The organism is Pseudomonas sp. 22526 (assembly GCF_052044735.1).
GTDB lineage: Bacteria > Pseudomonadota > Gammaproteobacteria > Pseudomonadales > Pseudomonadaceae > Aquipseudomonas > Aquipseudomonas piscium.
Map to the genome: position 1 here is coordinate 59578 of NZ_JBQENK010000022.1, position 48683 is coordinate 108260.

Below are 48683 nucleotides of genomic sequence, written 5' to 3' on the forward strand. Positions count from 1 at the left end.
ATCGCGGGCAAGCCTCGCTCCTACAAGGAATCGGCGGCGTTTGTGGGGGCGAGGGGGCGGCGGTGTTTGTGGGATCAGGCCAGGTTCTGTTCGGTCAGGCGCTGCACGGCCAGGCGCCGGTAGTGGGAAGGGGTCATGCCCTTGAGTTGCTGGAAGCGCCGGTTGAAGTTGGAGATGTTGTTGAAGCCGGACTCGAAGCACACGTCGGTCACCGGCTTGTCGCCATCGGCCAGCAGTTCGCAGGATTTGCTGATGCGCAGGCGGTTGACGAACTCGACGAAGCAGCGGCCGGTGGCCTGCTTGAACACCCGGGAGAAGTAGGTGGGTTTCATGCCCAGGTAGTCGGCGACTTCCTCCAGCGGCAGTTCGCGGGCGTAGTGGGCGAAGATGTAGTCCACCGCGCGGTTGGTGCGGTCGACGTTGTGCTCGTCCGCCAGTTGCACGTTGGTGGCGCCGGACAGCAGCTGGTAGTCGTCACAGGCGGCCAGCAATTCCAGCAGGATGAAGAAGTGCCCGAGGCGGGTGATGCCGCTGGAGTCGGCGATGCGTTGCATCAGGTCCATGGCCTGGGCGATGGTGCGCTTGCAGCGGAACTCGATGCCGTACTGCGCGCGCTCCAGCAGCGGGGTCAGGCTCTTGAGTTCGGCGAACACCTGATAGCCGCTTTCGAACAGCTCGTCGGTGAAGTTCACCAGCATGTCGCGCTTGGCCACCACTTCGTCCTCGGCCACCTGGCTGATCCAGTTGTGGGGCAGGTTGGGGCCGGTGAGGAACAGCGATTCGGGGTAGAAGTTGCCGATGTAGTCGCCGATGAACACCTTGCCGGAGCTGGCGACGATCAAGTGCAGCTCGTACTCCTTGTGGAAGTGCCAGCGCACCAGGGGGCAGGGGAAGCCGTGCTGGCGATAGATGATCGACAGGCCGTTGTGGTCGTCCATCAATTCGTAGGAAGGGTCGGTGACTCTTGCTGATCGGCTCATGGCGCTGTGCTTCTTATCCTTGTTGCGCCAGATCATGCCTCCATCGGATATCCAGCACCAGTGCTGGCCAGGAGATCCCTGTAGGCGCTCGGGCGCGGCGTTCTCAAGATCGCTGAGGGCCTGCGGCCCTATCGCAGCCTCGCTGGTGCTCGGCAGCGGCTACAGGGTTTGTGTCGGCTGACAGATCGAGGCACGGCTCGGTTTCTGTAGCCGCTGCCGCAGGCTGCGATCGGCCCGAAGGGGCGCGCTCTTGAGGTCTGCGGCTACAGGTCAGGCCTCAGGCCAGGCGATTTTTCGCCTCGATCCACTGCGCCATGTACTGGGTGCTCTTGTGGTGATGGTGACGCAGCATGCCGCCGGTGAAGTTGTCGCGGCGCAGTTGCGCCAGGTTCGCCCGGCAGTGCTGCAGGCGTTCGATCAGAGCCGGGCCGTGGACCTGTTGCCGATAGCGCGCCAGCAACAGTTGGCGACCCTGTTCCTGGGCCGCGCTCCATAGCGCCTGGTCCTGATACAGGCGTACCGCCGCCGCGGCGATAGTGCTGGCCGACTCGGCCACCGCTCCCGGCCAGGGCGCGTCGCCGTGCATGGCTTCGGCGCCGACCGGGGTGGTGACGCTCGGCGTGCCACAGAGCATGGCGTCCAGCAGCTTACCCTTGATGCCTGCGCCGAAACGCAGCGGGGCCAGGCAGATCCGCGCGGCGGACATGACTTCCAAGGCATCCTCGGCCCAGTTCATCACCAGGAACCCCTGGGCCGGGTTGTGCAGGGCTGCGGCCTTGGGCGGGGTGTAGGCGCCATAGATATGCAGTTGCGCGCCCGGCAGCTGCTGGCGGATCAGCGGCCACACGGCGTTTTTCATCCACAGCACCGCATCCCAGTTCGGCGCGTGGCGGAAGTTGCCGATGCTCAGGAAGTGCGCCCGTTCGGCGAAGGGCACATAGCTGTGCGGCATGTGCTCGGGCATCAGCGGGCACCAGTGCAGCAAGGCTGGCGGCAGGCCGAACTGCCTGACCAACAGCTCGATCTCGAACTCGGAGATCATCAGGCTCAGGTCGCAGCGGTACAGCGCGGCGATCTCGCGCCGGGCCTGGTCGGTGTCGGCCATGCCGGCGAACTCCTGCTCGGCGGCGGGGGCGAACAGGGCGCTGAAGTCATCGTTGTCGTCGCTGGCTTTCAGGCGCTCCTTGAGCCGCTGATGGCGAGCGTGGCGCAGGCTCTGCAGGTCGGACGTCTCCAGCACGCGCAGGGCGCCGGGGCACTGCTGCTCGACGCGCCAGCCGAACTGCTCCTCCATCATGAACTGGTCGAACAGCACGATATCCGGCGCCAGTTCGGCGATGAAACGGTCGAAGCTGCTGTTGTTCAGTTCGATCGGGCATTCGCGGATGCCCAGGGCCGTGAGGTCTTCCTTGTGCTCGCCGGGGTTGGCCGGGCTGCTGAAGGTGATGTCCCAGCCTTGCCCGAGGAAGACCTGGAGGATCTGCATCAGGTGCCCGCTGGCCGCCGAGGAGCGGGGTTCGGGCCAGACGTAACCAATGACCAGGACTTTGGTGGCGGCGGTCGGACTCATGGCTGGGTATTCCTGAAAAACGCGGGGGTGTCTGCGGGGGCGCCATTAAACCACAGCGGGGGGACTGGCGCGGCTGCCCTGACGCCCAGGGCCCAGGCGCTTGTCGGGTCAGCGGGGGTTACCGAGGGTTCAGCCGAGGAGGGTGCGGACCTTGTTGCGCAACTGGTCGATGGAGAAGGGCTTGCCGATCACCGCCATGCCGGCGGCCACCTCGATGTTTTCCGCGTAGCCGCTGGCGAACAGCACCGGCAGCTCCGGGCGCAAGGTGCGGGCGCGGGCCGCCAGTTCCTTGCCGTCCATGCCGGGCAGGCCGACGTCGGTCATCATCAGGTCGATCCGCAGCGCGCTGTCCTGCAACCGGGTCAGGGCCTCCTCGCTGCCCGCGGCTTCCAGCACCTTGAATTCCAGCTCCTCCAGCACATCGACAATCAGCATGCGCACGATGGTGTCGTCTTCGACGACCAGGATGGTGGAATCGGTGGTGGGCATAGAAAGTCTCTCGAAAAAGGGAGGGGGCGGCAGCGATAAAAAATTCGCCTCTTGCAGCAATAAATAACGCGCAATGACAAACCGCTGAAGCTGTACAAAAAAATAATTCTGTACAAGCTGTGCCAGAATAACCTGTCTGATCGAGAGCGGGCAGTGCCGGATGGCAATTTGTGCCTAGAGTTGCCAGAAGAATAGATACGCTGCCCGTCTTTGGGGCAAACTCCATGGTTTTTGACACTTCACCAAGGCCTTTCAATGATCTCCACGTCTTCGGTTGATGAACAGAGTTTTCGCAAGCTGCTAAGCCGCAACATTGCGCTTCCCCTGGGCGTTGGCGTGCTCAGCGCGGTGGTCTTCCTGTCCCTGATCAGCTACCTGCTGTCGGTGACCCAGTGGGTCCAGCACAGCGATCGGGTGATCAACAGCATCAACCAGGCCGCCAAGCTGACGGTCGACCTGGAAACCGGCATGCGCGGCTTCCTGATCACCGGCGACGAGCATTTCCTCGACCCTTATGAAGTGGCCAAGCCGCAGATCTTCAGCGAGTTGCGCGGACTGCGCGAGCTGGTGGCGGACAACCCGCAGCAGGTCGATCGCTTCAAGCGCCTGGAAGCCTTGCAGGACGAGTGGAATCTCTACGCCAAAGGCATGATCGAGATGCGCCGCCAGGAGGGCGACTATCGCCGCTCGGTGCAGTCCGGCCGGGGCAAGCGCCTGACCGACCAGATGCGCAAGGAATACGACGAAGCGGTGGCGATGGAGCAGCAACTGCGGGTCGATCGCAACGAGAACGTCACCCGCACCACTGTCCGCAGCGTGGCCCTGTACCTGTTGTTCGTGGTGCTGATCAGCGGCCTGCTGGCCTATATCGGGCGCCGCGACCTGCTCAACCTGTCCAGAAACTACGGCGCCAACCTCGCCGCCCAGCAGCAAAGCGCCCGGGCCCTGGAGCAGCAGGCCTGGCTGCGCAGCGGCCAGACCGAACTGGCCGAGCAGTTGCTGGGGCAACTGACGCTGAACCTGTTGGGGCGCAATATCCTGCAGTTCTGCGCGCAGTACCTGGGCAGCGCCGTGGCGGCGATGTATGTGCGTGAGGAGCACGGCGGCCTCAAGCGCGTGGCCGCCTATGGTTTCTCCCGCGAGCAGGAAGAACGCGAACAGTCGATTTTCATCGGTGAAGGCATGGTCGGCCAGGCGGCCCAGCAGGACCGGCTGATCCGTCTGGACGAGGTGCCCGCCGATTACTTCAAGGTCAGCTCCGGCCTCGGTGAGGGCGTGCCGCGCAGCGTGCTGGTGGTGCCGACCAGCGACGACGACCGGGTCAACGGGGTGATAGAGCTGGGCTTCCTGCGCGCCCTCAGCGAGCGCGATGTCGAGCTGCTGGAACTGATCGCCGGCAATATCGGCACCGCCATCGAAGCCGCGCGTTATCGCCAGCGCCTGCAGGAAGTGCTGGCCGAAACCCAGCAACTCAACGAAGAACTGCAGGTGCAGCAGGAAGAACTGAAGACCGCCAACGAAGAGCTCGAGGAACAGTCGCGGGTGCTCAAGGAGTCCCAGGTGCACCTGGAATCCCAGCAGGTGGAGCTGGAGCAGACCAACGAGCAACTGGCCGAGCAGGCCCAGGCGCTGGCGCAGCAGCGCGACGCCATGGACCGCAAGAACGGCGAGCTGAACCAGGCCCAGGTGCAGTTGCAAGAGCGTGCCGAGGAGCTGCAGCGCTCGAGCAAGTACAAGTCGGAATTCCTCGCCAATATGTCCCACGAGCTGCGCACGCCGCTGAACAGCTCGCTGATCCTGGCCAAGCTGCTGGCGGAAAACCCCCAGGAAAACCTCAGCGCCGAACAGGTGCAGTTCGCCGAGTCGATTTATTCGGCGGGCAACGATCTGCTCAACCTGATCAACGACATTCTCGATATTTCCAAGGTCGAAGCCGGCAAGCTCGAAGTGCGCCCGGAAAACACCAGCGTCGCGCGCCTGGTGGAGAGCCTGCGCGGGCTGTTCCAGCCGCTGACGGCGGACAAGGGCCTGGAATTCCATGTCGAGCTGCAGCCTGGCACTCCGCAGACGCTGTTCACCGACCGCCAGCGGGTCGAGCAGGTTCTCAAGAACCTGTTGTCCAACGCGGTGAAGTTCACCGAGAAGGGCCAGGTCAGCCTGAGCGTGTCGCGCGAGCCCGAGGCGGGCATTGCCTTCAGCGTGCGCGACTCGGGCATCGGGATCGCCCCGGAGCAGCAGGAAAGCATTTTCGAAGCCTTCCGCCAGGCCGACGGCACCACCAATCGCCGTTACGGCGGCACCGGCCTGGGGTTGTCGATTTCCCGCGACCTGGCGGCGCTGCTCGGCGGTTCGATCACGGTCGCCAGCGAGCCGGGGCAGGGCAGTGTCTTCACGCTGGTGCTGCCGGAGCACTACGTCGAGCGCGCGCCAGGGGAACAGGGCGAACTCAAGCCGGTCGCTGCGCCGGTGGTCCAGGCGCCGAGCAAACCGGCTCCGGTGCCGGCACCCCTGGTGCCCGAGGTGGAGATTGCGCGTTTCGCCGACGATCGCGACAAGGCGCCGTTCGCCAGCCGCTGCATCCTGGTGGTAGAGGACGAAGCGAACTTTGCCCACATTCTGTATGACCTGGCCCACGAGCTGGGTTACCAGTGCCTGGTGGCCCACGGCGCCGACGAAGGCTACAGCCTGGCCGAACAGTTCGTGCCGGATGCGATCCTGCTGGACATGCGCCTGCCGGACCATTCCGGGCTGACGGTGTTGCAGCGCCTCAAGGCGCACGCCACCACCCGGCATATCCCGGTGCATGTGATTTCCGTGGAGGACCGGGTCGAGGCCGCCATGCACATGGGCGCCATCGGCTACGCGGTCAAGCCCACCACCCGCGAAGAGCTCAAGGACGTGTTCGCCCGCCTGGAAGCCAAGCTCACCCAGAAGGTCAAGCGCGTGCTGCTGGTGGAGGACGACGACCTGCAGCGCGACAGCATCGCCCGGCTGATCGGCGACGACGATATCGAGATCACTGCCGTCGGCCTGGCCCAGGAGGCCCTGGAGCTGCTGCGCGACAACCTCTACGACTGCATGGTCATCGACCTGAAGCTGCCGGACATGCTCGGCAACGACCTGCTCAAGCGCATGTCCACCGAGGACATCTGCTCCTTCCCTCCGGTGATCGTCTACACCGGGCGCAACCTGACCCGCGACGAAGAAGCGGAGCTGCGCAAGTATTCGCGCTCGATCATCATCAAGGGCGCGCGTTCGCCCGAGCGCCTGCTGGACGAAGTGACGCTGTTTTTGCACAAAGTCGAATCCCAGCTGTCCCATGAGCGGCAGAAGATGCTCAAGGCCGCCCGCAGCCGCGACAAGGTGTTCGAGGGGCGCAAGGTGCTGCTGGTGGACGACGATGTGCGCAACATCTTCGCCCTCACCAGCGCCCTGGAGCAGAAGGGCGCGATCGTGGTCATCGGCCGTAATGGCCATGAGGCGATCGCCAAGCTCAATGAAGTCGAGGACATCGATCTGGTGCTGATGGACGTGATGATGCCCGAGATGGATGGTTACGAGGCCACCCTGGAAATCCGCAAGGAGCCGCGCTGGCGCAAGCTGCCGATCATCGCGGTGACCGCCAAGGCCATGAAGGATGACCAGGAGCGCTGCCTGCAGGCCGGCGCCAACGATTACCTGGCCAAGCCGATCGACCTCGACCGGCTGTTTTCCCTTATTCGAGTCTGGTTACCCAAGATGGAAAGAATCTAGTGGAGCGCAATACCGAGATCGAACTGCGTCTGTTGATCGAAGCTATCTACCTCAAGTACAGCTACGACTTCCGCGATTACTCCGGCGCCTCGATCAAGCGCCGGATCAACCATGCGCTGCGCCAGTTCGAATGCAAGACCATTTCCGCCCTGCAGGAACGGGTGCTGCACGATCCGGGCGCCTTCATGCAGCTGTTGCAGTTCCTGACGATTCCGGTCAGCGAGATGTTTCGCGACCCCTCGCACTTCCTGGCGATTCGCCAGGAAGTGGTGCCGCTGCTCAAGACCTATCCCTCGATCAAGATCTGGATCGCCGGCTGCAGCACGGGCGAGGAGGTCTATTCCATGGCCATCCTGTTGCGCGAGGAAGGGTTGCTGGAGCGCACCATCATCTACGCCACCGACATCAACCCCAGCTCCCTGGAGAAGGCCAAGCAGGGCATCTTTTCCCTGGAGAACATCCGCGCCTACACCCAGAACTACCAGCAGGCCGGCGGTTTGCGCTCCTTTGCCGACTACTACACGGCGGCCTACGACTACGCGATCTTCGACAAGACCCTGCGCGAGAACGTGACTTTCGCCGACCACAGCCTGGCAACTGACAGCGTGTTCTCCGAAACCCAGCTGATTTCCTGTCGCAACGTGCTGATCTATTTCAACAAGAAGTTGCAGGACCGCGCCTTCGGCCTGTTCCACGAGTCGCTCTGCCACCGTGGTTTCCTGGTGCTGGGCAGCAAGGAAACCCTGGACTTCTCGGCCTACGGCCAGCATTTCGAGCCGCTGGTCAAACAAGAACGGGTCTACCGCAAATCATGAAGGACTACGCCATCGGGCAATCCGCCTTGCCGCGGGTCGAGGCCATAGTGATAGGTGCGTCGGCCGGCGGCGTCGAGGCGCTGCTGAAAATCTTCACCGCGTTTCCCGGGGGTTTCAGCCTGCCGATCATGGTGGTGCTGCACCTGCCCGAAGAGCATCGCAGCCAGTTGGCCGAGGTGTTCGCCCAGCGCCTGGCGCTGCCGGTGCAAGAGGCCCGCGACAAGCAGAGCATCGACCGCGGCACCCTGTATTTCGCCGTGCCCGGTTATCACTTGTCGGTGGAGCAGGACCGCAGCCTGTCCCTGAGCCAGGAGGAGCGCGTGCATCATTCGCGCCCGGCCATCGATTACCTGTTCGACTCCGCCGCCGATGCCTATGGCCCGCGCCTGGCCGCGGTGCTGCTGACCGGCGCCAACCAGGACGGCGCCCATGGCCTGGCCCAGGTCAAGCGGCGCGGCGGCTTGAGCATTGTCCAGGACCCGGCCGAGGCCCAGGTGGCGACCATGCCCGAGGCGGCCATCGCGCTGCAGCGACCGGATTACATTCTCCCTTTGCACGGCATCAGCCGTCTGCTTGTCGAGCTGGAACGAATCGCATGTTAAGTAATATCCAAGCCAAGCTGCTGATCGTCGACGATCTGCCAGAGAACCTGTTGGCCCTCGAAGCGCTGATCAAGCGCGAGGACCGCCAGGTGTACAAGGCGCTGTCGGCGGACGAGGCCTTGTCGCTGTTGCTCGAGCATGAGTTCGCCATGGCCATCCTCGATGTGCAGATGCCCGGCATGAACGGCTTCGAGCTGGCCGAGCTGATGCGCGGCACCGAGAAGACCAAGAACATCCCCATAGTGTTCGTCAGCGCCGCCGGGCGTGAACTCGACTATGCCTTCAAGGGCTATGAAAGCGGCGCGGTGGATTTCCTGCACAAGCCGCTGGATACCCATGCGGTGAAGAGCAAGGTCAATGTGTTCGTCGACCTGTACCGGCAGAGCAAGGCCATGAAGCAGCAGGTCGAAGCCCTGGAGCAGAGCCGGCGCGAGCAGGAGGCGCTGCTCAAGCAGTTGCAGGCGACCCAGAACGAACTGGAGCAGGCGGTGCGCATGCGTGACGATTTCATGTCGATCGTCGCCCACGAGGTGCGCACGCCGTTGAACGGCCTGATCCTGGAAACCCAGCTGCGCAAGATGCACCTGGCCCGCGACAACGCCGCCGCCTTCACCCTGGACAAGATGCACGCCATGGTCGACCGCGACGAGCGCCAGATCAAAAGCCTGATCCGCCTGATCGAGGACATGCTGGACATCTCGCGGATCCGTACCGGCAAGCTGTCGATCCGCCCGAGCCGGGTCGACCTGGTGCAGCTGGTGCGCGGCCTGCTGGAGAACTTCGCGCCCCAGGTCGAGGCCGCCGAATCCTCGATCGCCCTGAGCGCCGAAGACTCGCTGCTCGGCCAGTGGGACGAGTTCCGTATCGAACAGGTGATCTCCAACCTGCTGACCAATGCCTTGCGTTATGGCGCCAAGAGCCCGATCGAAGTGCGGGTGTACAGCGCGGACGGGCAGGCGCGGGTCGAAGTGCGCGATCATGGGATCGGCATCAGCGAGGAAAACCAGGCGCGTATCTTCCAGCAGTTCGAGCGCGTCTCTGTCAATCATGCGGTGGCCGGGCTCGGGCTCGGGCTGTTCATTTCCGAGCAGATCGTCACCGCCCATGGCGGCACCATTGAAGTCGACAGCCGGATCGGCGAAGGTGCGCTGTTTCGCGTTTGTCTGCCGCTGTAGGAAAACACCGGCACCCACGCAACCTTCTGGATGACCGGATGGTCGTATCAGCAGCTATTGACCGAACAAAGGCTTCTCATGAGTGAAGATGCACAAGACGTCGTACTGATCGTCGAAGATGAACCGGTGATTCTGATGTTGCTCGCCGACTATCTGTCGGGCCTGGGCTACCGGGTGTTGCAGGCGGAGAACGGCGAGCAGGCGTTCGAGATCCTCGCCAGCAAACCGCACCTGGATGTGATGATCACCGACTACCGGCTGCCGGGCGGGATTACCGGGGTGATGATCGCCGAACCCGCGGTGAAGCTGCGTCCGGACCTCAAGGTGATTTTCATCAGCGGCTATCCCACCGAGATTCTCGAGTCCGGCAGCCCGATCGCGCGAAGCGCGCCGATCCTGGCCAAGCCCTTCGACCTCAACAGCCTGCAGGAACAGATCCAGCGCTTGCTGGCATGACACCCCTGAGCCCTGTAGCCCTGTAGCCGCTGCCGAGCCCGCGAGGCTGCGATCGGTTGCGCAGCAACCGCAAAACCGGGCTCCAGGGTGGATCAGATAAATCTTGCGCCTGCTACGCAGGCGATCGCAGCCTGCGGCAGCGGCTACAGGGATGGGGGCGACAGCGTGTTTACAGGCCTTGCTGCAAGGCCGGATCGTCGGGGTTCTGCTGTTCCAGCTGGGCCAGGAGGATCTGCACGTTCTGCAGCTGGCCGCTTTCCTTCCAGTACTTGATCAGCAGCACCCGCGCCTTGCGGTTGGCGGGTTGGCGCTGGACGATTTCCTCAAGCTGTTTCTGCGCCGCCTCCAGCTCTTCTTCGCTGTGCAGGGTGGTGGCCAGGTCGTAGCGGTAGCCGGCGTTGTTCGGCTCCAGCTCCACGGCGCGGGACAGGCCGAGCAGGGCGAACTCGCTCTGGTCGTGGTGCAGCAGCCACATGCCCAAAGCGTGTTGCAGGTAGGCGGAATCCTGTTGCGCCTGCAGTTGTTTGGCCAGCAGCTGGCGGGCGGCTTCGCTCTGGCCCTGGCGGTCCAGCACCTCCAGTTGCAGGATCACCGCTTGCAGGTTGTCCGGTTGCAGGCTCAAGGCGTGTTCCAGCGTCTGTTGGGCCTGGGCCAGGTTGGCGTTGTGCAGGTACAGGCGCGCCAGCTGGTATTGCGCCTCGACGTTCTCCGGCTGGGCCTTGAGCACCTGGGTGTACTCATCGATCACTTGCTGCAGCGGCCCGAAATACAGGCCCTGTTCATCCGGCGTCAGGCCGAGCAGGGCGGTGACGGCGGCAAAACGCACGCTTTGCACTTCATCGTCCAGCAGCGGGCCGATCAGCAGGCTGCGTTGGCGCGCCGGGACCAGGCCGAGCACCGCCGCAATGGCGGCCTCGCGGACCTCGGGCTCGGTGTGGTGCAGCCCGGCGTCGACCAGTTTCAGTGCCTGCGGGCTGGGGTAGTTGTGCAGCTCGGCGAGCAGGCGGATACGCCGGCTGTCCGACAGGTCCGGACGCCCCAGCTGCTGATACAGCACCCGCGCCGCGCCGGGCTGGCCGTTGCGCGCCTGTTCCAGGGCCTTGCCATAACCGTGCTTGATCGCATCCGGCACCACCGGCGGCGTGGTGCGCAGGAACAGCCACGCCAGGCCCAGGGCCAGGACGACGAGGAGGCTGATCAGCAGGGTACGGCGGGGCTTGGTCATGCAGGCATCCATGGCAGGGGCGGCTTTACGAAGGCGCAAGCTTCGGTCAGGTTCCCCTCGGAGTCAAACCCGGTTGCCGGTCGACGGGCATGACTCGGGTTTTCGCGGCAGGGCAAGGCTGCAAGAGCGGCCCCGGCTTGTCCCGTCACTCTGCGTGACGAAGGGATTGGCGCGAAGGATCAAAAATTCGGGAAAAATTGCCTTCCTGCCGGGAAGCTCAGGGCGATAAGCTTTCCCGGCCGCCGATTGACTAGGCTAGCCGCAGGTGCCCTTTGCCCAGAACCCACTCATGCAGCCACTGATCAACTACTTCAAGATCGTCATCCACCCGGGAGGCGCGGTGCTGCGCTTCGCCTTGCGCACCATCGCCGCGGGCCTCTTGACCCTGTACCTGGCCTTCATCTTCGACCTCGACCAGCCCAAGTGGTCGCTGATGGCGGTGATCATCGTCAGCCAGCCCCTGGCCGGCATGGCCCTGGCCCGCAGTTTCGGCCAGGTGCTCGGCACCACCCTGGGGGCCGCGGTGGCGGTGCTGATCATGGCGATCTTCCCCCAGGCGCCGCTGCCGTTCCTGGTCACCCTGGGCCTGTGGCTGGCGTTGTGCACCGCCGGCGGCACCCTGTTGCGCTACACCAGTTCCCAGGCGTTCGTGCTCAGTGGCTACACCGCGGTGGTGGTGGCGATGCTGGCGATCCCCGAGCAGGGCAACACCCTGATGCTGGCCATTACCCGGGTCACCGAGACCCTGCTGGCGGTGGCCTGCGTCTGCGTGGTCAGCCTGCTGACGGCGCGTCCGGAGACGGTGGCCGCCGGCTACTTCGCCAAGATCGACCAGGTGCTCAAGCTGCTGGCGACCCACGCCGCGGCAGCGATCCGCACCGACGAAAGCGAGGCCGACTTCCACAAGCGGCAGATGCAGCTGCTGGGCGAGATCAGCGCGCTGGAAGGCTTGCGCCGCCACCTGTATTTCGACGCGCCACGCCTGCGCAGCGCCGACGGCCTGGTGCAACTGCTGGGCAATCAATTGGTGCTGCTGACCTCGCGCCTCACCGTATTGCGCCACCAGCGCGAACTGCTGCGGGCGCGCTGGGTCGGCGAGTTGCCGGAGGCGATCCAGCAACTGCGCGCCGACGAGCTGGCGTTTCTCGATGAACTGGCGCAGCACGGCCGCGCCTTGCCCGCGGCCTCGCGGCAGCAGTTCGGGCAATTGCAGCAGCGTTTCGATGAACAAGCGCGGCGTGCCGAGCGCGAGGCCGATGCCTTGCCCGCCACCTTGCGTTCCCTGGCCTGGGCCCTGCGCTGGGAACAGGCGCGGATGCTCAAGCAACTCGAAGACATTCTCGAATTCAGCGATGCCATCCAGGACGGCCGCCAGGCCAGTTGCCTGTACCGCCAGGGCCGGGCCAATCCCTTGCACCTGGATTGGCCGCTGGCGGCGATGAATGCGCTGCGGGCCTTTACCGCGCTGCTGGTCGCCGGGCTGATCTGGATCGAAACCGCCTGGGACGGCGCGCGTTCGAGCATGGTCCTGGTGGGCATTCTCTGTTCGCTGATGGCGACCTTTCCCCGGCCCTTGGCGGCGGCGCAAAGCTACATGCGCGGCCAGGCCCTGGCGCTGGTGATCTCGGCGGTCTACGTCTTCGCCCTGGTGCCCTTGATCGGTGATTTCGAGTGGCTGGCGCTGCTGCTGGTGCCGCTGCTGTATACGGTCGCGGTGGGCCTGGCCAGCCCGATGACCGCCGGCATCGGCATGGGCCTGGGGCTGTCGAGCCTGCTGATGATCGGCCCGCAGAACATCGGCGCCTGGCAGAACAGCGCCATCCAGTGGTTCGAGTTCGCCGGGGCCTATGTCAGCGGCGGAGTGCTGTCGTTGCTGGTCTACGCCTTCATCTTTCCCTTCAACCCGGTACTGCGCATTCGCCGCTTGTTCCGCGACACCCGCGAACAGGTGTACGCCTTGCAGAAAACCACGGCCAGCGACGAGGAGCAGTTTGTCTTTGAGAGCCGCATGGTCGACCGCCTGACCCAGATGATCGGGCTGTTGCCCGCCGCCGGCGACCGGGCTTCCGCCGAGCGTTTCGAAACCAGCCTGGCCTGCATGACCCTGGGCGTGGCGATGAACCAGCTCAAGCAGCAGAGCCTGGACAACCCCTGGCTGAGCTGCGCGGCCAACGCCGACCTGCAGCAGTTGCTGCGGCGGATCGGGCGTTATGTGGCGGGGCGCCCGGGGCTGGATGTGGACGAGCTGCTGGCGCGGCTGCGGGAGTTGGGCGACTACCTCGACCAGCTGCACGGCGACGACCGGCCCCAGGCCCATGAACAGCTGTGGTCGGTGTTCCGCATGCGCGTCTCGCTGCTGATCGTCGGCGCCTTCCTGGAGCGCTACCGCCCCATGCTGCAACCCACGGAAACAGGAGAGCCGGCCCTTGCCCATTGATTTCGAGTTCGGCGGCGTCTACCTGCCGCCCATTGCCCAGGCCCTGTTGCTGGCCTTGCCGATTTTCCTGCTGCTGGACTGGGGGCTGCGGCGCCTCGGTGTGTTGCGTTTCGTCTGGCACGAAGCGCTGTTCGAAGGGGCGCTGTATGCCTGCGTCTGCGCCATTGTCATTCTGCTGATGGGAAGCCTATGAATCTGAAAAACACCCTGGCCCGTTCGATCACCCTGGTGGCGGTAGTGCTGGCGCTGGTGCTGGGCTGGTTCGCCTGGGAGCATTACACCCGCGCGCCCTGGACCCGCGATGCGCGGGTGCGGGCCGATGTGGTGACGCTGTCGGCGGACGTCGCCGGGCGCATCGTCAGCCTGCAGGTGCAGGACAACCAGCACGTGGACAAGGGCCAGCTGTTGCTGGAGATCGACCCGGCGCAATATGCCCTGGCCGTGGAACATGCCAAGCGCTCGGTGGAAGTGGCGGTCGCCACCCTCGGCCAGTCCGAGGCGGCGATTGCCTCCAGTGCGGCGCAGCTCAAGCAACGGCAAAGCGAAGAGCGTCGGCGGCGGACCCTGAAGCAGGGCTTCGCGATTTCCGGCGAGGAGTGGGAGAAGTCCAATACCGATGTGGCGGTGGCCCAGGCCGACCTGTTGCGCGACCAGGCCAACCTCGGCCTGGCCCAGGCCAACGTGCACCTGGCCCAGGCGGCGCTGAAACAGGCCGAGCTGGACCTGCAGCGCACTCGGGTCGAAGCCCCGGTCAGCGGCTATGTGACCAACCTGCAGACCCGCCAGGGCGACTACGCCAGTGCCGGCGCGGCCTTGCTGGCCCTGGTGGACAGCGATTCCTTTTATGTCAGCGGCTACTTCGAGGAAACCAAGCTGCCGCGGATCGAGGAGGGCAGCGCGGTGCGCATCCAGCTGATGAGCGGCGAGACCTTCGGCGGCAAGGTGCAGAGCATCGCCTTCGCCATTACCGACCGCGAGAATTCCCAGGGCAGCCGCCTGCTGGCCAACATCAACCCCAGCTACACCTGGGTCAAGCTGGCGCAGCGGGTGCCGGTGCGGATCGCCATCGACCCCGATTACCCGGGCAGGGACAGGTTGCGCGCCGGGACCACGGCGACGGTGACGGTGTTGGAATAGGCGAGAGGTTGTTGTGGATGAACGATCTTATCGCGGGCAAGCCTCGCTCCTACANTCTTCTGTAGGAGCGAGGCTTGCCCGCGATGCTTTTCGGCAGGCAAAAAAAAGCCCCGCGACCGAATGAGAACACGGGGCAAAAATTTGGTTGGTTGCGGCCAACCAAAGGAGCTCGGTTGAAGCCTTACTTGCTGGCGACCGTCTCAGGCTGCCAGCCACCCCCCAGGGCCTTGTAGATGGCGACGATGCCACGGTACAGGTCGACCTCGGCCTGGGCCTGGGAGTCTTCGGCGGCCAGGCGTTCGCGCTGGGCGTCGAGCAGCACCAGGAAGTCCACGGTGCCTTCGCGGTAGCGGATTTCCGCCAGGTCGGCCGCGGCGCGGCTCGACTCGCTCTGGCGAATCAGCGAGATCAGGCGTTGCTGACGCTTGCCGTAATCGCTGAAAGCGTTTTCCGACTCTTCCAGGGCCAGCAGCACTTGCTGCTCGTAGGTCGCCAGGGCGCCGTCGGCATCGGCATTGGCGCCGCGCAGACGGGCACGCACGCTACCCAGGTCGAAGGCCGCCCAGGTAATGCTCGGGCCCAGGGCCCAGGCATTGGCGGCCGAGGAGCCGATCTGCGAACCACGGCCGGCGGTGAAGCCGAGGAAACCACTGAGGCTGACCCGGGGGAACAGATCGGCCTTGGCCACGCCGATCCGCGCGGTGGCGGCGGCCAGCTGGCGTTCGGCGCTGAGGATGTCTGGACGGCGTTGCAGCAGTTCGCCCGGGTCACCGATCGGCAGGGCCTTGGCAATCGCCGGCAGCTGCGCGGGTTTGAGATCGACACTGAGCTTGTCCGGACGCTCGCCCAGCAGGGTAGCGATACGGTTGCGCTGGCGTACCTGTTCGGCCTGCAGTTGCGGCACGCTGGCCTCTACCGCGGCCAGGCGCGCATCGGCGCGGACCACGTCGAGCTGGTCGCCGACGCCGGCGTCGCGCAGGCTTTCGGTGATCTTGCGTGACTCCTGCTGGTTGTCCAGGTTGGCCAGGGCGATCTTCTCCCGCAGCTGGGCGCCGCGCAGCTGGCCGTAGGCATCCACCAGCTCGGCAATCATGGTGACTTGCAGCTGGTAGAGGTCGGCCTCGGCGGCCTGCTGGTCGGCTTCGCTGGCTTCCAGGTTGCGCTGGATGCGGCCGAACAGGTCCAGCTCCCAGGCCATGTCCAGGCCCAGGTCGTAGCGTTCGCTGTTGACCCGGCTGGTGGTCTGGCCGGGGATCTGACCCTTGGCCAGGTCGCTGCTGGCGCGGCTGGTGATGGTCGGCATCGCATCGTTGCTGGCGTCGTCGCGAATCGCCCGAGCGGCCCGCAGACGGGCGAAGGCCACGCGCAACTCACGGTTGCCCTGCAGGGACTGGGTCACCAGCTGGTTGAGCACCGGGTCGTCGAACTGCTGCCACCAGATGCCTTCGAAACGCGCGCGGTCGAAATTCTTCTGGCCCGCGGCGCCGTCGGTGGCGGCCGTGATGTTGGCCGCCTCGGTAGTCGGGGTCTGGTAGTCCGGGCCGACGGCACAGGCACTCAGGGCCAGTACCAGCAAGCTCGGCAGGAAGACTTTCAAACTCATTGTTGCGCCTCCAGTTTCAGGGCACGGGTCGCTTTGCGGGCTTCGCTGCGCTCCACATAGTTGCGGATCAGGACGTAGAACACCGGGGTCAGCAGCAGGCCGAAGAAGGTCACCCCGAGCATCCCGGAGAACACCGCGACACCCATGGCATGACGCATTTCCGCGCCCGCGCCGCTGGAGAACACCAGGGGCACCACACCCATGATGAAGGCGAACGAGGTCATCAGGATCGGCCGCAGACGCAGGCGGCAGGCTTCCAGCACCGCGGCCAGCGGGTCGAGGCCTTCTTCCTGTTTGTCCTTGGCGAACTCGACGATCAGGATCGCGTTCTTACACGCCAGGCCCACCAGTACGATCAGGCCGATCTGGGTGAAGATGTTGTTGTCGCCACCGGACAGGATCACCCCGGTGATGGCCGACAGCAGGGTCATGGGCACGATCAGGATCACCGCCAGCGGCAGGCTCCAGCTCTCGTATTGCGCCGCCAGTACCAGGAACGCCAGCAGCACGCAAAGCGGGAAGACGAACAGCGCGGTGTTACCGGCAAGGATCTGCTGGTAGGTCAGCTCGGTCCATTCGTAGGTCATGCCGTTGGGCAGTTCTTCCTTGAGCAGTTTCTCGATCGCCGCTTCCGCCTGGCCGGAGCTGTAGCCCGGTGCGGCCGCGCCGTTGATTTCCGCGGTGACGAAGCCGTTGTAGTGCATCACGCGGTCGGGACCGGCGGTGTCACTGACCTTGATGAAGGTCGCCAGCGGGATCATCTCGCCCTTGTTGTTGCGTACTTTCAACTGACCGATCTGCTCGGCTTCGAGACGGAACTGCTGTTCGGCCTGGACGTTGACCTGGTAGGTACGGCCAAAACGGTTGAAGTCGTTGGCGTACAGCGAGCCCAGGTAGACCTGCAGGGTGTCGAAGATATCGCTGATGGCCACGCCGTGGGTCTTGGCCTTTTCCCGGTCGATAGCCGCATCGACCTGAGGCACGTTGACCTGATAGCTGGTGAACAGCCCGGCCAGTTCCGGCACGCTGCGACTCTTGGCGATGACGTTCTGCACTTCCTTATACAGCTCTTCGTAGCCCATGCCGCTGCGGTCCTCGACCTGCAGGCGGAAGCCGCCAATGGTTCCCAGGCCCTGTACCGGCGGCGGTGGGAAGATCGCCATGTAGGCTTCCTGGATATCGGCGTACTTGCCGTTCAGGGCGCCGGCGATGGCTCCGGCGGACATGCTCGGGTCCTTGCGCTCGTCGAAGGGCTTGAGGGTCACGAACACGATGCCGTTGTTCGGGCTGTTGGTGAAACCGTTGATCGACAGGCCCGGGAAGGCCACCGCGCTTTCCACGCCCGGTTGCTTCAGGGCGATGTCGGACATGCGCTTGATCACGTCCTCGGTGCGGTCCAGGCTCGCGGCGTCCGGCAGTTGGGCGAAGGCCACCAGGTATTGCTTGTCCTGGGCCGGGACGAAGCCCATCGGCGTGTGGGCGAAGCCGAACCAGGTCAGCACCATCAGGCCCGCATAAAGGAACAGGGCGATGCCGCTGCCACGAATCACCCGGCGCACGGTGCCGACGTAGCCATTACTGGCCCGGTCGAAGAAGCGGTTGAAGGGTTTGAACAGCCAGCCACCCAGCAGCTTTTCGAGGAGCCGGGAGAAGCGGTCCTTCGGCGCGTGGTGTTCCTTGAGCAAGACCGCGGCCAGGGCCGGCGACAGGGTCAGGGAGTTGAAGGCCGAGATCACCGTGGAGATCGCGATGGTCAGGGCGAACTGCTTGTAGAACTGTCCGGTCAGGCCGCTGATGAAGGCCGCCGGCACGAACACCGCGCAGAGCACCAGGGCGGTGGCGATGATCGGCCCGGTCACTTCGCGCATGGCGCGCTTGGTGGCTTCCACCGGGTTCAGGCCGAGGCCGATATTGCGCTCGACGTTTTCCACCACCACGATGGCGTCGTCCACCACGATACCGATGGCCAGCACCAGCCCGAACAGCGACAGGGCGTTGAGCGAGAAGCCGAACAGATGCATCACGGCGAAGGTACCGATCAGCGAGACCGGCACCGCCACCAGCGGGATGATCGAGGCGCGCCAGGTCTGCAGGAACAGGATCACCACCAGCACCACCAGGATCAGCGCTTCGAACAGGGTATGCACCACTGCCTCGATGGAGCCACGGACGAAGATGGTCGGGTCATAGACGATGCTGAAGTCCATGCCTTGCGGGAAGCTCTGTTTCAGCTCCGTCATCTTGGCCCGCACTTCGTTGGAGATCTGGATGGCGTTGGAGCCAGGGCGCTGGAAGATCGGGATCGCCACCGCCGGCTGGTTGTTCAGCAGCGAACGCAGGGCGTACTGGTTGGAACCCAGTTCGACCCGGGCGATGTCTTTCAGGCGAGTGATTTCACCATTCTCGCCGGAACGGATGATGATGTTCTCGAACTCTTCCTCGGTCACCAGGCGACCCTGGGTGTTGACCGACAGCTGGAAGCTGGTGGCGCTCGGCGCGGGCGGGGCGCCCAGGGTACCGGCGGCGACCTGGCGGTTCTGCTCGCGAATGGCGGTGACCACGTCGGTGGCGGTCAGGTTGCGCGAAGCGGTCTTGTTCGGATCGAGCCAGACCCGCAGCGAGTAGTCGCCCATGCCGAACAGCTGCACGTCGCCCACGCCGCCCAGGCGCGCCAGCTCATCCTTGATGTTGAGGATGGCGTAGTTGGACAGGTAGAGCATGTCGTAGCGTTTGTCCGGCGAGGTCAAGTGCACGACCATGGTCAGGTCGGGCGAGGCCTTGTCCACGGTGATACCGATGCGCGTCACCTCTTCAGGCAGCTTGGGCTCGGTCCGGGTCACCCGGTTCTGCACCTGCACCTGGGCGTTGTCCAGGTCGGTGCCCAGGGCGAAGGTGATGGTCAGGGTGATTTTGCCGTCGGCGGTGGACTGCGAGGACATGTAGAGCATGTTCTCGACGCCGGTGATGGCCTGCTCCAGGGGCGCGGCCACGGTTTCGCCGATGACTTTCGGGTTGGCGCCCGGGAAGTTGGCGCGCACCACCACGGTCGGCGGTACCACTTCCGGGTATTCGCTGATAGGCAGCTGGAACAGCGAGATGGAACCGGCGATCAGGATCAGCAGCGAAAGCACCGCTGCGAAGATCGGCCGTGAAATGAAGAATTGGGAGAAATTCATCTTGAGTCTTTTCCCTTAACCGCGTGGAGTCGCAGCGCTGGCCAGTTTCGCAGCCGCTTCAGGCGCGCCCTTGGCGGGGGCGACTTGAGGCAGGTTGCTGGCTTCCAGGGCTTGTCGTTGTTGCGCCAGGGCGGCGAGGGTTTCCTTGCTGGCCATCGGCACTACTTCAGGGCTGACCGGCGCGCCCGGACGGGCTCGCTGCAGACCCTTGACGATGATGGTGTCGTCCTTGTTCAGGCCGTTGCGCACAATGCGCAGACCTTCGATCTTCGGCCCCAGCTCGACGGCGCGGTACGCCGGCTTGTTGTCGGCGTCCATCACCAGCACGAACTTCTTGCCCAGGTCCGTACCCACCGCTTCGTCGTTGATCAGCACGGCGGAGTAGGTGCCGCTGCCCACCAGCTTCAGGCGCGCATAGAGGCCCGGGGTGTAGCTGCCGTCGCTGTTGTCGAACACTGCGCGACCGCGGATGGTGCCGGTCTGCGGGTTGACCTGGTTGTCGACGAAGTTCATCTGGCCCAGGTGTGGGTGGCCGTCTTCATTGGACAGGCCGAGGTAGACCGGGGTGGTCTGGCCGCGTTGGCCCTGGCGGGCGAGCTGGGTGTACTTGAGGTACACACGTTCGTCGGCGTCGAAGTAGGCGTAGACCTTGTCGGTGGACACCACGCTGGTCAGCGGGGTGACGTCGGCGGTCACCAGGTTGCCGGCGGTGATTTCCGCGCGGCTGACGCGACCGCTGATGGGCGCGCTGACCCGGGTGAAGCTCAGGTTGAGCTTGGCCACGTCCAGTTGCGCCTGGATCGCGTCGACCCCGGCGCGGGCTTCCTGGGCGGCGCTGGTGCGGGTGTCGGCCAGTTCGGCGGAAATTGCGTTGCTGGTCAGCAGGCGCTGGCCGCGCTGCGCTTCATTGGCACTGCGGGTGGCGGTGGCCCGGGCTTGTTGCAACTGGGCTTCCAGGCGGCGCACTTCGGCCTGGAAGGGGCGTGGGTCGATCTGGAACAGCAGGTCGCCTTTTTTCACCAGGGCGCCTTCGGTGAAGGCCACCTGATCGATCTGGCCGGAAACCCGTGGGCGGATCTGTACGGTTTCAGGCGCTTCGAGGCGACCGGTGAACTCGTCCCATTCGTTGACCGGTTGTTCCAGCACCTTGGCCACACTGACTTTGGCGGCAGGCATGTTGGCGGCCGTCTCCGGTGCCTTGCCACAGGCGCTCATCACCAGCACAGCCAATAATGCGAGAGGGAAGCGTAAGTGTTTGAGTGACTGTTCCATGGATCATCCGCCAATGTATTTGAGATGGGCGGATGATGCTCGGCAGGGGTTGTATCGCACGAATCGAATGAGCCGAAGGTAACTATCATTCGGAATGATATAAGCGCGATGAAAGCCCTCTAGCATGCACCTTTCGTTAGGGGGCTATCAATTCCTTAAATGGAATTTCATTGTTTCCGGGATTGCAAGGGTGGGGGAGGCCAGCATGGCAATGCTTATCACGGGCCATGGAGTATTGAATGGGGCAGTCAGGATTATTCCTCGAGAAAGGCTCCGCCTACCAACTGCCATAGGGGATGCCGTATTTCTCTATATAGCGTTTGGACTTCTCGCTGACCTTATAGGCGTAACGCCCATTGTTTTTTCCTTGGTCCGGTCCTAATGGCTCAACTTCTGCTTGGGCCCGGGCTACTTTGACAGGGTGACGGCATTCATCCCTTACCCACACCTGAACGATGCCGCCAGGGGCCAGGCCTAAATAGACTGATGCCATATAGCGGGCAGTCTGATGCGGAGTCTCCGGGCAGCGTCGGTTAGTCGAGGTCCACATGATTTTTCGGGCTTCTTCCGGGATATCGAGCCAGGCGCGATAAGTCTGTGGCTCTACGATGGATTGCCAGCGGACATAAATTCGCTTGGGAAGGTCTGCGCCAACTACCGATTTACCGTTGCCTCCAACTCCACCACTCCATCCTCTGGCCCACTCTTTGTCGTAACCCATGTCGCCACCCGCAGCGGAGCCGCCACCGGTACGAGTGAATAGTTTGCCGTTGACGTCCTCAACGGCGCTGTCCTCGACCCAGACCTTCATGTAGTACGGCTCGATGAAGCCAAGCTCCCACCAGGGATCTTTGGGGTCGTTTTTTCCGGATAGTGGGTCGGTCTGACAGCCAGTCAACAGCAGTGCGCCCAGCAGGGCGATGAACATTCTCATTACCAAAGCGTCCAGTCAGGTACGTGAGGGTGTTGCACGCGCACGGCATCTGCCGTGGGGGCGTTGATGTAGACGACTTTAAGGCTGCCGCCATCCTGTTTGCCAAGCGGGTGGTTCCAGTGAGCCGAGAGATGGATATAGCGCAGCTTGAGCATGGTCTCCTCGGCTGGAGTCGTACTGTAGTCACCAGCGACAAACCTGTCACAAAGCTTTTGAAGCTCCAATGGAATCACATACTCGGTTGTTTCTGGGATGTCCTCGAACTGCACACCGTTCTCCTTGGCCAGTTCATACATGACACGTAGATACACCTTCGCCAGCTTGTTGCTCATAGGTCTCTTGAGCTGTACACCGACATACACACGCTTTTGTCGTAAGCCGAGGCGGTCCTGTGAATCCTGCGGTAGAACCATCGGTTCAGGTGTGATGATTTCCAGCCATTGTTCGGGCCAACCCTCGGCTAACCAGCGTTTTCTTGTCTGTACCGCTTCCCGATAAATCGAGGTCTGGGTCACATCAGTATTGATCGGCACCTCCAGCACCTGCATCGGGCTGACCAGTACACACTCCTGCACCTCATCCAGATAGCCGCCACCGATATCCGAATGCGCACCGGGTAGGGTTATCTCCACATGGTCGGGTTTGACCCGGCTCAGGGCAAAGTTGGCACGGTACTCGTCGCGTGCGACCAGTTGGACCACCGAGCGAAAGTAGCGACGGTCGAGGTGCAGCTTGATGCCCGGGGCAATAGCGCTGCGTACGTTACCCAGATTACTCACGCCGGCAACCGACGGAACTGTGTCGAACAGGCCGATAAAGCCCATGTCGACATCGTGGCCGTACTGTCGATTGAAGTTAGGGCTGAAGGCCTTGGAGTGGTCGTGCAGAATCAGTTCAAGCGGCCCCAGCCAGCGTACGACTTCATTGGCAAAGTGCCGGGCTGCTGCGGCGCCTCGGCTAAAGCCGAAAGTATCGAAGGTCAGCGAAGTAATCTCACCTTCGGGATTATCTTCGTGGACTTCACGGATACGTTCCTCAATGGCACGAAATGCTTTCCGCACGCATCCAGATATTCCTGTGTCGCCACGCCCGGTGCCCGAGGTGATCAGGCTGTCTTTTTCACCTGCCTGCGTGCCGATCCCATCGATGTAGATTGAGCGATAGGCTAGCTTTTGAATTTCTCCACCTTCGACTTTCCGGTTGGAAAAGTACAAATCACTCAACCGCTTAACATTGCTCACATCATTCCCATAACTGCTCTCCGGGTCGCTCATATACGGCTTGCAACTGCCATCGATATCCCGGGCTTCAATAGGGTGCTGGGCACCGCAAATCTGACCCATAGCCGAGTTACTGGCGTTATTGCCGGTACCGTCGAAGAACACCCCGATGCGCAGCGCCACCTGGACCTTTTCGGGCGGTGGCGCAGGTTCCTTGGCGTACTTTTCGTATTGGGCCCAGAGCTGTTCGCCGTAGCTGGGCTGGTCGGTTTCTGCTGCGCGTTCGGTGGGCCGCTGGTTGGGGGTGGCGGGCCGTAGAAGGTTGGGCATCGGCCCGGGTCCGTTGCTGGCCATGGGTGGTCCTGGTTCAGGCGAAAGGGGCGCTGGAAACCGTACCGGGAATGGCGGGGCAAGGATTTAGGAGGATTCTGCAAGAGGCTGAGCAGGGGCTGATTCTGTTGTAGGGCTGATGCACAGAATTCCCAAATAGCCAGAGAGTTTTTTGCTCTCTAGCAACCACAAAAATCATAATTTCGGCATTTCCCGCCTTCTCCCAGAATGCGTCCTACACCTCCCACGGCTGCCTGCGTGGGATCACTCAACAGGGCGCAGACATGACAACCCATAAAACAACAATCGATACCCTTGTAGTGGGCGCCGGCCAAGCCGGCGTGGCCATGAGCGAACACCTGAGCCGCCTGGGCGTGCCGCACCTGGTGCTGGAACGCAACCGCATCGCCGAAGCCTGGCGCACCGGCCGCTGGGATTCGCTGGTGGCCAACGGCCCGGCCTGGCACGACCGTTTTCCCGGACTGGAATTCGCAGGCCTGGACCCCGATGCCTTTGCCGGCAAGGACCAGGTGGCCGACTACTTCGAAACCTACGCGCGCAAATTCAACGCGCCGATCCGCACCGGCGTCGAAGTCAGGAAGGTGGTGCGTAACGCCAACCGCCCGGGCTTCACCGTGGATACCAGTGAGGGTGTGATCGAAGCCCGGCAGGTGGTGGTGGCCACCGGTCCGTTCCAGTACCCGGTGATCCCGCCGATGGCCCCGCAAGATCAGCGCGTGCTGCAGATGCACTCGGCCGCCTACCGCAACCCGCAACAGCTGCCCGAAGGCGCGGTGCTGGTGGTGGGGGCGGGCTCCTCGGGGGTGCAGATCGCCGATGAGCTGCAACGCGCCGGCAAGCAGGTCTACCTCTCGGTCGGGGCCCATGACCGTCCGCCGCGGGCCTACCGCAACCGTGATTTCTGCTGGTGGCTGGGGGTGCTCGGCGAGTGGGATGCCGAGACCATGCAGCCGGGCAAGGAGCACGTGACCATCGCCGTCAGCGGCGCCCGTGGCGGGCACACCGTGGACTTCCGTCGGCTGGCCCACCAGGGCATGACCCTGGTCGGCCTGACCAAGGCCTTCGATAACGGGGTGGTCAGCTTCGAGGCCAACCTGGCGGAGAACATTGCCCGCGGCGACGAAAACTACCTGGCGCTGCTCGACGCCGCCGATGCCTACATCGCCCGCAACGGTTTGGACCTGCCGGAGGAGCCCGAAGCCCGGGTGATGCTGCCGGACCCGCCGTGCCTGAGCCAGCCGCTCCTCGAACTCGACCTGGCCAAGGCCGGCGTCGGCACCATCATCTGGGCCACCGGTTATTCGGTGGACTACAGCTGGCTGCAGGTCGATGCCTTCAAGGACAACGGCAAGCCCCGCCACCAGCGCGGCGTGTCCAGCGAGCCCGGGGTCTATTTCGTCGGCCTGCCGTGGCTGTCGCGCCGCGGCTCGGCGTTTATCTGGGGCGTATGGCACGACGCCCGGCATATCGCCGAGCACATCGTCAAACAGCGCCTGTATTTCGACTACCGCGACGCCGCGCAGCGTCAAGCCGACCGCGAATCCTCCATTGAATCCACCAGCCTCATGGGAGCCCGCTGATGCCTACTCATACCCGCATCCGCATGTTCAACACCAAAGACACCTATCCGAACCAGAGCCTGGACAACGACCTGTGCCAGGCCGTGCGCGCCGGTAACACGGTGTATGTGCGCGGCCAGGTCGGCACCGACTTCAATGGCCAGCTGGTCGGCCTTGGTGACCCGCGGGCCCAGGCCGAGCAGGCTATGCGCAACGTCAAGCAGCTGTTGGAGGAGGCCGGCAGCGACCTCAGCCATATCGTCAAGACCACCACCTACCTGATCGACCCGCGTTACCGCGAGCCGGTCTACCAGGAGGTCGGCAAGTGGCTCAAGGGCGTGTTCCCGATCTCCACCGGGCTGGTGGTCAGCGCCCTGGGCCAGCCGCAGTGGCTGATGGAAATCGACGTGATCGCGGTCATCCCCGAATAAGGAGCTCGCCATGACTTTCTCCATCGTCGGCCGCTGCGCCGAAACCGGCCAGTTGGGTATTGCCATCAGTTCCTCAAGCATCGCCGTCGGCGCTCGTTGCCCCTGGCTGCGCAGCGGCGTGGGCGCGGTGTCGAGCCAGAACATCACCTTGCCAGCCCTCGGCCCCCAGGTGCTCGACGGCCTGGGCGAAGGCCTGGCACCCGCGCAGGCCCTGGACCAGGCACTGACCCGCAACGGCTACAGCCAGTACCGCCAGGTGGCGGTGGTGGATGCCCAGGGGCGCACGGCGGTGTTCAGCGGCAATCATGCACTGGGCATCAACAATGCGGTGGCCGGTGAGCAGTGCGTGGCGGCCGGCAACCTGCTGGCCAACAGCACAGTGATCGAGCACATGGTCGAGGCCTTCGAAAGCAGCGAAGGCTGCCTCGCGGCGCGGCTGCTCAGCGCGCTGCAGGCCGGGCAGGACGCTGGGGGCGAGGCGGGCGCGGTGCATTCGGCGGCGCTGTCGGTGGTCGGCGAGCTGGTCTGGCCGATCGTCGACCTGCGGGTGGACTGGGCCGAGGCCAATCCCATCGGCGAGTTGCACAAGCTCTGGAGCGCCTACGAGCCGCAGCTGCAGGACTACCTGACCCGCGCCCTCAACCCGACCCTGGCGCCGAGCTACGGAGTGCCGGGCGATGAGTGAGCTGCGCAGCCGCGCCTTGCTGGCCAGGCTGGTGGGCTTTGCTACGGTCAGCCGCGATTCGAACCTGGCCTTGATCGAGTTCGTCCGCGACTACCTGCACGGCCTGGGGGTGAGCTGCGAGCTGATCTACAACGCCGAGCGGACCAAGGCCAACCTGCTGGCCAGCATCGGCCCGGCGGTGGAGGGCGGCGTGGTGCTCTCGGGCCACACCGACGTGGTGCCGGTGGATGGCCAGCCGTGGACGGTGGAGCCCTTCAGCCTGACCGAGCGCGACGGCAAGCTCTACGGGCGCGGCACCGCCGACATGAAAGGCTACCTGGCCTCGGTGCTGGCCGCGGTGCCGCTGTTTCTCGCAAGCCCGCTGCGCCGGCCGGTGCACCTGGCGTTTTCCTATGACGAGGAGGTCGGTTGCCTCGGCGTGCGCAGCCTGCTGGAAGTGCTGCCACAGCGCATTCCGCAACCGGCGCTGTGCCTGATCGGCGAGCCCACCGAGCTCAAGCCCGTGCTTGGCCACAAGGGCAAGCTGGCCATGCGTTGCCATGTGCACGGCGCACCGTGTCATTCGGCCTATGCGCCTTATGGGGTCAACGCCATCGAGCAGGCGGCGCGGCTGATCGGCCGGCTGGGGGAGATCGGCCAGCGCCTGGCCGCGCCCGAGCATCACGACGCCCGTTTCGACCCGGCGTTCTCCACCCTGCAGGTCGGGGTGATCCAGGGCGGCACGGCGCTGAATATCGTCCCGGCCGACTGCCGTTTCGACTTCGAGGTGCGCGCCTTGCCGGCCTTCGAGCCCCAGGCGGTGGTGGACGAACTGCAAGGCTACGCCGAACAGGAGCTGTTGCCGGCGATGCAGGCGATCAAGGCCGACACGGCGATCCGTTTCGAAGCGATCTCGGCCTATCCAGGTTTGGCGACTGCTCCTGAAAGCGCCGCCGCGCAACTGGTGGCGCAACTCTGTGGCAGCGCGGCCTTCAGCACCGTGGCCTTCGGCACCGAGGGCGGGCTGTTCCATCAGGCCGGGATTGCGGCGGTGGTCTGCGGTCCCGGCAGCATGGACCAGGGCCACAAGCCGGACGAATTCGTCAGCGTCGAGCAGATGGCGGCCTGTGACCGGCTGATGGACCGCCTGGCCGAATACCTCTGCAACCCTTCATGACAACTCATAAGAACAAGGAATCCGCGGTGAAAGATTTCAACGAGTGGACAGCCCTGGCGCAACGGCAACGCCTGATCGACAGTGCCTTTATCGACGGTGAGGCGTGCCAGGCCGAGAGCGGCGCGCGCTTCGATGTGATCAACCCGGCCACCGAGAAACGCTTGGCCCAGGTGGCCGCCTGCGGCGAGGTCGAGGTCGACCGGGCCGTGCGCAGCGCCCGTCGTGCCTTCGAGCAGGGCCCCTGGGCGAGGATGGCGCCGAGCGAGCGCAAGGCGATCCTGCTGCGCCTGTCGCAGCTGATGCTGGAGCACCGCGACGAACTGGCCTTGCTCGACTCCCTGAGCATGGGCAAGCCGGTGATGGATGCCTGGAACATCGACGTGCCGGGCGCCGCCCAGGTGTTCGCCTGGTACGGCGAAAGCCTCGACAAGCTCTATGACCAGGTAGCGCCGAGCGCCAGCAATGTCCTGGCGACCATCACCCGGGTGCCGCTGGGGGTGATCGGCGCGGTGGTGCCGTGGAACTTCCCGCTGGACATGGCCGCCTGGAAGCTGGCCCCGGCCCTGGCCGCCGGCAACAGCCTGGTGCTCAAGCCGGCCGAGCAGTCGCCGTTCTCGGCCCTGCGCCTGGCGGAGCTGGCCATCGAAGCCGGCATTCCCAAAGGTGTACTCAACGTGGTGCCGGGCTTGGGCGAGGAGGCCGGTCGTGCCCTCGGCCTGCACATGGACGTGGATGCCCTGGTGTTCACTGGTTCCACCGAGGTGGGCAAGTACTTCATGCAATACGCCGCGCAATCGAACCTCAAGCAGGTCTGGCTGGAGTGCGGCGGCAAGAGCCCGAACCTGGTGTTCGCCGATTGCCAGGACCTGGATCTGGCGGCCGAGAAAGCCGCGTTCGGCATCTTCTTCAACCAGGGCGAAGTCTGCTCGGCCAACTCGCGCCTGCTGGTGCAGCGCTCGATCGCCGACGCGTTCATCGAGCGCCTGGTGGCCAAGGCGCGCCAGTGGCAGCCGGGCAATCCGCTTGACCCGGCGAGCCGGGCAGGGGCCATCGTCGATGCGCGGCAGACGCAGCGCATCAAGGGGTACATCGAACAGGCCCAGGCCGAGGGCGCGCAACTGGTGTGCGGCGGCCGGCAACTGAGCTTCGACGGCTCGAGCAACTTCATCGAGCCGACCATCTTCGCTGACGTGACCGCCGACATGACCCTGGCCCGCGAAGAAGTGTTCGGCCCGGTGCTGGCGGTCACGCTGTTCGATGACGAAGACCAGGCGGTGGCCCTGGCCAACGAGCACATCTATGGCCTGGCCGCGTCGCTGTGGACCGACGATCTCAATCGCGCGCATCGGGTGGCCCGGCGGCTGAATGCCGGGACGGTGTCGGTGAATACCGTCGATGCGCTGGATGTGACGGTGCCCTTTGGCGGCGGCAAGCAGTCGGGTTTTGGCCGCGACCTGTCGCTGCATTCCTTCGACAAGTACACCCAGCTGAAGACCACCTGGATTCAACTGCGGGGCTGAGGGCCCGGAAAGCGGCACCGATCTTCCGAAAAATAAAACAACAAGACGGAGCACCCGATGAACAGCAATGCAAGCGTGCAAACCGGCGCCCTGGCGCCGCCTGCGAGTCGCAAGAAACTCGGCCTCACCGCGCTGTTGGCGGTGGCCATCGGCCTGGTGGTTTCACAAGGCGTGATGGTGCTGATGCTGCAAGGCGTCGGCATTGCCGGCCTGGGCTTTATCGTGCCCCTGGGCCTGGCCTACCTGCTGGCCCTGAGCTACGCCTGTTCGTTCTCCGAACTGGCGCTGATGATCCCCCGCGCCGGCAGCCTGAGCACCTACACCGAGGTCGCCATCGGCCAGTTCCCGGCGATCCTGGCGACCTTTTCCGGCTACGTGGTGGTGGCGATGTTCGCCCTGTCGGCCGAGCTGTTGCTGATGGAATTCATCATCGACAAGGTCTACCCGCACTCCATGCCGCCGCTGACCGTGGCCCTGGGGGTACTGGCGCTGTTCACTGTGCTCAACCTGTTCAACATCGACATCTTCGCCCGCCTGCAGACGGTGCTGGCGGTGGTAATGACTGTGGTGTTGCTGGTGATGGGCCTGAGCGCGATGAACAGCGACATAGTCGCGCCCAACCCGACGCTGTTCGACAGCGCGCATTGGAATCCCCTGGGCCTGGGAGTGATCGCCCTGACGGCGATGGCGGTCTGGGGTTTTGTCGGCGCCGAGTTCGTCTGCCCGCTGGTGGAAGAAACCCGGCGCCCGGAGCGCAATATCCCCGGCTCGATGATGCTCGGCCTGACCATCATCTTCGTGATCATCAGCCTGTACGCCCTGGGCGCCTTGCTCACCGTGCCCCAGGCGGAACTGGCCAGCAACGGCCTGCCGCATTACCTGTTCGCCACCACGGTGTTCGGCGAGGCCGGCAAGGTGTTCCTGGTGACCGCCGCGATCACCGCCACTTGCAGCACCCTCAACAGTTCGCTGGCGGCGATCCCGCGCATGCTGTTCGGCATGGCCCGCAACGGCCAGGCCTTCGGCGTGTTCAAGCGCCAGGGCAAGCGCACCGGCGCGCCCTGGGTGGCGGTGCTGTTCATTGCCGCGGTCACCGGCCTGCCGTTGCTGCTGATGCACGACCATGCCGACGCGATCAACCAGTTGCTGCTCTCGGCGGCCTTGGCCTGGTTGCTGGCCTACATCATCACCCACGTCAATGTCATCGCCCTGCGCCGGCGTTACCCGCAGGTGGCGCGGCCGTTCCGCACGCCGTTCTACCCCTTGCCGCAGCTGTTCGGCATCGCCGGCATGCTGTTTGCGATCTGGAACGTATCGCCCAGCCCGGAGATGACCTTTTCGATTTTTGCCTACGCAGGTCTCGTGCTGCTGATCGTCTCGATCATCGCCGTGCTGTGGATCAAGGGCGTGATGGGCAAGCCGCTGTTCAAGCCGGAGCCGCTGGCCAGCGTGCTCGGCACCCTCGATAAAAACCCGCAAGGAGACTCGCAATGACCGTTCAAGTGAAACCCGTCCGCAGCACCGGCGACTACCAGGCCGCGGATGCCGCGCACCACATTCATGCGTTCCTCGACCAGAAGGCGCTGAACGCCGAAGGGCCGCGGGTGATCGTCCGTGGTGAAGGCCTGGCGCTTTGGGACAACGACGGCAAGCGCTACCTGGACGGCATGTCGGGCCTGTGGTGCACCAACCTCGGCTACGGCCGCAAGGACCTGGCCGCCGCGGCCAGCCAGCAGCTCGAGCAGCTGCCGTACTACAACATGTTCTTCCACACCACCCACCCGGCGGTGGTCGAGCTGTCGGAACTGCTGTTCAGTCTGCTGCCCCAGCACTACAGCCACGCGATCTACACCAACTCCGGCTCCGAGGCCAACGAGGTGCTGATCCGTACCGTGCGCCGCTACTGGCAGATCCTCGGCAAGCCGCAGAAGAAGATCATGATCGGCCGCTGGAACGGCTACCACGGCTCGACCCTCGGCGCCACGGCGCTGGGCGGGATGAAGTTCATGCACGACATGGGCGGGGTGATCCCGGACGTGGCGCACATCGACGAGCCCTACTGGTTCGCCCATGAAGGCGACCTGACCCCGGCCGAATTCGGCCTGCGCGCAGCGCGGCAGCTGGAAGAGAAGATCCTCGAACTGGGCGCCGAGAATGTCGCCGCCTTTGTCGCCGAACCCTTCCAGGGCGCCGGCGGCATGATCTTCCCGCCGGAAAGCTACTGGCCGGAGATCCAGCGCATCTGCCGCCAGTACGACGTGCTGTTGTGCGCCGATGAAGTGATCGGCGGGTTCGGCCGTACCGGCGAATGGTTCGCCCACCAGCACTTCGGTTTCGAGCCCGACACCCTGTCGATCGCCAAGGGCCTGACCAGCGGCTACATCCCCATGGGCGGGCTGATCCTGTCCAGGCGCATGGCCGAGGTGCTGGTAGAGCAGGGCGGGGTGTTCGCCCACGGCCTGACCTATTCCGGCCACCCGGTGGCGGCGGCGGTGGCCATCGCCAACCTCAAGGCCCTGCGCGACGAAGGCATTGTCAGCCGGGTCAAGCAGGACACCGGGCCTTACCTGCAGCGCTGCCTGCGCGAAGTCTTCGACAACCACCCGCTGATTGGCGAAGTGCAGGGCGCCGGGCTGGTGGCGGCCTTGCAGTTCGTCGAAGACAAGGCCAGCCGCAAGCGCTTCGCCAACGAGAACGACATGGCCTGGCGTTGCCGCACCCTCGGCTTCGAAGAGGGCCTGATCATCCGCTCGACCCTGGGCCGGATGATCATGGCTCCGGCCCTGGTGGCCAGCCACGCCGACATCGATGAACTGGTCGACAAGACCCGTACCGCCGTAGACAGGACCGCCCGCGAATTCGGTCGCCTGTAAGCCCAAAAGTGGCCGGCGCGTGCGGGCGCGTCGGCCTATTAGAGGAACCGCTTCATGTCCAGATCCTTGCGTTGCTGTGTTCCCTTTGCCCTGGCCCTGTTGTGCACCGGCGTTGCGGCCGCACCCCAGAGCCTCACCGTCATCTCCTTTGGCGGTGCCACCAAGCAGGCCCAGGACAAGGCCTACTTCCAACCTTTCACCGCCAGCGGCGCAGGACGCGTGGTCGCCGGCGAATACAACGGGGAGCTGTCGAAAATCAAGGCCATGGTCGATGTCGGCCATACCAGTTGGGACGTGGTCGAAGTCGAAAGTCCGGAGCTGCTGCGCGGCTGTGACGAAGGCTTGTTCGAACGCCTCGACCCGGCGCGCTTCGGCGACCCGGCGCAATTCGTGCCGGGGACCCTGAGCGAATGCGGGGTGGCCACCTATGTCTGGTCGATGGTCATGGCCTACGACCAGGACAAGCTGGCCAAGGCGCCGACCTCTTGGGCGGATTTCTGGAACGTCGCCGACTTCCCCGGCAAGCGCGGCTTGCGCAAGGGTGCCAAGTACACCCTGGAAATCGCTTTGCTCGCCGACGGGGTCAAGCCGGACCAGCTGTACCAGGTGCTGGGCACTCCCGAGGGCGTGACCCGGGCGTTCGCCAAGCTCGATCAGATCAAGGGCAATATCCAGTGGTGGGAGGCGGGCGCGCAGCCGCCGCAATGGCTGATCGCCGGCGATGTGGTGATGAGCGCGGCCTACAACGGCCGGATCGCCTCGGCGCAGAAGGAAGGCATGAAGCTGAGCATCGTCTGGCCGCAGAGCCTGTACGACCCGGAGTACTGGGCGGTGGTCAAGGGCACGCCGAACAAGGCGCTGGCCGAAGACTTCATCGCCTTCGCCAGCCAGCCGCAGACCCAGAAGGTGTTCTCCGAGGAGATCCCCTACGGGCCGGTGCACCGTGACGCGCTGGGGCTGCTGCCGACGGCGGTGCAACGGCAGCTGCCCACCGCCGAGGCCAACCTGGCCGGGGCACGGGCCGTGGACGCGGAGTTCTGGGTGGACCATGGCGAGGAACTGGAGCAGCGCTTCAACGCCTGGGCGGCGCGCTGAAACAGACTGACTGGGAGCGGGTAAATCCGCTCCTGGTAAGTTCGCCCCCTCAAGCCAGCCAGGCCTTGAACTGTTCCTTGCAGTAATCGACGAACAACTGCGCAGGCTTGGTCAGCTGCGCCCGTTTCAGCCAGCCGGCCACCAGCGCGGAACCGGTGACATCCTCGGCAATTTCCACACAGACCACTTCCTGGCCGTCATAGGTGCTGTTGCCATGGGGCCTGGTCACCAGCAAGGCAAAGCCGAACCCCTGACCGACCATGCCGCGCACCATCTCGATCGACGGCGAGCCGAAGACGATATTCGGCGTCAGCTGCAACTCCTCGAAGATACTCACGAAGTAGGTGCGGCTGGGCTGCACATCCAGCAGGATCATCGGCTCCAGGACCAGGTCGCGCAGCGATACCTGGGCCTGCCCGGCAAAACGGTGCCCGGCCGGCACCAGGGCATAAGGCCGTTGCGGTGCCATCAGTGCCTCGGTCTCGATGGTGCTGTCCAGGTCGTGCTCGTAGAAAATCGCCAGGTCGAAGCGCCCGCCGGTCAAACCCTGCACCAGCTCCTGCTGCTCGCCGTCCTGCAGGCGGATCTCTACCCCGGGAAAGCGCTGGCGAAAACCGGCGATCAGCCGTGGCAGGTAGAGCGGGGCGACCGTCTCGAAACAACCGATATCGATCTGCCCGCACACCACGTCATTGTCGGCCAGGGCGTTCTGCTCGAACTCATGAGCCATGCGCAGCAGCTCCTGGGCCTTGCGGTAGAAACGCGCGCCGCCGGGCGTCAGGGACACGCCCTGGGCGTGATGACGGATCAGCAACTGCACGCCAAAGCTGTCTTCCAGGCCCTTGACCGCCGTGGAAATCGACGGCTGGGCGATATACAGCTTGCGCGACGCCTCGGCGACGCTGCCACATTCGACGGTGGTGACGAAGTACTTCAATTGACGCAAGGAATAGGACGCCACAGTGCACCTCTGGCTGATTGTTTGGCTCCACGATACCCGCTCCGCAGGCCGGCGCTGCAGCGGATTTTGCTGGGTAGTGGGCATATTTTTCCTGGGTACCAGCAAGTGGTTTTCAGTGTGCCGGTGTCGTTGGCAGGCAGGGAGGGCTTGTGCTTTACCCATGACACTGACAAGCGCCGCCTGGACATGTAGGACTTTTACTTCAAGGTGGGTAGGAGAACTACGGGTATGCTGGTTATATATCCAGTATTTTCGGGCGATTCCTCTGCCAGCGCGATGCAGAACGAAAAATGGGTGCGTGGACAGAAAATCCAGCTCGGTTAATTTGAAGACCTCTCCTTTGGAAAGGGAGAGTTTCTTAAATCAATGGAGCAATAAACATGAACCAACCACAAACCCAATCGCCGCTTCGCCATGGTCGCGTCACATCCCCAGCCTCCCGCGGCTCAGTCGCCATCGACCTGGGCCTGCTGGGCGGCTGGCAGGTCAATGAAATGGAAGGCGGCAAGAACTTCCCGGCCCTGGCTGCAGGTCCGTTCCCCGCACCGTTCGACACGGACAACCCAAGCGTCGCGCCGCCGGCCGATGGCTTCATCCTCAGCGGTGGCAAGGCCGATGCCCGGGACTGCGTCAACTTCACCGATGAGGAGATGAGCAAGAAGCTCGGTCGCGCCTTCACCTGGCCGCTGCTTAACGTCGACCCCGGCCAGATCTTCAAGGTGACCTGGCAGTACACCGCGCCGCATACCACCCGTGGCTATCGCTGGCTGATCACCAAGGACGGCTGGGATCCGAAGCAGCGCATCAGCCGCGCACAACTGGAGGCCAAACCTTTCGCCGAGGACTTCTATCCGCAGGTGCCTTACTACAGCCATGCCGGCGAATTGAAGGCCAAGGTCGATCACGAAGTGAAACTGCCGGCCAATAAAAAGGGACGTCACGTGATTGTCCTGATGTGGATCGTGGCCAATACCGGCAACGCCTTCTATCAGGCCTTCGACGTCGACTTCAAATAAGTCTGCGGATTGTCCAAACGTTCTGAAGGATTAGAACATGTCAAAGATTGACTTTACCCAACTGAAAACGACGCAGGATGATGCCGCGTCGCGGATGCCGAGCCTGGATGGCAAGAAAATCCTCATGGGCTACTGGCACAACTGGCCGGCCGGCCCCGCGGATGGCTACCAGCGCGGGCAGTTTGCCAATATGAACCTGGAGGATGTGCCCCGGGACTACAACGTGGTGGCCGTGGCGTTCATGAAAGGCAGCGGCATTCCGACGTTCAAACCGTACAACCTGTCCGATGCCGAGTTTCGTCGCCAGGTGGGCGTGCTGAACAGCCAGGGCAGGGCGGTGCTGATGTCCCTGGGGGGCGCTGACGCTCATATCGCATTGAACCCGGGCCATGAACAGCCCCTGGCCAATGAAATCATCCGTCTGGTGGAAACCTACGGCTTTGACGGGCTGGACATCGATCTTGAACAGAGCGCGATTGATTTCGCCAGCAACAAGACCGTCCTGCCTGCCGCGCTGAAGCTGGTCAGGGCCCACTATGCTGCCGAGGGCAAGCATTTCATCATCAGCATGGCACCGGAGTTCCCCTATCTGACCACTGCCGGTCGATACGTCGACTACCTCAAGGCGCTGGAGGGCTACTACGACTTCATCGCGCCGCAGTTCTACAATCAGGGCGGCGATGGCCTCTGGGTTCAGGAGGCCAACAACGGCAAGGGGGCCTGGATTGCCCAGAACAACGATGCCATGAAAGAGGACTTCCTCTATTACCTGACCGAAAGCCTGGTGAGTGGCACTCGCGGTTTCACCAGGATTGCGGCTGACAAATTCGTCATTGGCCTGCCCGCCAACGTCGATGCCGCTGCCACCGGATACGTGATCAACCCGACGGCCGTTTCCAATGCGTTCAAACGCCTCTATGCCAAAGGGTTGTCGATCAAGGGCCTGATGACCTGGTCGGTCAACTGGGACAGCGGGGTCAACAAGAACCACGTGCCCTACAACCAGGAATTCAGCCGGCGCTACGGGCCGTTGATCAACGGTGGCAAGCTGTCCCCCTCGACGCAGGAGGACTCCCACCCGCAGAGCGCCCACTAGCGCAGGATCGAGGAGACATCCGGCAGACGTGCCTGATGCTCGACAGTCAAGCCTATTGACTTGATCGCTGAGGCTAAGCAATGAAAATCCGATGCCGGAAGGCATCGGATTTTTTGCATATGAGGCCTTCAGAGGCTATCCGGATCCGCTGGTCCTGGCGACAGGCTTGCGCAGGCGTTCAACTGATGAAGATGATCTTCGACACCAGCTCTGCGCTGTTCTTGGCCTGAAGCTTCTTCATCAGCCGGGCGCGGTGGACTTCCACGGTGCGGTGGGAAATGCCCAGCTTGCGCGCCACTTCCTTGCAGGTCAGGCCATTGACGATATGCAGCGAGATCTCCCGTTCGCGCGGGGTCAACTGGATCATTGGCGCCGGCTGGCGGTCCAGGCGCTCGAAATGCCAGACCATCAGCTTGAACGGATCCTCGGCCGTCAGGGAAAAACCGTGGGCGCGGGCCCAGAACACCTCGCCGTTGCGATGCTGCATGAAACGCTCGTCGGAGTAGAAGGCGCCAGGCCCGTTGCGCAGCCAGTGCTCGCTGCGCTCGCCGATGCTCTGGTAGTCGGCCTGGGAGGGGTACAACAGGAGGGTCAGGTGGCCCTGCAAGTGTTCGCGTTCGTAGCCGAACAGGCGAACGAAGGCCTGGTTGCAGTCGAGCATCCGGCGATGCCCGGTGATCATCTGTGGTGCGGGGGAAACCTGGAAGGCCAGGCGCTCGAGGTCCTGGAATTGCTGGGCGTATGGGGTCATCAGGCATCCTGCCTCGGGTTGATCGGCGCGTCCCTTTTTTTGGGGGGCGGGTACTACTTACTGCCGTACGTAGTTGCCCCAACTAGCGTCTGATTCGGGTGCTGAATCATTGTATGGAATACCCGCTTCAAGGACAGAAGAAAATCACCATGACCCACGATTCCGTATCCATCGTCGCTGCCGCCCATAGTCCTTTCGGTCGCCTGGACGGCCTGAACCTCGAGGACCTGATCGTCCAGGTTACCCGCGAGGCCCTGGCAGACGCTGAGATCGATGCCGCAGAAATCGACGCGCTGTTTCTCGGCCACTTCAACTCTGGCCTGGTAGCGGATGGTTTTCCCGCTTCGCTGATGCTCCAGGCCGACCCGCAACTGCGCTTCAAGCCTGCCACTCGCTGCGAGAACGCCTGTGCCTCCGGCTCGGCGGCGATCCAGGCCGGGATCAACGCGATCCGCAGCGGCGCCGCCGAACTGGTACTGGTGGTCGGCGCGGAGAAAATGACCGGCAACAGCACCGTCGAAGTCACCCGGGCCCTGGCCGGCGCCGGCTACCAGAACGCCCTCCAGGAGGCCGGCCTGAGCTTCGCCCAGCTTTTTGGCCAGGTGGCGCAGCAGTATGCCGAGCGCTACCACAGCCCATTGTCCTCGATGGCCATGATCGCGGTGAAGAACCACGCCAATGCCATGGCCAACCCCCTGGCGCAGATGCACCGGGTGATGGATTTCGAACACTGCAACAACGTTTCCCAGGGCAACCCGCTGATCGCACCGCCACTGCGCCTGACCGACTGTTCGCTGATCAGTGACGGTGCGGCGGCGATCATCCTGGCCTCGCCGCGGCGCGCTCGTTCGATGCGACGCCAGGTGGCGATCCGCGCCATGACCCAGGTGAACGACTTCCTGCCCTTGTCGCGCCGCGACGTGCTGGCCTTCGAGGGGCCGAAACGGGCGATCCACGGGGCCCTGCGCCAGGCCGGCGTGACCCTTGGCGACCTGAGTTTCGCCGAGGTGCACGACTGCTTCACCATCGCCGAACTGCTGATCTACGAAGCCATGGGCCTGGCGCCCAGGGGTGAGGGGCACCGGGCCCTCGACGATGGCACCGTGCGTCAGGGTGGACGCCTGCCGGTGAACCTGTCCGGCGGGCTCAAGGCCAAGGGGCATCCGGTGGGGGCCACCGGGGTATCGATGCATGCCCTGGGCTTTGCCCAACTGATCGGCAAACCCATCGGCCTGGGTGTGCCCGGCGCCGAGTTCGGCTTGCTGTTCAATATGGGCGGCATGGCGGTGGCCAACTACGCCAGCGTCCTGCAAGCGGTCAAGGCCTGAGGATGAACATCGCCCACTGGCTGCGCGATGCGGCCCAGCGCTGGCCGCGGCGGGCGGCGCTGTTCGAGGGACGTCGCCAGGTCGCCGACTACCAGGCGTTTGCCGCGCAGGCCCGGGCCCGTGCCCTGCAACTGCGCTATGAGTACGGCATTGTGCCTGGCGACCGGGTGGCGTTGCTGCTGAAGAACAGCTGCGGTTATCTCGAACTCTTGTATGCCATCTGGTGGAGCGGGGCGGTGGCGGTTCCGATCAACAGCAAGCTGCACGCCCTGGAAGCCGCCTGGATCGCCGGCAATGCCGGGGCCCGGCTGATCTACACCGATGAGGGCCAGAGTTTCGACGCCGCGGCCCTGCCGGCCGGCTGCCGCGAACTGGCCGCGCCCGGGCTGGCCGTGCAAGACCGGGTGCCGGGCGATGAACTGGTGGAGCCGCACCTGCGCGAGGACGCCGACCTGGCCTGGCTGTTCTACACCTCCGGCACCACCGGGCGCCCCAAGGGCGTGATGCTGTCCCATGGCAACCTGATCGCCATGTCCTTGTGTTATCCGCTGGACGTGGATCCGGTGGCCGCTGATGACGCCGTGGTCTATGCCGCGCCGATGTCTCACGGCGCCGGCCTGTACAATTTCATCCATGTGCGATGCGGCGCCCGGCACGTGGTGCCGGCGTCCCAGGGGTTCCAGGCGGCGGAGCTGTTCGAGCTGGCGCAGGCGCTGGGCCAGGTCAGCCTGTTTGCCGCGCCGACCATGGTCAAGCGCATGGTGGAGCAGGCCCGGCAGCAGGGCTATTGCGGCGAAGGGATCAAGACCATCGTCTACGGCGGCGGCCCGATGTACCTGGCGGACCTTGCCCAGGCCCTGGACACCTTCGGCCCGCGCCTGGTGCAGATCTACGGCCAGGGCGAATGCCCGATGACCATCAGCGCCCTGTCTCGGGAGGCCATTGCCGACCGCGGGCATGCCGACTGGCCGGCCATTGCCGCCTCGGTCGGGCGTGCCCACGCCTGCGTCGAGGTGCGTGTGGTGAATGCTGCAGGCCAACCCCTGGGCACCGGCGAACCTGGGGTGATCGCCGTGCGCGGGGCTGCGGTGATGCAGGGTTACTGGGACAATCCGCAAGCCACCCGGGAGGCCCTGGTGGACGGCTGGCTGCTCACCGGCGACATAGGTTTCCTGAATGAGCAGGGCTACCTGACCCTGACCGATCGCAGCAAGGATGTGATCATCTCCGGCGGCAGCAACATCTACCCGCGGGAAGTCGAGGAAGTGCTGATCCGCCACCCCGAGGTGTTCGAAGCGTGCGTGGTGGGGGAGGCCGACCCGCATTGGGGCGAGTCGGTGGTGGCCTTCGTGGTCCTGCGTTCGCCCGGCAGCCTCGATGCGCAGGCGCTCGAGCGCTGGTTCCTGGCGCGCATGGCCTCGTTCAAGAAACCGAAGAAGTACCTGTTTTGCGCCGAGCTGCCGAAAAACAGCTACGGCAAGATTCTCAAGACCCGGTTGCGCCAGTGGTTGCAGGACCCTACCGGGCCCTTGAGCAACCTCTGAAACGCTGCATTTCATGGATAGCACCAAGACAGGAGTCCCCACCATGGGCGTGTCACCTTCCAACTCCCAGCGCCAGCGGCGCCGGGCCTTTATCGGCGCCACTTCCGGCCACTTGATCGAGTGGTACGACTATGGCGTCTACGGTTTCCTGGCCCTGTACATCGGCAAGGCCTTCTTCGTCTCCGACGATCCCACCAGCAGCCTGCTGGCGAGCTTCGCGGCCTTTGCCCTGAGCTTCTTCATCCGGCCCCTGGGCGGCCTGTTCTTCGGCCCCCTGGCCGACAAGATCGGCCGACGCAAGACCCTGATCACGGTGCTGGTGATGATGGCCGGCTCCACCTGCCTGCTGGGCCTGTTGCCGACCTACGCCAGCATCGGCATCGCCGCGCCGGTGATCCTGGTGCTGATCCGCTGTGTGCAGGGGTTCTCCGCCGGTGGCGAGATCGGCACCATCACCAGCTTCATTTCCGAATACGCCGGCCCCGGGCGTCGGGGGTTCGCCACCTGCTGGCTGATGGTCACCGCCGTGCTCGGCCTGCTCCTGGGCGGCGCCGTGGCCAACGGCATGACCTGGGTCCTTGGCGCCGAGCTGATGCAGGAGTGGGGCTGGCGGATCCCGTTCCTGATCGCAGGTCCCCTGGGCTTCATCTCGCTGTATATCCGCCTGAAGCTGGAGGACAGCCCGGAGTTCCTGGCCCTGGTGCAGGCCGGGCAGACCTCCAAGGCGCCGCTGCGCGAGGTCTGGCAGTGGAAGCGCTCGATCGCCCTGGTGTTCTTCATCATCACCCTGCACAGCTCGATCTTCTACCTGGTGCTGACCTTCGCCTCGACCTACATGTCCAACACCCTCAAGTTCGACAGCGGTACCACCTTGCTTTATGTGTTCGTCGCCAGTCTCTCGGCGGCGGTGGTCATGCCCTTCGGCGGCGCCTTCACCGATCGCTACGGGCGCAAGCCGTTCCTGATGGTGATCGGTACCCTGGCGACCCTGGCCATGTACTGGTTCTTCAAGGCAGCGCCCAACGCCACCCCGGCCACCTTGTTCTGGCCGCTGATGGCCGTGGCGATCCTGTTCGGGCTCTACGCCTCCTCGACCTACGCCCTGATGAGCGAGCTGCTGCCGACCCGCATCCGCTCCACCGGCATCGCCGTGGCCTACAACGTCCCGGTGGCGGTGTTCGGCGGCAGCGCGCCGCTGATTTCCACCTGGCTGATCAAGCTCACTGGCGACATCACCGCGCCCTGGTACTTCTACGTGGCGACCGGGGTCGCGTCGCTGCTGGCCCTGGTAGTGCTGCGCAAGGAGGACTTCGTCGCCTGTACCCACGACGCCCGGCACCAGGGCAGCGGGGCGGCGCCACTCCTGGTCAATCCGCAAGCTTGAGCCCGCCTGTCGGCGCCGGCCCCGACTGACTGGCGCGCGTCGCGGCCTTTCGGCAAGGACACCGGTAGTGGTTAATGGTGGGCAATGGCACCGGGCGGCTCGAACAAGTGCATGGCTGCAACGCTCGGTGTCAGCCCGGAAACAGAAAAGTCCCGCGAGCGGCCAGTCAGGACTGGCCGCTTTTACCTATGGCAGAGGATCCGGTTTATGGATCAAAGACTGTCCGGGTCCCCGAAGAACATCTGAATCCGCGAGCGCAACCAGCGTTCGCCCGGGTCGTTGTCCTGGGAGCCGCGCCAGGCCATGTGCAGTTCGAAGGACTGCACCGGCAGGGGCGGGTCTTCGGCGCGCACGCCGCCGGCGGCGGTCAGGGCGTCGGCGGTGTAGTCCGGCACGGTGGCGACTATGTCGGTGCCGGTGAGCAGGGTGCTCAGGCCGTTGAACTGCGGCACCGCGAGCACCACGTGACGCTTGCGCCCGAGTTTTTCCAGCTCTTCATCGATAAAGCCACTGAGGTCGCCGGCGAACGACACCAGGGCGTGGGGGCGGGCGCAGAAGTCGTCGAGGCTCAGGGCGCCGGGCATGGTGTCGGCCCGCAGCAGCTTGGGCAGGCTGCGGCGCAGCACCTTGCGCTTGGCGTTGGCCGGCAGGTCCTGGGTGTAGCTGACGCCGATGGAAATCTCGCCGGAGGCCAGCAGGGCCGGCATCAGCAGGTAGTTGGCGCGGCGCACCACCAGCACGATCCCCGGCGCTTCGGCGCGCAGACGCTTGAGCAGCATCGGCAGCAGGGCGAATTCGACGTCGTCGGACAGGCCGATACGGAACACCGCGGTACTGGTCGCCGGGTCGAATTCGGCGGCGCGGCTGACTGCGGTGGAGATCGAGTCGAGGGCGGGCGAGAGCAGGGCGAAGATTTCCACCGCCCGGGCCGAGGGCTCCATGCTGCGCCCGGTGCGCACGAACAGCGGATCGTCGAACAGGCTGCGCAGGCGCGACAGCGCCGCACTGATGGCCGGCTGGCCGAGGAAGAGTTTCTCCGCCGCCCGGGTCACACTGCGTTCATGCATCAATGTTTCGAACACGATCAACAGGTTCAGGTCGACACGACGCAGGTCATTACGATTCATCTTGAGTCCTGGCAGAGTCAGCAAACTTGACGAGAGCGACCATATGAGAACAATGGCCGGCATGAATCTTACGGGGAAAGGCTGCTACTCTGCACCGGCTAATTGTTTTTTCCTGTAAGGAAGCCTGCACTCTGGCACGCTGTTTATCGTTGTTGCAGGTGCCGCGGAATCAATGACAGGCATGTCGACTATTAATAGCCACTGATGGTCTTGGCCAGAAAGCCCAGATAGAGTTCAGGGCATTAGAGGTTACTTTGACGAGGTTTGCGATGTCCCGCACGATCCGTTTTCACAAGTTTGGTCCGGCCGAGGTGCTCAAGTGCGAAGAGCATGCGGCCGCTCTGCCTGCGCCAGGCGAAGTGCAGGTGCGTGTCGAAGCGATCGGCATCAGTTGGTACGACGTACTCTGGCGCCAGAACCTGGCGTCCTCCCATGCCCGCCTGCCTTCCGGCCTCGGCCATGAGATGGCCGGCGTGGTGACTGCGGTCGGCGAAGGCGTCGACGACCTGGCCGTTGGCGACAAGGTCGCCAGCTTCCCGGCCGAAAGCCCGAACGATTATCCGGTCTACGGCGAGCTGATTGTCCTGCCACGCTCGGCGCTGACCCGCTATCCCGATGTGCTCAGCCCGATCGAAGCAGCGGTGCATTACACGCCGCTGCTAGTGGCCTACTTTGCCTATGTCGACCTGGCGCGGGTCAAGCCCGGGCAGTTCGCCCTGGTCACCGATGCCAGCCATTGCGCCGGTCCGTCCTTTGTCCAGCTGGGCAAGGCGCTCGGGGTACGGGTGATCGCCGCGACCAAGACTGCTGAAGAGCGCGAGTATCTGCTGTCCCTGGGTGCCGAGAAGGTCATAGTCACCGAAGAGCAGGATCTGCTCATGCAGATCAACAAATACACCGACAACCGTGGCGTCGACGTGGTGTTCGATGGCCTCGGCGGCCCGCAGATGTCGATGCTCGGCGACGTCCTGGCGCCGCGCGGTAGCCTGGTGCTGTACGGCCTGCAAGGCGGCAACCAGACGCCGTTCCCGGCCTGCGCGGCGTTCCAGAAGAACATCCAGTTCTTCGTGCACTGCATCGGCAACTTCACCGGCAAGCCCGAACTGGGCATCGTCCAGGACCAGGTGGCCTTGCAGCGCGCCTTGCGCGACATCAACCAGCTGACGGCGGATCGTGTGCTGTTGCCGCTGAAGACCCGGGTCTTCGGGTTCAACGAGTTCGTCGAAGCCCACCGCTATATGGACGAGTGTCCTTGTCGCGAGCGGGTCGCACTGCAGGTCGAACCGGCCTGATCCTGACGCCAGGGTTCGCCATCGCGGACTCTGGCGTTTCTGTCTTCGCGGTAACTCCCTTCTTTAATTTCTGCCTCGATCCCGAGAGGCCTGTGCGCAGCTGCCGGCAATGGCCTGGGTTGCGCCTGCCTATCGTGCAAGCCTCCACGGATAGATCTCGTCGCGTTGCGGTCAAACTGCCAGTAAACTGCGCAGCACTCACCGAACCATCCATTTCCCGAGGTTTTGCATGACACTCAGTCCTTTTGCGGGCAAACCGGCACCGACAGAATTGCTGGTCGATCTTCCGCGACTGGTAACGGCCTACTACACCGGCCAGCCCGATGCCGCCATCTCTACCCAGCGGGTCGCCTTCGGCACCTCGGGGCATCGTGGCAGCTCGTTCGATCTGAGTTTCAACGAATGGCACGTCCTGGCCATCAGTCAGGCGATCTGCCTGTATCGCCAGTCCCAGGGCATCGATGGCCCGCTGTTTGTCGGCATCGATACCCATGCGCTGTCCACCCCGGCCGGCGCCAGCGCCCTGGAAGTGCTGGCCGCCAACGGCGTGACGGTGATGATCGCCGCGGGCGACGAGTACACCCCGACGCCGGCGGTGTCCCATGCGATTCTCTGCTACAACCGCGGTCGCACCAGCGGCCTGGCCGACGGCATCGTGATCACCCCGTCGCACAACCCGCCACAAAGCGGCGGCTACAAGTACAACCCCACCAACGGCGGCCCGGCCGACACCCACATCACCAAGTGGATCGAAGCCAAGGCCAACGAACTGCTGGCCAACAAGCTGGCCGGTGTGAAGCGCATCAGCTACGAGCAGGCGCTGAAGGCCGACACCACCCATCGCCACGACTACGTCAACAGCTATGTCGCCGACCTGATCAACGTCATCGACCTGGACGCCATCCGCAACGCCAAGCTGCGCCTGGGTGTCGATCCGCTGGGCGGAGCAGGGGTGCGCTACTGGTCGGCGATTGCCGAGCACTATCGCCTGGACCTGGAAGTGGTCAACAAGGAAGTCGATGCCACCTTCCGTTTCATGTCCGTGGACTGGGATGGCCAGATCCGCATGGACCCGTCGTCCAGCTATGCGATGCAGGGCCTGATCGGCCTGAAGAATCGTTTCGACGTGGCCTTCGGCTGCGACCCGGACCACGACCGCCACGGTATCGTGACCCCGACTGGCGGCCTGCTGGCGCCGAACAATTACCTGGCGGTGTCCATCGACTACCTGTTCCAGAACCGTCCGCACTGGCGCGCCGACGCGGCCGTGGGCAAGACCGTGGTCAGCAGCGGCCTGATCGACCGCGTGACCGCGCGCCTGGGCCGTCGCCTGTACGAAGTGCCGGTGGGCTTCAAGTGGTTCGCTGACGGTCTGTTCGACGGCTCCCTCGGCTTTGGCGGCGAAGAGAGCGCTGGTGCTTCGTTCCTGCGCAAGGACGGCGGCGTCTGGAGCACCGACAAGGATGGCCTGATTCCGGCCTTGCTGGCCGCGGAAATGACCGCCCGTACCGGTCGCGACCCGAGCCAGGCCTACCGCGCCTTGTGCGACGACCTGGGCGAGCCGTTCTCGGTGCGCGTCGATGCCAAGGCCAACCCGCAGCAGAAGGCGCTGCTGAGCAAGCTGTCGCCGGAGCAGGTGACCTCGACCCAGCTGGCTGGTGAAAGCATCCAGCAGATCCTCAGCCATGCGCCGGGCAACGACCAGGCGATCGGCGGCCTCAAGGTCATGACCGAGAACGGTTGGTTCGCGGCGCGTCCATCGGGCACCGAAGACATCTACAAGATCTACGCCGAGAGCTTTATCGGCGACGATCACCTGAAGCAACTGGTGCAGGAAGCCCAGACCCTGGTGGACGGCGCGATCAGCGGCTGATCCAGCGGCGTTTCGCGGCAGACAATAAAAAGGGGCGACCAAAGGGTCGCCCCTTTTTATTGCTGCTGTGTTCTGTAGGAGCGAGGCTTGCCCGCGATGGCTTCCGTTTGGGCGACAACTATCTTCAGCTAGAACGCAAAGGGCTGCTTTGCAGCCCATCGCGAGCAAGCTTCGCTCCTACAAAAGCCGACCGTTTCTTCGCTGTCTCAAGCCAGGTCCACCAGGACGATTTCGCTGTCCTCGAGGGCGGTGACCCGCAGCAGGCGCTCATCCTCCACCGCGACACCGTCTCGAGCTTCGGCGCGCAAGCCATTGACTTCAATCACCCCGGTAGCCGGCACCAGGTAGGCCCGACGCCCGTTGTCCAGCGAATACTCGGCGGACTCGCCGGCCTTCAGGTTGGCTGCCACCAGCCGTGCGTCGGCCCGGATTCGCAGGCTCTGGTCATCGCCTTTTTTGCCGCTGGCCAGGGTCACGAAACCTTCGCGCTGGCCTTTGGGGAACGGCTTGGCGCCCCAGGACGGCGCGGAACCGGCCTCGTTGGGGATGATCCAGATCTGGAAGATCTTGGTTGCGCCGGCTTCCAGGTTGTATTCGCTGTGGGCGATCCCGGTACCGGCGCTCATCACCTGCACGTCACCAGCCTCGGTGCGGCCCTTATTGCCCAGGTTGTCCTGGTGGGTGATCGCACCTTCACGGACGTAAGTGATGATCTCCATGTCGCGGTGCGGGTGCTGCGGGAAACCGGTGCCGGGGGCGATCACGTCGTCGTTCCACACGCGCAGGTTGCCCCAGTTCATGCGTTTGGGGTCGTGGTACTCGGCGAACGAAAAGTGGTGGTGGGCATCCAACCAGCCATGATGGGCGCCGCCCAGGGATTTGAAGGGTCTGAGTTCCAGCATGATCCTCTCCTGTCAGGGTTCGTCATGGGGCGCCTTGGTCGGGCCGCAGAACGAGACCGGTGGGTTGATGGCGCTCATCATCCTTCAGCAAAGCATCGATAAAAAGCGCAAAAAATGCCGTGATCCGATCTAATAAGTAGATATATTTTGTGGCCTTTCTTCTGCTTTCAAACATTCAATTCATGGCTTAAGTGAATGACCTGTAAGCATTTCACTAGAAGTCAGCGGCGAATGAGGCGACCATAGGCGCCCTTGTTCCCATGCCGTCCATACCGCCTCATGCCTGGAGTCAGCGTGCCGCAACACAGTCCCGATCTTCCTCCCGAACTCTTGCCCCTGGCCGAAATGCCGCTGCTCAAGCGCTTGGCGGCCAGGTTCTTCGGTCACGGCCTCAGTCGCCTGCGCGTCCAGCATCGCGCGTCCTGGTTGCATGGCCAGGCGGACGGCTTTCGCAGCGGGCACACCGCCGGGGTGGAGTACGGTTACCAGGAGGGCAAGGCCGAAGGCCTGGAGCAGGGCCGCCAGGTGCTGCTGATTCGCGACAGCCGCTCCACCGAGCATCCGGCCCCCGGCGTCGATGATTATCTGTTCGATGACTGGCGCCTGCCGCTGAGCGCCGAGCTGAAGAAACGCATCAAGGCCGACGTTGGCCGCCTGCTGCCGGCCCATGCCCAGCCCAGCAGCGCGCAATGGAAGATGATCTTCAGCGAAACCCCGTCGACCTCGGTGATTGCCGGCGCTGGCGCGGGCAAGTCGACCTCCCTGGTCCTGCGCATCCTGCTGCTCAATCATTACCTGGGCTTCGAGCTCGACTCGATGACCGTGGTGACCTTCACCCGCGAGTCGCGCAAGGACTTCATCAACAAGCTGATGGAGGTGTTCGCGCTCTGGGGCCGGCCCCTGGGCCTCAAGGAGGCGCGGGAACTGGTGCGTACCTTCCATTCGCGCATCCTGCCGATGGTCCGCAGCCTGCCGGGCTTCGAGCGCCTGCAGGCCTTCGAGAACCTCAGCGATCGCCCGGCGACGGGGGATCTGGAGGTCGACAGCAACCCCTTCGACCTGCGGATCAACGACGCCCAGCGCAAGCAACTGAATGCCTGCTATCACGCCTTGCACCAGCGAGACGGGCGTTTCCGCGAGGCGATCAAGCCGCTGCTGCGCCACGCCTTGCAGCTCAAGGAGCTGGAGCGCGATCACCCGGATGTGCAGAAGCGCATGGCCGTGACCGAGCTGGCCGCCAAGCGCGACGAAGAGCTGTGCGACACCCTGGAAGACCTGTGGTTTCGCGCCGGGGCCTGGCCGATCAAGGGCATCGAGCCGAACCGGCAGACGTTGGAGATCAACGGTTCGCAGTTCCATTGCCATGGCTACATCGCCGAGCTGGATGCCTGGGTGGTGCTGGGGTTTGACCCTCGGGAAAACCCGCAGCTGAGTCGTCCCGGGTCGAAGCTTTCGGTGCGCGCGGAGTGGGCGGTAAAGCGCACCCTATTTCAAGCTTTCTGTCGTAAGCCAATGATTTGGCTGGATAGTTATGAGTCGGCAAAGCGCGTCCTGTCGTCCCTGGCCGGGGATGCCAGTGCCGGGCCGGGCTTTGATTACAAGGTCAAGGGCGAACTGGCGTCGGCGCCGTTGCTGGACTGTTTTGTCGCCGCCGCCGGGTTTATCGAGAACCTGGGGCTGGACGTATCGGTGGCCGTGGGCCAGATGGTGTTTGCCCGGGACGACCCGGACCGGTTTTTCTTCGAGGCCCTGAGCCTGTTCTGGCGGGCGCTGGACGACCATCTGCTCGACCAGTCGCCGCCGATCATGAGCTACAACCGCATGTTCTCGCTGTTCGGCGAGAATACCCCGGAGAACTTCAAGCTGCTCAGCGATGAGCGACTGCGGCCGATGTCGCACCTGATGATCGACGAATTCCAGGACGTCTCGCCGCAGATCGTCTCGTGGATTCGCGCCAGCCTGCGCGAGATCCGCAGTCGCGGGCCGGCGATGCATGTCGGCCGTGGGGCGCAGCGCTCGTCGTTGCTCTGCGTAGGGGACGACTGGCAGTCGATCTACGGCTGGCGCGGCAGTTCGCCGAAGTACTTTATGGAGTTCAACAAGGAATTCCCGTCGCCAGCCACCAGCCGGGTGATGCTCAGCGAGAACTATCGCAGCCACCAGCACATCATCGACGCGGCGGAACATATCGTCCGCGCGGCACCGGCGATTGCCGGGAAGAAGGCCAAGGCCAGTGGCGAACCCAAGGAAGTGCTGCCGGTGAATGTGCTGGATCGCGACGACCAGGGGCTGGCGGCGCGGCTGGCGGAGCACTATCGCAACGGCGATTCAATCTTGATGTTGTTTCGAAAAAGTAGTGATAAGTCATTAATTGAGGAACATATTTTTCCAATAGTTAATGTGGATTCTAGGTTGCCGGCCGAGGAGCGCCGCCTCAAGCAACTGACCTACCACAGCTCCAAGGGCTTGCAGGCGGATGCGGTGTTCCTGCTCGGCGATTGCCAGCACCTGACCAGTTCGCCCTACAAGAACCAGGTCTATCGCATGGCCGGGCTGGGCAAGGATGGCGACAGCGAACCCTACGACAACGCGCAGAAGGACGAGACCTTGCGCCTGGCCTATGTCGGTATCACCCGGGCGGTGAAACATTGCTACTGGTATGTGGACAGCCCGGACACCCAGGCGGCCAATGCGCCCAAGGCGTCGGACCGGATTCCCCAGGGCAAGCCGTTCTTCGCCGATCTGCGGGCATGAAAAAGCCCGCGCAACGGCGGGCTTGAGGTCAACCTGGGGCGGCTGGGATCAAGACACGCCCTAGGGTCTGTACGAAAAGTCGGCGAGCGAAGGTCAGGCAAGGCAAAAACAGGCGAGGAAGCGGAGTGTAGGGGCCTACAT

36 protein-coding genes and 1 pseudogene are annotated in these 48683 nt (G+C 64.0%); 24 read left to right on the forward strand and 13 right to left on the reverse strand.

What is annotated here, in order from left to right:
- Window positions 1-74: 74 nt before the first annotated feature.
- The 3 genes from ACTJKT_RS26485 to ACTJKT_RS26495 form a co-directional block, all read right to left on the reverse strand.
- On the reverse strand, window positions 75-980 hold the full coding sequence (locus tag ACTJKT_RS26485; protein WP_009049268.1) for an AraC family transcriptional regulator: 906 nt from the start codon (window positions 978-980) through the stop codon (window positions 75-77).
- A gap of 277 nt (window positions 981-1257) precedes the next feature.
- A complete protein-coding gene (locus tag ACTJKT_RS26490; protein ID WP_440789160.1) occupies window positions 1258-2550 on the reverse strand; it encodes a glycosyltransferase in 1293 nt (430 codons plus the stop codon).
- Window positions 2551-2679: 129 nt separating this feature from the next.
- Window positions 2680-3039: a response regulator gene (locus ACTJKT_RS26495; protein WP_440789161.1), complete on the reverse strand. Its 360-nt coding sequence runs from the start codon at window positions 3037-3039 to the stop codon at window positions 2680-2682.
- Between the two features lie 255 nt (window positions 3040-3294).
- Between ACTJKT_RS26495 and ACTJKT_RS26500 the strand changes: the two genes are divergently transcribed.
- From ACTJKT_RS26500 to ACTJKT_RS26520, 5 genes are all read left to right on the forward strand, one after another.
- Entirely contained in the window at window positions 3295-6792 is a 3498-nt protein-coding gene (locus ACTJKT_RS26500) for a response regulator (RefSeq protein WP_440789162.1), read from the forward strand.
- On the forward strand, window positions 6792-7607 hold the full coding sequence (locus ACTJKT_RS26505) for a CheR family methyltransferase (RefSeq protein ID WP_097303721.1): 816 nt from the start codon (window positions 6792-6794) through the stop codon (window positions 7605-7607). The genes ACTJKT_RS26500 and ACTJKT_RS26505 overlap by 1 nt, the downstream gene beginning before the upstream one ends.
- On the forward strand, window positions 7604-8209 hold the full coding sequence (locus ACTJKT_RS26510) for a chemotaxis protein CheB (protein WP_440789163.1): 606 nt from the start codon (window positions 7604-7606) through the stop codon (window positions 8207-8209). Before ACTJKT_RS26505 ends, ACTJKT_RS26510 begins: the two co-directional genes overlap by 4 nt.
- On the forward strand, window positions 8203-9384 hold the full coding sequence (locus tag ACTJKT_RS26515; protein WP_440789164.1) for a hybrid sensor histidine kinase/response regulator: 1182 nt from the start codon (window positions 8203-8205) through the stop codon (window positions 9382-9384). The genes ACTJKT_RS26510 and ACTJKT_RS26515 overlap by 7 nt, the downstream gene beginning before the upstream one ends.
- Before the next feature lie 78 nt (window positions 9385-9462).
- Window positions 9463-9840 (forward strand): response regulator, encoded by a 378-nt coding sequence (locus ACTJKT_RS26520; protein ID WP_009049261.1) that lies wholly within the window; start codon window positions 9463-9465, stop codon window positions 9838-9840.
- Between the two features lie 169 nt (window positions 9841-10009).
- On the opposite strand, the gene ACTJKT_RS26525 is transcribed toward ACTJKT_RS26520, so the two are convergent.
- Window positions 10010-11065 (reverse strand): tetratricopeptide repeat protein, encoded by a 1056-nt coding sequence (locus ACTJKT_RS26525; RefSeq protein ID WP_440789165.1) that lies wholly within the window; start codon window positions 11063-11065, stop codon window positions 10010-10012.
- Window positions 11066-11354: 289 nt separating this feature from the next.
- On the opposite strand from ACTJKT_RS26525, the gene ACTJKT_RS26530 reads away from it, so the two are divergent.
- The 3 genes from ACTJKT_RS26530 to ACTJKT_RS26540 are packed head-to-tail and all read left to right on the forward strand — an operon-like array spanning window position 11355 to window position 14639.
- Window positions 11355-13502, forward strand: a complete 2148-nt coding sequence (locus ACTJKT_RS26530; protein WP_440789166.1) for an FUSC family protein — start codon at window positions 11355-11357, stop codon at window positions 13500-13502.
- Window positions 13492-13695, forward strand: coding sequence for a DUF1656 domain-containing protein (locus ACTJKT_RS26535; RefSeq protein WP_025808694.1), 204 nt, complete (start codon window positions 13492-13494; stop codon window positions 13693-13695). Before ACTJKT_RS26530 ends, ACTJKT_RS26535 begins: the two co-directional genes overlap by 11 nt.
- Window positions 13692-14639, forward strand: coding sequence for an HlyD family efflux transporter periplasmic adaptor subunit (locus tag ACTJKT_RS26540; RefSeq protein WP_440789167.1), 948 nt, complete (start codon window positions 13692-13694; stop codon window positions 14637-14639). Before ACTJKT_RS26535 ends, ACTJKT_RS26540 begins: the two co-directional genes overlap by 4 nt.
- 181 nt (window positions 14640-14820) lie before the next feature.
- On the opposite strand, the gene ACTJKT_RS26545 is transcribed toward ACTJKT_RS26540, so the two are convergent.
- The 5 genes from ACTJKT_RS26545 to ACTJKT_RS26565 all read right to left on the reverse strand — a co-directional run bounded on the left by ACTJKT_RS26545 (window position 14821) and on the right by ACTJKT_RS26565 (window position 23198).
- Window positions 14821-16242: an efflux transporter outer membrane subunit gene (locus ACTJKT_RS26545; protein ID WP_440789168.1), complete on the reverse strand. Its 1422-nt coding sequence runs from the start codon at window positions 16240-16242 to the stop codon at window positions 14821-14823.
- Entirely contained in the window at window positions 16239-19418 is a 3180-nt protein-coding gene (locus ACTJKT_RS26550; protein ID WP_097303715.1) for an efflux RND transporter permease subunit, read from the reverse strand. Before ACTJKT_RS26550 ends, ACTJKT_RS26545 begins: the two co-directional genes overlap by 4 nt.
- 15 nt (window positions 19419-19433) lie before the next feature.
- On the reverse strand, window positions 19434-20690 hold the full coding sequence (gene mexE, locus ACTJKT_RS26555; protein WP_097303714.1) for a multidrug efflux RND transporter periplasmic adaptor subunit MexE: 1257 nt from the start codon (window positions 20688-20690) through the stop codon (window positions 19434-19436).
- A gap of 277 nt (window positions 20691-20967) precedes the next feature.
- Window positions 20968-21624 carry a DUF2931 family protein gene (locus tag ACTJKT_RS26560; RefSeq protein WP_440789169.1) on the reverse strand — a complete coding sequence of 219 codons (657 nt, stop codon included), beginning with the start codon at window positions 21622-21624 and terminating at the stop codon, window positions 20968-20970.
- Complete coding sequence (locus ACTJKT_RS26565) at window positions 21624-23198, reverse strand: phospholipase effector Tle1 domain-containing protein (protein WP_440789170.1); 1575 nt, start codon at window positions 23196-23198, stop codon at window positions 21624-21626. Before ACTJKT_RS26565 ends, ACTJKT_RS26560 begins: the two co-directional genes overlap by 1 nt.
- Window positions 23199-23458: 260 nt before the next feature.
- Here ACTJKT_RS26565 and ACTJKT_RS26570 point away from each other — a divergent pair, with 260 nt between their 5' ends.
- The 8 genes from ACTJKT_RS26570 to ACTJKT_RS26605 are packed head-to-tail and all read left to right on the forward strand — an operon-like array spanning window position 23459 to window position 32514.
- Entirely contained in the window at window positions 23459-24775 is a 1317-nt protein-coding gene (locus ACTJKT_RS26570; RefSeq protein WP_440789171.1) for a flavin-containing monooxygenase, read from the forward strand.
- Entirely contained in the window at window positions 24775-25185 is a 411-nt protein-coding gene (locus tag ACTJKT_RS26575) for a RidA family protein (RefSeq protein ID WP_007924833.1), read from the forward strand. Before ACTJKT_RS26570 ends, ACTJKT_RS26575 begins: the two co-directional genes overlap by 1 nt.
- Window positions 25186-25195: 10 nt before the next feature.
- On the forward strand, window positions 25196-25870 hold the full coding sequence (locus ACTJKT_RS26580) for a DUF1028 domain-containing protein (RefSeq protein ID WP_440789172.1): 675 nt from the start codon (window positions 25196-25198) through the stop codon (window positions 25868-25870).
- Window positions 25863-27026 carry an acetylornithine deacetylase gene (gene argE, locus ACTJKT_RS26585; protein ID WP_440789173.1) on the forward strand — a complete coding sequence of 388 codons (1164 nt, stop codon included), beginning with the start codon at window positions 25863-25865 and terminating at the stop codon, window positions 27024-27026. The genes ACTJKT_RS26580 and argE overlap by 8 nt, the downstream gene beginning before the upstream one ends.
- Window positions 27023-28546 (forward strand): aldehyde dehydrogenase, encoded by a 1524-nt coding sequence (locus ACTJKT_RS26590; RefSeq protein ID WP_440789174.1) that lies wholly within the window; start codon window positions 27023-27025, stop codon window positions 28544-28546. The genes argE and ACTJKT_RS26590 overlap by 4 nt, the downstream gene beginning before the upstream one ends.
- A gap of 57 nt (window positions 28547-28603) precedes the next feature.
- Window positions 28604-30040: an APC family permease gene (locus tag ACTJKT_RS26595; RefSeq protein WP_025808705.1), complete on the forward strand. Its 1437-nt coding sequence runs from the start codon at window positions 28604-28606 to the stop codon at window positions 30038-30040.
- Entirely contained in the window at window positions 30037-31419 is a 1383-nt protein-coding gene (locus ACTJKT_RS26600; RefSeq protein WP_440789175.1) for an aspartate aminotransferase family protein, read from the forward strand. The genes ACTJKT_RS26595 and ACTJKT_RS26600 overlap by 4 nt, the downstream gene beginning before the upstream one ends.
- A gap of 54 nt (window positions 31420-31473) precedes the next feature.
- Entirely contained in the window at window positions 31474-32514 is a 1041-nt protein-coding gene (locus ACTJKT_RS26605) for an ABC transporter substrate-binding protein (RefSeq protein ID WP_440789176.1), read from the forward strand.
- 49 nt (window positions 32515-32563) lie between these two features.
- Here ACTJKT_RS26605 and ACTJKT_RS26610 read toward each other — a convergent pair whose 3' ends face one another.
- A complete protein-coding gene (locus tag ACTJKT_RS26610) occupies window positions 32564-33475 on the reverse strand; it encodes a LysR substrate-binding domain-containing protein (protein WP_097303703.1) in 912 nt (303 codons plus the stop codon).
- A gap of 380 nt (window positions 33476-33855) precedes the next feature.
- On the opposite strand from ACTJKT_RS26610, the gene ACTJKT_RS26615 reads away from it, so the two are divergent.
- Together ACTJKT_RS26615 and ACTJKT_RS26620 are read left to right on the forward strand one after the other, a co-directional pair.
- Window positions 33856-34491, forward strand: coding sequence for a lytic polysaccharide monooxygenase auxiliary activity family 9 protein (locus ACTJKT_RS26615; protein WP_440789177.1), 636 nt, complete (start codon window positions 33856-33858; stop codon window positions 34489-34491).
- A gap of 37 nt (window positions 34492-34528) precedes the next feature.
- Window positions 34529-35539, forward strand: a pseudogene (locus ACTJKT_RS26620) (chitinase); the annotation flags it as partial.
- 226 nt (window positions 35540-35765) lie between these two features.
- Here ACTJKT_RS26620 and ACTJKT_RS26625 read toward each other — a convergent pair.
- Window positions 35766-36338: a LuxR C-terminal-related transcriptional regulator gene (locus tag ACTJKT_RS26625; RefSeq protein WP_063431158.1), complete on the reverse strand. Its 573-nt coding sequence runs from the start codon at window positions 36336-36338 to the stop codon at window positions 35766-35768.
- Between the two features lie 149 nt (window positions 36339-36487).
- Here ACTJKT_RS26625 and ACTJKT_RS26630 point away from each other — a divergent pair, with 149 nt between their 5' ends.
- From ACTJKT_RS26630 to ACTJKT_RS26640, 3 genes are read left to right on the forward strand one after another with little or no spacing between them, the layout of a single operon-like run.
- A complete protein-coding gene (locus ACTJKT_RS26630; protein WP_025808712.1) occupies window positions 36488-37666 on the forward strand; it encodes an acetyl-CoA acetyltransferase in 1179 nt (392 codons plus the stop codon).
- 2 nt (window positions 37667-37668) lie between these two features.
- Window positions 37669-39210, forward strand: coding sequence for a class I adenylate-forming enzyme family protein (locus ACTJKT_RS26635; protein ID WP_440789178.1), 1542 nt, complete (start codon window positions 37669-37671; stop codon window positions 39208-39210).
- A gap of 43 nt (window positions 39211-39253) precedes the next feature.
- On the forward strand, window positions 39254-40594 hold the full coding sequence (locus tag ACTJKT_RS26640; RefSeq protein ID WP_440789179.1) for an MFS transporter: 1341 nt from the start codon (window positions 39254-39256) through the stop codon (window positions 40592-40594).
- A 212-nt stretch (window positions 40595-40806) separates the two neighbouring features.
- Here ACTJKT_RS26640 and ACTJKT_RS26645 read toward each other — a convergent pair whose 3' ends face one another.
- Window positions 40807-41721: a LysR family transcriptional regulator gene (locus ACTJKT_RS26645; protein ID WP_097303695.1), complete on the reverse strand. Its 915-nt coding sequence runs from the start codon at window positions 41719-41721 to the stop codon at window positions 40807-40809.
- A 269-nt stretch (window positions 41722-41990) separates the two neighbouring features.
- On the opposite strand from ACTJKT_RS26645, the gene ACTJKT_RS26650 reads away from it, so the two are divergent.
- Window positions 41991-43013 (forward strand): zinc-dependent alcohol dehydrogenase family protein, encoded by a 1023-nt coding sequence (locus ACTJKT_RS26650; protein ID WP_440789180.1) that lies wholly within the window; start codon window positions 41991-41993, stop codon window positions 43011-43013.
- Window positions 43014-43242: 229 nt separating this feature from the next.
- The gene (gene pgm, locus ACTJKT_RS26655) at window positions 43243-44886 is read left to right on the forward strand and encodes a phosphoglucomutase (alpha-D-glucose-1,6-bisphosphate-dependent) (protein WP_440789181.1); all 1644 of its coding nucleotides are present in this window, start codon (window positions 43243-43245) and stop codon (window positions 44884-44886) included.
- Between the two features lie 206 nt (window positions 44887-45092).
- On the opposite strand, the gene ACTJKT_RS26660 is transcribed toward pgm, so the two are convergent.
- A complete protein-coding gene (locus ACTJKT_RS26660; protein WP_440789182.1) occupies window positions 45093-45788 on the reverse strand; it encodes a pirin family protein in 696 nt (231 codons plus the stop codon).
- 294 nt (window positions 45789-46082) lie between these two features.
- Between ACTJKT_RS26660 and ACTJKT_RS26665 the strand changes: the two genes are divergently transcribed.
- Entirely contained in the window at window positions 46083-48542 is a 2460-nt protein-coding gene (locus ACTJKT_RS26665) for a UvrD-helicase domain-containing protein (RefSeq protein WP_440789183.1), read from the forward strand.
- Window positions 48543-48683 lie beyond the last annotated feature (141 nt).

Bases quoted from the DNA above. Each gene is read 5' to 3' on its own strand.
- ACTJKT_RS26485 (WP_009049268.1), bottom strand. From the start codon at position 980: ATGAGCCGATCAGCAAGAGTCACCGACCCTTCCTACGAATTGATGGAC.
- ACTJKT_RS26490 (WP_440789160.1), bottom strand. From the start codon at position 2,550: ATGAGTCCGACCGCCGCCACCAAAGTCCTGGTCATTGGTTACGTCTGG.
- ACTJKT_RS26495 (WP_440789161.1), bottom strand. From the start codon at position 3,039: ATGCCCACCACCGATTCCACCATCCTGGTCGTCGAAGACGACACCATC.
- ACTJKT_RS26500 (WP_440789162.1), top strand. From the start codon at position 3,295: ATGATCTCCACGTCTTCGGTTGATGAACAGAGTTTTCGCAAGCTGCTA.
- ACTJKT_RS26510 (WP_440789163.1), top strand. From the start codon at position 7,604: ATGAAGGACTACGCCATCGGGCAATCCGCCTTGCCGCGGGTCGAGGCC.
- ACTJKT_RS26515 (WP_440789164.1), top strand. From the start codon at position 8,203: ATGTTAAGTAATATCCAAGCCAAGCTGCTGATCGTCGACGATCTGCCA.
- ACTJKT_RS26520 (WP_009049261.1), top strand. From the start codon at position 9,463: ATGAGTGAAGATGCACAAGACGTCGTACTGATCGTCGAAGATGAACCG.
- ACTJKT_RS26525 (WP_440789165.1), bottom strand. From the start codon at position 11,065: ATGACCAAGCCCCGCCGTACCCTGCTGATCAGCCTCCTCGTCGTCCTG.
- ACTJKT_RS26530 (WP_440789166.1), top strand. From the start codon at position 11,355: ATGCAGCCACTGATCAACTACTTCAAGATCGTCATCCACCCGGGAGGC.
- ACTJKT_RS26540 (WP_440789167.1), top strand. From the start codon at position 13,692: ATGAATCTGAAAAACACCCTGGCCCGTTCGATCACCCTGGTGGCGGTA.
- ACTJKT_RS26545 (WP_440789168.1), bottom strand. From the start codon at position 16,242: ATGAGTTTGAAAGTCTTCCTGCCGAGCTTGCTGGTACTGGCCCTGAGT.
- ACTJKT_RS26550 (WP_097303715.1), bottom strand. From the start codon at position 19,418: ATGAATTTCTCCCAATTCTTCATTTCACGGCCGATCTTCGCAGCGGTG.
- mexE (WP_097303714.1), bottom strand. From the start codon at position 20,690: ATGGAACAGTCACTCAAACACTTACGCTTCCCTCTCGCATTATTGGCT.
- ACTJKT_RS26560 (WP_440789169.1), bottom strand. From the start codon at position 21,624: ATGAGAATGTTCATCGCCCTGCTGGGCGCACTGCTGTTGACTGGCTGT.
- ACTJKT_RS26565 (WP_440789170.1), bottom strand. From the start codon at position 23,198: ATGGCCAGCAACGGACCCGGGCCGATGCCCAACCTTCTACGGCCCGCC.
- ACTJKT_RS26570 (WP_440789171.1), top strand. From the start codon at position 23,459: ATGACAACCCATAAAACAACAATCGATACCCTTGTAGTGGGCGCCGGC.
- ACTJKT_RS26575 (WP_007924833.1), top strand. From the start codon at position 24,775: ATGCCTACTCATACCCGCATCCGCATGTTCAACACCAAAGACACCTAT.
- ACTJKT_RS26580 (WP_440789172.1), top strand. From the start codon at position 25,196: ATGACTTTCTCCATCGTCGGCCGCTGCGCCGAAACCGGCCAGTTGGGT.
- argE (WP_440789173.1), top strand. From the start codon at position 25,863: ATGAGTGAGCTGCGCAGCCGCGCCTTGCTGGCCAGGCTGGTGGGCTTT.
- ACTJKT_RS26590 (WP_440789174.1), top strand. From the start codon at position 27,023: ATGACAACTCATAAGAACAAGGAATCCGCGGTGAAAGATTTCAACGAG.
- ACTJKT_RS26595 (WP_025808705.1), top strand. From the start codon at position 28,604: ATGAACAGCAATGCAAGCGTGCAAACCGGCGCCCTGGCGCCGCCTGCG.
- ACTJKT_RS26600 (WP_440789175.1), top strand. From the start codon at position 30,037: ATGACCGTTCAAGTGAAACCCGTCCGCAGCACCGGCGACTACCAGGCC.
- ACTJKT_RS26605 (WP_440789176.1), top strand. From the start codon at position 31,474: ATGTCCAGATCCTTGCGTTGCTGTGTTCCCTTTGCCCTGGCCCTGTTG.
- ACTJKT_RS26615 (WP_440789177.1), top strand. From the start codon at position 33,856: ATGAACCAACCACAAACCCAATCGCCGCTTCGCCATGGTCGCGTCACA.
- ACTJKT_RS26625 (WP_063431158.1), bottom strand. From the start codon at position 36,338: ATGACCCCATACGCCCAGCAATTCCAGGACCTCGAGCGCCTGGCCTTC.
- ACTJKT_RS26630 (WP_025808712.1), top strand. From the start codon at position 36,488: ATGACCCACGATTCCGTATCCATCGTCGCTGCCGCCCATAGTCCTTTC.
- ACTJKT_RS26635 (WP_440789178.1), top strand. From the start codon at position 37,669: ATGAACATCGCCCACTGGCTGCGCGATGCGGCCCAGCGCTGGCCGCGG.
- ACTJKT_RS26640 (WP_440789179.1), top strand. From the start codon at position 39,254: ATGGGCGTGTCACCTTCCAACTCCCAGCGCCAGCGGCGCCGGGCCTTT.
- ACTJKT_RS26645 (WP_097303695.1), bottom strand. From the start codon at position 41,721: ATGAATCGTAATGACCTGCGTCGTGTCGACCTGAACCTGTTGATCGTG.
- ACTJKT_RS26650 (WP_440789180.1), top strand. From the start codon at position 41,991: ATGTCCCGCACGATCCGTTTTCACAAGTTTGGTCCGGCCGAGGTGCTC.
- pgm (WP_440789181.1), top strand. From the start codon at position 43,243: ATGACACTCAGTCCTTTTGCGGGCAAACCGGCACCGACAGAATTGCTG.
- ACTJKT_RS26660 (WP_440789182.1), bottom strand. From the start codon at position 45,788: ATGCTGGAACTCAGACCCTTCAAATCCCTGGGCGGCGCCCATCATGGC.